Origin of the sequence: Marinobacterium lutimaris (assembly GCF_900108065.1) — a bacterium.
GTDB lineage: Bacteria > Pseudomonadota > Gammaproteobacteria > Pseudomonadales > Balneatricaceae > Marinobacterium_D > Marinobacterium_D lutimaris.
In genome coordinates this window covers 1-57246 of the sequence record NZ_FNVQ01000010.1, presented here as the reverse complement: position 1 = coordinate 57246, position 57246 = coordinate 1, and the positions used below count along the sequence as shown (strand labels likewise).

Here is a 57246-nt window from a genome sequence, read left to right as displayed (position 1 = left end):
CTTCCTGACCGCTGAACTTCTCTACAAGTTGAATGTGACCAATGTAGGCGGTTCACTGGATGCACAGGAGGAAGGCCTGCCATTGGGTTACCGCATCCGACTTGAAACACTCCTTGAGCGGGACCCGGACGTTATTTTCTTGTTTGACTCCAACAACGAACGTGCGTTTACCCGCAACCCGATTTGGCCTTACCTGAGTGCCGTAAAGAACGGCAGGGTTTACGAGGTTGGCCAGCACTGGAAAGAAGCTGCTGGGCCTGAGGCTCGCGTTCTGGTTGCCAAGGAGATGGCGCACCTGCTTTACCCTGAACTTTTTCCTATGCCGGATATGCCCGCATCGCTGCGTAGCCACCGCTATGACGGGGCCCAGCATTGATTAAAACAGCGATAGCTACGGCAGCCGTAATTGTTGTTCTGGCCTCTGCACTCTTTATCTCCCTCATGGTCGGTGACCAGCTATTTACCCCAGGCCAGCTGTGGTCTGCCGCTTTAGGTGAAGGGGATCTGCTGAGCCGCATCGTCCTGTTTGAACTGCGGTTACCAAGATCGATCATGGCTCTTCTGGTTGGGGCTGCGCTGGCCACAGCCGGAGGCATCATGCAGGGCGTTGCGCGCAACCCTCTGGCATCGCCCGATCTCACCGGTGTGGTTGCGGGAGCCGCTTGTGCAATCGTCGGCGTTATTTCAATCGTTCAGATCGATACGCGCTGGTTACCTCTGGTTGGATTCGGAGGCGGCCTGATGGCGGGCCTGGCTACCTTCACGCTGGCCTGGAAGGGGCAAATACAGCCGTTGCGACTGGTGTTGGCCGGTGTCGCCATAAGCGCGGTATGTGTATCGCTGATGGCGGCGATGCTGCTGTTTTCAGGCTCCGAGGCCAGCGAACTGTTCTTCTGGCTGGCGGGAGGCTTGGCCGGCCGTGGCTGGGATCTTCTGGACCAGCTCGCGGTATGGATCCTGCTGCCGATGGCGATCACCTTTATGTTGTCGACCCGCTTCCGTGTCCTTCTGCTTGATGATGCAGTGGCGCAGACCCTGGGGGTGTCAGTGAATCGCTGGAAGCTGTTCTTCCTGATGCTGACTGCGGTGATGATCACTGCTGCGGTAGTGATTGCCGGGCCGGTTGGCTTTGTCGGCCTCGTGGTACCTCATATATCGCGTAGACTGTTCGATGAGCAGCGCGCAAGCTGGCTGCCGATCAATGCTCTGGTCGGTGCTCTACTGTTACTCCTGGCAGATCTGCTGGCACGCCTGTCACCCGGTGTACAGGAGGTCCCGCTGGGCGTAGTGACTGCGTTGCTCGGCGGCCCCTGGCTGTTGTGGCTTGTGTCGCGTACATCGCGGGTGATCGTATGATTGCGGCTGTTAGTGGGCTTAGCTCCCACAAGCAATGGTTATGGCTCGGCGCATTGGTCTGCCTGTTACCCATAGTGCTGGCGCTTAATCTGTTTCTGGGAGCGTCAGAGCTATCGCCAATGGAAGTGATCCGTACACTGCTCGCAGGTTCGGGGCAGGAACATGTAGTGAGGGTGATCTGGGAGCTACGACTGCCCAGGGCGATAGCCGCGGCACTCATCGGTTCTCAGCTGGCGCTGGCCGGCTTCATGCTACAAAGCCTGACCCGCAACCCGCTGGCGGACTCTGGGTTGTTGGGAATATCCGCAGGCGCAAGCCTTGGTGCAGTGCTGGTTGTTGTCGGCGCTGGGACGCTATCCAGCGGTGTAGCCGTTTATGAGCAGGGCGAGAGCGTGCTCGCCTCGTTACCCGCTGCGGCCTTGCTGGGCGGTTTGCTGTCCGCCGTTCTGGTTTATGGCTTAAGCGGTGCTTCTGCATTGACGCCCCTGAGGCTGATCCTTACCGGAGTGGTCTGCGCGGCCATTCTGAACGCCCTCGTCACAGGGCTTCTCGGTCTGTGGGGGCAGGCTCATACCGAAACGATTGCCGCCTGGCTTGCCGGGAGTCTGAACGGCAGGAGTTGGGAGCACCTTAATGTGCTTCTACCCTGGAGCGCACTCGGTCTGTTGGCAGCCATCTTGATCTACAGACCCATGCGACTGTTGAGGCTGGTCGATGAGCAGGCGCTTAGCCTCGGGTTGAACCTTTCCCTGTGGCGCCTGCTGACCATCGCTACCGCCACGCTATTGACCGCCAGTGCGGTGGCGGTTTCCGGACCTATCGGCTTTATCGGACTGGTTGTGCCTCATCTGGCACAAGGCTTCGCACCCGGTCACATGGCGCTGCAATACCTGATCACCGCTATTGCCGGAGCAGTGATCGTACTGGCCGGTGATCTGGCAGGGCGGCTGGTGTTAGCCCCCTATGAATTACCGGTTGGGGTCTTGGCTGCGCTGATCGGTGTGCCTACATTTCTATATCTGCTGCGGCGCCAGCCCTGAGGAGTGGAGCATAAATACGAGATGAGTTTATCTGCTGAAAATGTAAGGCTTGGCTACGACGGGCAGGTGATCGTCCCGGAGCTTTCGGTAAAGATTCCGCGACACAAGGTGACGGCTCTGATTGGTCCGAACGGTTGCGGCAAAAGCACGCTGCTCAAATCCCTGGCAGGACTGCTCAAACCCTACAGTGGTGGTGTCAGTATCGACAACCATCCTTTAGCGTCGATGAGCAGGCGTGAGCTGGCGCTGAAGCTTGCCTTCCTGCCGCAGAAGCCGCAGGCACCAGAAAGTATCCGGGTAAGAGATCTGGTGGGCTACGGTCGCTTTCCGTACCAGGGGCTTATGCGAGGAGCCAGCGCGGAAGACAAGAAAATTGTGCGCTGGGCGATGAATGAAACCGGGGTGGAAAGCTACGCCGAGCGACCTATTGAGGCGTTGTCAGGCGGCCAGCAGCAGCGCGTCTGGATCGCCATGGCGATTGCGCAAAAGGCGGAAATTCTATTGCTGGACGAGCCGACAACCTTCCTCGATTGGGGGCATCAGTTAGAAGTACTGGAGCTTCTGGAACGCCTTAATACGGAATCCGGACTTACAGTGGTTATGTCGCTGCACGACCTGAATCAGGCAGCACAGTATTCCGACAACGTGCTCGCTATGAAGGAAGGAGCCCTGATTGCTAAGGGGGCACCAACCGATGTTATAAACGCCGATCTGCTGCGGGAGGTGTTCAGGGTGGAAGCGGAATGTTTAATCGGAAAAAGTGGTAAACCGCACAGTATCGCGCACAGTTCGGTACATAAAGCTCAACAGTCCAGGGAAGCGGGACCGCACAATGCGACACCTTCAGAAGCGTTATTTTAAGGGACTCGTTCCGTTCACTGCATGCAAAGCAGACCCTCGATTTTCCTACTGCGCTTATGTGCCGGAGTGCTACTGGCAGGACAATAAAGCGCTGCCGTTGCTGGTGGTGGTGCATGGTTCTGCCAGAACGGCAGAGAGCTTCCGCGATCGGTTCATAGAGTTTGCCGAGGAGCAGGGCTGTGTGATTCTTGCGCCGCTCTTTCCAGTAGGAGCTGCCGGCGATGCGGACGGTTACAAGCTCCAGCCACCGCTTGCTTTTCGCTATGACAAGCTGCTCCTACAAATGGTCTCAGAGCTTGGTGAACAATACAGGCTCGAACCCTGTTTCTACCTGTTCGGGTTTTCCGGTGGTGCTCAATTTGCTCACCGTTTCCTATACCTCTACCCATCACGCATTAAAGCGATCTCGATTGCTGCTCCCGGCAGTGTCAGCCTTCCCGTGAAAGACGACAGTCTTTGGTGCTCCGCCGGCGATACCGATTCCAGTCATATTGATAAACTGCGAAGGGTGCCCGTGCACCTCATCATTGGCGAAGATGACGACCTTTCACTGCTGTCACTAAACGAGCCTATCCGTTTGGATAGGAAAGAAATCCTCAAACGACTCCAGATACATCTCGACTCGCTGGGCATAGACGTGCGTTATGAAACGATCCCCGAAGTTGCTCACGACGGCTTTTCACTGATACCCGGTTGCCAATCTTTTTTGTCGAATGTGATGCGCAGGAACGATCGGTAGTGACTTGATAGGATAGGCGTGTCTGCTAGCGGGGTAGTCCCATAAAATGACTGCTATCGGTGCCGATAGCTCGCCTGGAGCACTACGAGCCGGGTGTCTGCAAAGTGCCGATAGCCCGCATAGAGCATGCTCGAGCCAAACGTCTGCTCTTGGCAACTCCGTAAGTACATACATTCAACCATGTCTTAAGTGTCTTCTGTTGGTATCGATAGCTCTCTGATGAATGAGGTCGTTTACAGCGGTTCGTCCGGGTTGCATTTGTTTGTGCGGTTGAACGTCCGCATCTTTGCAGGTCGTTTCGCGCCGCACAGGTTGTCTGCCGATCTGGAGGTGCACCGATAGATTTCCTGACGCATCTCCTGATAGATGGCATCTGTTTGCCGAACGAACAACGTTAAGCGCAGATCCTGATGCATTTCTAGAATGTTCGAGGCAATTCACGAACAGTGCTCAAAGTTTCTTTGGATAGCGATACACACTGGGGTCAAGCTCCAATTTTTGGAGCCGGTAGGCAAGCTTTGCTCGCGTTATTCCTAACTCTCGTGCAGCTAGAGATACGTTCCCTTCGGTCTTTTCCAAGATGTCTTTGAGCATATCACCCTCCCGTTCGATGTCGGGCCTGAGTGATTTTTGAGGAGGATCGAGTTCAAAATTGCCGAGTGGTGCGGCATCTTCTTCCAATCCACCAGAAACCCCGATTCTGAACTTCTGGCTGGAACCTGAAGAGAAACTCGCATCCTCGAAAATGTGGAAGACATCTATGGGCTCACACTCTATAGCGTTTATAACGCCTCGCTCTATCAGGTTCTGTAGCTCACGAATGTTTCCTGGGTAATCGTGCTCCCAGAGAGCATCAGACGCTTTGCGGGTTAGCCCAGGGATGGATTTTTCGTAGCGTTGAGAGTAACGCCGTAAAAAATGCTCGACCAGTAGGGGGATATCATCGCGCCGCTCTCTGAGTGGCGGAAGCCTGATTGGGAAGACGTTCAAACGGTAGTAAAGGTCTTCCCTGAAACGTCCGGCTTGCACCTCCTCGAACAAATCCTTGTTCGCAGCAGCAATGATACGAACGTCGACCCGGACCGCCTGTCCTCCTCCCACCCGCTCAATTTCACCATCCTGTAACGTGCGCAACAGCTTCCCCTGAGCTTCTAGGCTTAATGACGGGATTTCATCAAGAAAAAGTGTGCCGCCATTGGCGCGTTCGAAGCGTCCAGGACGGCTGCGTTCAGCTCCGGTGAAGGCGCCTTTCTCCACGCCGAAAAGCTCTGCCTCTATCAGCGTATCGGGGATTGCTGCGCAATTGAGAGCGACGAAGGGACCATCGGCCAGGAGACTCTTACGATGAAGTGCATTGGCGAACAGGTCCTTGCCCACTCCCGATTCTCCATTTAGCAATACGGTGGCAGGCGTTTGGGCGACACGTTCGATCTTCTGCAACGCTATACTGACAGCGGAAGAGACTCCTACGATTTTTTGCGAATTTTGCTCGGCGGAGGACGTCGGCGCTCCGTGGGTCCGTGCCTTTGCTGTCCTGCGATACTTTCGAGAAGGTGCTTTGGATTCCCGGGAAGAATGCTGGTCTAGGTCGAGCCAGCTTAGATCATCGATATCCTCCATGCTTTCGTTGGTCGTTTCACCGACGATGCGACAGTGCGGTGAGCCACAACCAGCACACTCGAGCTCAAGGTATATCACACGCTTGCCGTAAAAGGCGCTCGCATAGCCACTGGCGTAACCTAATTGCATCCAGCAGACAGGTTCATGGGACTGGCCATAGGCCTTTACATGTTCGGCAGCTTCTATTGAGTCATGCCAGAGAAACTCAGCGTCAAAAGTTCGGTTCGGGATATCGTGATCGCGCCGTATCGTCTCAACCTTGACCATCCCCATTACTGCATGCAGGCGCTCACCAGCGGTCAAAGCTCCTTCATCGTCACTATCTGGCCAATGCTTACGCACGAATGCTGCGTCCGAGGCGCCAGCCGAGAAGCCTACGCGCATCAGCAAGTTACGTGCGCCAGAGGGCCCAAGCGTTTCAATCAATTCACGACGCAAGGCACCAAAAGAGTTGGCCCCAAATAGTATCATGCGTCGTTTATCAAACCAGATCCTACCGTCGTTGGGGGTGAAACGAAGACTTTCAGTCAAATCATGCAGTGTTGGAGGGTCGCCCACATGGAGAGCATCATCGCCAAATCTAACCCGATGGGCTTGTGCCGTAACTTCTGAAAGGCGCAATTTCCTTGTCATATAACCATCCTACCAAGCCCGTAATGAACAGCTAGCTGACTTCATCACAGTTTATTTATTTTTATGAAAATGGTGAAAATTATTAATCTAAAACGGTAATTCACCATGCCCCTTGTTGTCCATTGGTTTTCAGCGCCTCTACGGCATTCCATTGTTTTTTCAACGTTTTTCCAGGATTTATGTACGAAATTTTAATCATTTCCCCGAGTGGCACATCGATTGCTCTATAGGCTGTGCAGCACTACTCGATATGTCTAATAAGGAGAAAATCAATGTCGAAATCACCTGCAAGCTCTGCTTACAAAATCGTCGAAGTCCCAGAGCCAATGAAAGCGATGCAGGATCGCTTTGGACGGGAAGGTAGCTATGTCGGTCTTTCAGAAGAGGAAAGCCCCTGGGTTCCCTTTGGTGACAACGCGGCGATACGCCATCTCGCTTTCGACGTCAGGAACAATGTCTACTGCAATATTTTGTGGATAAAGGGCCCAGGCGTCATCGGTACACATAAACACCGTGGCATGGTGTGGGCAGTCGGAATGGAGGGGAGCTTCCGTTACCTGGAGTACGACTGGAGCTGCGGACCTGGTGACTTTATTACCGAAATGCCAGGCCAGGCACACACCCTGGTGACCGATGAACCGAATGGAATGAAAGCGCTGTTCTGGATGCAGGGCGCCAATGAGTTCTACGATGAAAATGGCGAGTGGACAGAGACCCTGGATGTCTTCTGGTTCATTAACCACTACGTGACCTACTGCGAAGAAAACGGCATAGCCATCAACGATCAACTGTTTCTGTGAGGGATGGCATGAGCTTTTTTGAACAGTTCAGTGTCGAGGGACGCTCGGCACTGGTTACGGGTGGTGCATCGGGCCTGGGCCTTGCGTATGTCGAAGTATTGGCGGAGAACGGCGCTAAAGTCACGCTCGCGGATATCGATACCGAGTCTGCGGAGCGTGAAGCTGGTCGATTGAGAGAGCGAGGTCTCGAGGTACACCCCAAGGCACTCGATGTGGTCAATAGAGATCAGACCGGCCAGGTATTCGAAGAACATGTTCGCCGATTCGGTGGTCTGGATATCGCGTTCGCTAATGCGGGGATCGACCCTGGCGCAGGCTTCTGGAATCCGGCTGGCATGCGAAACGAAGAGGGACAGGTCGATACTCTAGACCCAGCACGCTGGGATCGGACGATCGCGATCAACCTGACCGGCACTTTCAATACTGTGCGTATGGCGGCGAAATACATGAAAGCTCGTCGCAAGGGATCCATCGTCGTCACCTCGTCAAACGCTGCCTTTATCACCGAGCCCGTGGTAGGGCTCCCTTACATGCCGGCTAAGGCCGGCATCTCCCACATGGTCCGCCAACTGGCTCTGGAACTTGCGGAGTTTCAGGTACGTGTCAACGCCATTGCCCCGGGCGGCTTTGCCACAAATATCGGTGGAGGCTGGCTCAAAGACGAAGCCATACGTCGAAGCTGGGACGCCAAGGTACCTCTTGGGCGAATTGCCGACCCCGATCAGATCAAAGCTCTGGCTCTCTACTTAGCTTCGGATGCGTCCTCGTACATGACAGGGGCACAGCTGGTTATCGATGGAGGGACTTCCCTTGGGAGGGTCGAGTGATGCGTGCTGCCGTCTTTAATGAATTACATCGACCTTTAGAAATTCAAGAAGTCCCGGACCCCACGCCGAATGACGACGAAGTCGTCATTCAAGTGAAACGCTGCGGTATTTGCGGCTCAGACCTGCATATGACTGAAGATGCAACCTTCGGTCTCTGTCCCGGCGATGTGCTGGGACACGAGTATGCGGGGGAGATCGTCGCATGCGGCTCCGCGGTTGATAATCTGCGGACGGGGCAACTGGTCTCCGTCATGCCATTTAGAAGCTGTGGGCTCTGCGTTACCTGCCTTTCGGGGAATCCGGCCTGGTGTCAAGAGATGGTTCTTGAGGGGGGAGGCTATGGGGAGTACGCGGCAACCGCAGCCCGCCAGTGTGTTGCTCTCCCCGATGGAGTGAACGTGGATGACGGTGCGATCGTCGAACCCCTCGCCGTAGCGCTTCACGGGGTTAGGCTTTCCGGCCTGCAACCTGGCGATCGCGTGCTGATTCTCGGCGCGGGTCCCATTGGTCTGGCGGCCGCCTTCTGGGCACGTCGTTTCGGGGCAAGACAGGTTGTCGTCCAAGATATCGCCCAATACCAGGAGCAGCGGGCTCATGAGATGGGGGCAACCGGATTCGTCTGTACACCCGATGATCCCGTGGGGAGTGCTGAGCGTGAGCTCGGAGGGAAAGCGGACATCGTTTTCGAGTGTGCTGGTGTTCCAGGCCTTATCGCTCAAGCCATCGATCAGGTACGCACCCATGGCACCATCCTTCTGCTTGGCTTATGTACCAAGCCAGGGAACCTGCGAACAAGTACCGCACTCTTAACCATTCAGCTGATCAAGCCGTATTTACGGCGTAATCGACCTATTTTTGATCATCTTTCATCGCCTGCATGCCGATTTTCCAGCATGCAGACGGACTAGTCCTACGCCCGCAGCATCTGATCCACTCGCACAACGTTCGCTAAGGCAAACAGCATGGCCAGTTTGCTATCGTTCTTCATCAGCCCACGGTAGCGAGCCTTGGTAAAACCGAATTGGCATTTGATAATCCGGAACGGATGTTCAACCTTGGCCCGAATGCTGGCTTTCAGGTACTCGGTTTTCAATGGAATCTTATTGATGCGAGGGTGCTTCTTCAGCTCTTTGACCTTGCTGGGAATTTCAGCGATGTGCCAGTCGGCCTCCACCGCTTCGAGTCCTGCTCGATTTTCAGCGCCACGATAGCCACTGTCGGCTAAGATAAACGCTTCCTTACCATGAAGAAGTTGCTCTGCCTGGTTGAGGTCATGCTCATTAGCGGCGGTAGTTGTGAAGCTGTGCGTCAGTCCGGTTCTGGCATCAACACCGATATGGGCTTTCATGCCGAAGTGCCACTGATTGCCTTTCTTGGTCTGATGCATCTCAGGATCGCGCTCACCCGCTTTATTCTTGGTAGAGCTGGGTGCTTCGATGATCGTCGCATCCAGCAGCGTTCCTTCTTTTACCAGAACGCCTGCTTCGCTCAGCCAAGTGCTGACTTCGTCGAAGATCTTGCGTGCCATACCATGCCGTTCCAGTAGGTGACGGAAGTTCATGATGGTGGTGTGATCGGGTATCGCACCATCCAGCGAGAGACCGGCAAACAAACGCATGGATGCGATCTCATAGAGCGCATCCTCCATGGCCGGATCGCTCATGCTATACCACTGCTGCATGCAGTGGATGCGCAGCATGGTTGATAGTGGATAAGGTCTGCGACCGTTACCGGCCTTTGGATAGTGAGGTTCAATTACAGACTCGAGCCGCTGCCAGGGAATCAGCTTCTCCATACGACCGAGAAACTTCTCTTTGCGGGTTTGGCGTCGCTTGTTGTTGAACTCGCTGTCAGCGAAGGAGAGTTGGTGATCCATGAATAGCCCTCAGTACATCAGAGTGCGGATTCTCTCATGCTGGGAGACTTGTTCGCATGTTCCCTAGGGGGGGAGGAGTCCATACATTGTGCCGATTGCACCCATAAAGCACCGGTAGCCGGGCGTCCGCAAAGGGGAAACTACATGAATTCTTTTCTTTATTTCTACTGCTCGTGCAATCTGGAGCACAGAGCTTGTAATCAGGCCCCTTACCCGTGCTACTGATTCCCGTTTGTACTTTCGGGAGACTGACGTTGAGAACTCTGTGAATCGATTTTTTGGACCAGTTCGGTCAGTTCAGCCAGCCGGCCAGCATGTTCACGGCCTAAGGCTTCTATCTTACCTTCCAGCTCTTTGACTCGGATCTGCTCTTGCTTAAGCGACCACTGCAGATCTTCTGACTTCTCTTTGAAGTGTGCCAGTTCGACCGTCTGGGCTCTTTTTTCCGCCTGGCTCTCCGCAGCATCCCGGTTTGCCTGATCCAGCTCGGATTTCAGGGTGTCGATCAGTAGCTGCTGCTTACGCACCTCATTCATGGCGGATTCTGTTTTCTGCTTCGCTTCCTCCAGGACAAACTCTTCCGCTTCGAGAAGCACGGCCGCTTCCTCCAGCTCTTTGTCATGCTCAGCGGCTTTCTCGCTCAGGGCCTCAGTCGCTTTCTCAACCAATCGGTCGTACAGCTCGCTGATCGAAGCCGTGACTGGATCAACCTCAGCACCTTCCTCGACAATGGGGTGGAGCTTTCGCCACTCCTTCAAATGCTGCGTCACGATCACCGTCGCCCCACCGATCAATTCCCGGATCGCACGTACCGTCGGGTTAAAACCTTCCTCCCGAAGCCGATTGGCGGCATCGAACACATCCGACTGCTGCACCTTACTGATTCGTGGCATGACACACCCCGTTTACCTTTAAAATTTAGCCAGTATCGTAACGTAACATTCCGTAACGCAACATCATTTAGCCTTGAATAATTACTTACGAAAACGTATATTTTAGTGAGTAATTAGCAGAGATGGGCGGTTCAGTGGGCCAACTTACCGAAACAAGCCAAAACGCACTGTCGACCGGTTTGCTCGATCAGGACGACCCACGGCAGTATTCCGAACGTAATCCAGCCTTTCTCTACATCCAGGGCCTGCCATCCGAAGCGTCGAAGTACACCGTGGCCAGTTTTACGGCCAGATTCGTGCGCCACTGGAACGCTATGCTTCCTGAACCCTTCTTGCCGGAACACCTGGCGGTATTCTCCGCGGCGGAAATAGAGGATGAAGAGGAACAGGAACGTGCAGGAGAGAACCGAAACCTGAAAACGGCGATCGCCGCACCCTGGAGGACACTGACCAACGGCACGCTAGTGAGTGTCATGGAGCAGATCCGCCGCGCCACAGTAGACAATCCCGGCACCGATCAAATGAACCCGTCCTCCTACAACTCCTACCTGGCGGCCATCAAAGGGATCGCCAGAAAAGCTTATCTGGCCCGGCTGATCCCAGCCGATGAGTTCAGCCTCATCATCGACAACCGCACGATTAAGTACGCGCGGGAGAAAGGCAGCGGCGTGCTGATCGAAGAGGTTCAGGAAGTAGTGGATATGTGCCTTCAGGAAGGCACCAAGGCAGGCCTGCGTGATGCGCTGCTATTTCTGATACTGTTCAGCTGCGGCCCGCGCCGCTCCGAAGTGGCGGGCATCGATCTGAAAGACGTAGATCTGATCCGCGGACGCATTGTGGTTACCGGCAAGGGCAACAAGAAACGCTACCTGAGACTGCAGCCCTACACCCTCGACGTGTTGATGGATTGGATATCCGAAGCGGAAATTACCGAAGGCGCGTTGCTACGGCGAATTGCCCGGGGCGACCATGTAGCTCAGTACAGCAGCGCCAGCACTGCAGCCCCCATCAAGCACGCTGAAAAGAAGGCTTACCAGGAAAAGGGGCGGTCGACTCGTTCTCCGCGTATCACCGCCGCCGGGGTCTACGATATCGTCAAGCGGCGCATGCTGGCCCACCCCAAGCTCACGCGCTTCACCTCACCGCACAGTTTCCGGCGTGGATTCATCACTTTTCTCCACCGGAAGGGCGTGGATGTTGTTACGATCGCAGAGCTTGTCGGGCATGACAATGTGAACACTACCAAGGGTTACATAACTGACCTCGAAGAACAACTGGATAGCGCTGCCCAAATGATAAATTTTGGGACAAACGGACTCAAAAAATAGACATAAGACTGACCTGCCCCCAGCATTTAACCCAACCGGGTTCTAGTAATGTCGTTGGTTGACGAACATTACTAAGAGCTTCATGGTTTAGAACGTGGGGAGCAGGTCAGCTAGGGCTAGGGCTAGGGCTAGAAAACATACTCCGAACTTCAAGAGATATTCTCCATTTTCACAGAATGCCCCGTTAGCCTATTTCGATGTTTTTTTTTTGCCCAAAGGCAGTGTTGCGCAGCAGCCATGGTGGGGCGTAGATGGTCAACAGTTGCTTTCTATGTCACGCGGGAGACGGAAGAGTTTGCTATGCCACTTCGATCAGCGATACCCGAGTCTCCCGTCGGTGGCCGTCTCGTTGACCTATCAAACACCACATGAAGCGGCGCGGCATCTGGTTATCTAAGTCGCCAATGGCAAGACTCTCCCAGAGTTACCTGAAAGACTAGCCACGAAGGTACTCGCAAGATGAAAGGGCATCACCACGCTATCAAGAGAAATCGATAGGTCAATTACATCTAATATAGATATCCTTTAATTCTTTGCCAACTCACGGCTACGATTAGCTGCTGCAGTAACAGCTTTCATCATCAAAGAAGTTAATCCAGTTTCCAGATTCATCAGTTGTTTGAGAGCCGCCTCGGTTGTTCCATTTGGGGAAGTTACATTCTGTCTTAACAAGCTTGGATGATCGTCGGTTTTTAATGCTAGCATACCAGCTCCGAAAACAGTTCTGATCGCCAATTCTAGTGCTATTTCTGGTGGCAGACCTTCATGTTCGCCCGCTACGGTCATAGCCTCTATCATATGGAAAACGTAAGCTGGCCCGGAACCAGACAATGCAGTAACAGCATCGATCTGAGATTCATTTTCTAGCTCCACAACATGGCCTACCGCCATCATGATTTGACGAGCTAATTCAATATGCCGCCCGTCGGCCTTTTTATTTCCGACAATAGCTGTAACACCCTGCTGAATCATTGCGGGTGTATTGGGCATTGTTCTGATTATGGGGTTATTTGGGAAAAACACCTCTAGTGACTCAATAGTTTTACCCGCAATTACCGAAACAACGGTAGTATCACTTCCAAAGGTAGGTAGTGTGTTCGCGGCATTAGCTAATGACTGTGGTTTAACCGCCAGAATGACACAGGCCGGATCCGAAGGCACTTCCCCGCCGACCTTTATGCCCATATCCTTGAGTTCTTCGCTAGCTAGTAAATCAACCACCTGAATGGAAGAACGTTTAACCCCACTTGCTATCCAACCTTTTAGCAAGGCTCCTCCCATGCGGCCGCACCCGATAAGAACTAAACCTCGTTTATTTATATCTGTTATCATTCAATTGTCTCCAATGCGCAATTTTTAAGTGACTATGGCCATATTTCTCTAGGCCTATTGAATTTTTGATTCAAGCTGAAAATATGATAACGAAGAAATATAATCAACTCTTTCTAACGTCATCAATAAGTTGGGTTATGTGATAATGTTATTCCACCAATGCTCGTTGGCGGTCAACGCCCTCACCATATCGAATTACGTAAAGCCTCATGTAACCTCTGGGTCCCAGCGCTGTCTACGTCAGCGACTAATTGCGGACTGCTACGAAAATAGCAGAATTAAATGAAAGCACTGCATCCAGGTAAGCATGAATATGATATATATTTTTTTACAGCAATATAACACTTATTTTTAATATATAAAGCGATAAATTAGAATTAGTTACCCGAAGAATCCTTATGAAATATATTTTACTTAAAGAACCAAAATATTTTATAAACTTTTTCTTTTATAAAATCATTTATAAGCGGCTTAATAAAATCAATCATATTAAAAATGGTTACTTGGGGTAAATATATCATATAATCCGAGTACATTTAGTACAGATAAACATGAGTAAAATCTTTACTGTTATTTCAAGAGTGATGCTAACACTCTAATAAAATTGAATAATCACATAAAATTTTTTATTATGGATCAAGACTCATCCAACCCAATGTCCACGCATGAAAAAGACTGGGTAATTTTACTTGTAGAAACAAAATCAACTCCCGTTTCAGCGATAGCACGGACTGTTTTCAGCGTGATATTACCTGAAGCCTCTAGCTTAGCCAGGCCATTAACCATGTTAACCGCCTCTACCATTTGATCAATACTCATATTATCTAGCATTATTACGTCTGCAGCCGCCTCCAGCGCTTCGGAAACTTGTTCGATCTTGTCGCATTCCACTTCAATTTTTGTCAAAACAGGTACATTTTCTCTGACCCGATGAACTGCTTTCTTTATGCTGCCGCAGGTAACAATATGGTTATCCTTGATCATCACTCCGCTATCTAAGCCCAAGCGATGATTTAAACCACCACCACAAGCCACAGCATGTTTATCAAGCATCCGCAACCCTGGGGTGGTCTTTCGCGTGTCAATCACGCGCGTCTCGGTACCTTCTATAGCAGCAACGTATTTGTACGTTTCGTTGGCAATTCCTGATAATCGCTGAATAATATTGAGTGCTGTACGTTCAGCTGTCAGTATGCTCCTCGCCCTTCCACGAACCGTCATTAAAACCGAGCCTGCTTCTAACCGTTGCCCATCTATTACGTGAGAGGTAATTTCAAGGGAGGGGTCATATCGTTTAAAGACACGCTCAACTATCTCAACACCTGAGACAATTAAATTTTCTCGACAGTTAAGATAGAAAACACCGAAACTATTCGAGTCAATCATAAGTTGGGAGGTCAAATCACAATGACCTATATCTTCAGAAAGCCAAAAATCTATAAGACGATCAGCTTGAAATTTGTCATACATAGTTATAGGCCTTCTTTGGACTTTGAGTTTTACGCACTATTTTCATTTTTCATTTGATGGGCATAAATAGGGGCACTGATTTTATTTATATAATTTTAGTATTTTGAATCAACGTCCAGGCCGACACACTCTCGTGAAGATACCGACAATTCCCTGCCTAAAACTCAACACACAAATAATAAAAATAATCCCTGTAACCATAGGCACAGATTGTCCTAAAGTCTCGAACCACTGAATTCCAGTGACTTCCGCAAGAAAGAAACCAATTTCTCCAATTTTGTTTTCCAACATAACTATCAACACTGCGCCCAAGATAGGGCCTGTTAGTGTTCCTAACCCACCGACAAGAGTCATCAAGATGACAGAGCCTGACATTGTCCAGTGAACATCCGTAAGCGTTGCGAACCCAAGAACTAGAGCTTTTAGCGAACCTGCAAGTGCAGAAAAAGACGCAGAAGTAACAAATGCAATAAGCTTAAATCTATTCGTATCATAGCCTAAGGATACAGCTCTCGGCTCATTTTCCTTAATTGCACGTAAAATCTGACCGTAAGGTGAGTTGACGATACGAACAATAGCGAGAAAAGCTAATAACACTACGCCCAGAACAAAATAATACGTTACTAAATCGCTATCAAGTGGGATAAAACCAAACAACTTTCCTCGGGGGATACCCTGAAGGCCATCTTCACCACCAGTAAATGGAGTTTGAAGGAAAATGAAATATACCATCTGGGCTAAGGCAAGTGTGATCATGGCGAAGTAGATCCCTTGCCTTTTAATTGCGAGTGATCCGATGACATAGCCAAGAATGGCTCCAAATCCGACACCCAGGATAATACCTATCTCTGCCGGAATTCCCCATGACTTCATGAAATAACCGAAGATATATCCTGCGCCTCCGAAAAAGGCTGCGTGTCCGAAAGAAAGCAGGCCTGTAAACCCTATCAATAAGTTAAACGAACAAGCAAATAGCGCAAAACAAAGAATCTTTAGTATCAATACAGGATATACCCCGATAAAAGGGGCTAACAAGAGTGACGTTAAAACGACTAACGACCATGATACGGATTTAGATTTTAATATTTTTGATATATTTTTACTACTATTTCCAAGTTCTTTTTCAAAAGCACTCATTACTTATCCCTCCCAAATAGCCCTGCAGGACGAACTAAAAGGATTATAGCCATAATTAAGAAAACTACCGTCGAAGATGCTTGGGGGTATATAACTTTAGTCAAACCCTCTAGAACTCCAAGAGCCAGACCAGTGACGATCGCTCCCATAATTGAGCCCATCCCACCAATGACAACAACTGCAAATATTATAATTATCAGATTTTGTCCCATTAATGGAGAGACCTGCATCATTGGCGCGGCTAGGACACCTGCAAAAGCAGCGAGCGCCACGCCGAAGCCGTAGGTGAGAGTAATCATAACAGGCACGTTCACACCGAATGACTCGACAATTTTAGGATTTTCAGTTCCCGCACGAAGGTAAGATCCGACTTTGGTCTTCTCAATAAAAAACCACGTTGCCAAACATACAGTAATTGAGGCTACCAACACCCATGCCCTATAATTGGGCAGAAACATAAACCCTAAATCAGTTGCGCCTCGTAGCTCACTTGGCGCCGCATACGGTAAGCCTGAAACTCCATATGCCGAGCGCATAATACCTTCGATCACTAGGGTGATTCCTAGAGTTAAAAGAAGCCCATAGATATGATCAAGCTCGTATATCCAATGCAGAAGTAGTCTCTCAATAATAATGCCGATTATTCCAACGATTAGGGGCGAGACTAATAGCATTGTCCAGTAACCAACGCCAAAATAGTTCATGCCGGCCCAAGCAAGAACCGCTCCTAACATGTAAAGAGCGCCATGTGCAAAATTTATAACATTAAGAAGACCAAATATTACGGCTAACCCAAGGCTAAGCATTGCGTAAAATGCTCCGTTTACAAGGCCAAGAGTTAGCTGTGATAATAGTACCGGTATTGGAATAAAAAACTCAGGATTCATTATTGAACTCCTTATTTATACTAAGATTATACGCCGAGAAGTTCGTTCAAAACCGGCATTTTCGTCTCTAGCTCATTTGCTTCAAAGTGTTCAACGATCACTCCATGCTCCATAACGTACAAACGATCAGCAAGTGGCGCGGCAAAGTGAAAGTTCTGCTCTACCATTACTACTGTGTACCCTTTTTCCTTAAGGGTTCTGATCATACGAGCAAGAGCTTGAACGATAACCGGGGCTAGCCCTTCTGAAATTTCGTCTAGCAGCAGTAGGTTAGCTCCTGTCCGTAGAATGCGGCCAACGGCAAGCATCTGCTGTTCTCCACCTGAGAGACGGGTACCTTGGCTATGCTTTCGTTCCTGGAGGTTAGGGAACATTTCGTAAATTTCATCTTGGCTCATTCCTTTGCCTGCCCCTCTAATCTTGGGCGGTAGTAGCAAATTCTCCTCACATGAAAGGCTCGAGAAAATCGCACGCTCCTCTGGGCAGTATCCAATACCAAGGTTAGCTATCTTATAAGTTGGCATGTTGATTGTTTCAACGCCATTTACTTTAATTGAGCCTTTACGAGCTCCAATTAGCCCCATCACTGCCCTCATGGTACTCGTGCGACCTGAGCCATTTCGGCCGAGCAGTGTTACTACTTCCCCTGGGTAAACTTTCAAATTTACTCCATGAAGTACATGCGATTCGCCATACCAACCTTGTAGATCTTCAATTTCTAGCGCAGGGACGGATGATTTATATTCACGCATTTTAGTGCTCTCCAAGGACTTCCACGTGGGCATTTCCCATATATGCCTCGATTACTTGGGGGTCCTTAGCCACCTCTGAATAGCTTCCTTCTGCTAATATCGAGCCACGCTGCAAAACCGTGATAGTGTCTGCTAGGGACGCAACTAAGCTCATATTATGTTCTACCATTAGTATGGTCCGCCCGGCAGATACCCGCTTAATTAATTCTTTAACTCGGTCAATATCTTCATGTCCCATACCTTGAGTCGGTTCATCAAGTAGCATAAGAACTGGATTAACTGCTAGCGTTGTAGCAATTTCCAAAGCCCGCTTTCGTCCATAGGATAGATTGACAGTAATCGTATCTGAGAATTCTGCTAAGCCGACGCTATCAAGAATATCCATGGCCTCTTTATTAAGCGTATTAAGGGTGCTTACGCTTTTCCATAGATGATAGGATGTGCCAAGCTTTCTTTGCAGTGCTATTCTCACGTTCTCGAGAACCGTCATATTTGGAAAAACAGCAGAAATCTGAAAAGATCGAATTATCCCACGTTTTGCGATCTGAGAAGGCTGTTCTCTAGTGATATCTTGTCCATTAAATATAATTTTACCGGATGAAGGATCAAGAAACTTTGTAAGCAAATTAAAAAGAGTAGACTTTCCAGCGCCGTTGGGGCCAATCAGGGCATGTATACTACCCTTTTCAACCTTGAGATTTACATTATCAACGGCACAAAAACCGTTAAACTCCTTTGTAAGTCCCTCAACTGATAATAAATTAGAAGACATTGCAGCACCTGTAATTGTCTCGGAGGAGCAGAAAATTTTATAAGTAGCTGCAAAGCCAAGATAGGCTTTGCAGCTTTATTACTATCACTTACCGGATGGGCCAGGATAGTTTAGTGCGTAAGCAGGGGTTACAATCCCAGGTTTTATACGGGGACAGTCTTGTACTTGACCAGGTACAGTTTTAAGCGGGATTACACCAGCCCAAGCATCAAGTTCATAATCAGCTTCGATATCTTTGACGCCGATGTCGCGAACTTTTGCCGAGACTTCTTTAAGCGGGAACTTCAGTACCAACGTTGCCGCTAGCTCACTTTCTTTGAGTTCCCTTACTTTATGCCCTGGTAGTGTTGAATCAATAACTGAGTACAGCACTTTGGCTTTATGTTCAGATTCAGTAACCACTTCAGCGTTACCAAATATCACAACTGAACGATAGTCAACACTGCAGCCCATGCCTGATCGACCCATAACTATGGCATCAATATGTGCGACCGAAATGCAAGCATTTACGCCATCCGCTAGTGCCGTAAGCATTCGGTTATTGGGGCTACCATGGAGATAAATGTCGTTCTCAATCCGAACAATGGATGTAGGGATAATTCTAGGAAGGCCATCCGATACGAAAGCAACGTTACAAACTAACGCTTCGTCAATGATCGAATTAACCAAGTCTCGATCATAATGGGCACGCTCAGGTCTGCGGCGCACTCTGGTATTATCGGTTATCTGAAAGTCAGACATTTTTGATACCTCAGCCTTTTTGCTCGGCGGTGCCTTTAATTAAGTCATCACCTTCATAGGCAAATCTCTTGCCAGAAAACTCACCAGTGCTGAATTCCTGAAGCTGCTCGTATAGCACTTTGGGTACAGAAACGCCTTCTACGGCGGTGCGCTTGCGTGCTTGGTAACGGCGGTCCGAAGGGAGACGAGTTCCTTCCTGCTCAAGGATTTTCGAGAACAGCATCTCTCCGTGAGCAAGTTGAGCCGCTCGGTTTCCATTCTCTATACAGCGTACCGGATCTATCGCGATAATTAGCTCACCTCCACAGGGAGCACCTGTATTTGCGACATCTTTTTCACCGGCTTCAAAGCTCAGAAGATCCCCAACAAGCGGACCGGCCAGAAGTTCAACCATCATAGCAATGGCGGCTCCCTTAACCCCACCAAATGGCAGCTGAGCACCAGCCAGTGCTGTGGCGGGATCAAGAGTTGGCTTTCCATCCGGACCGACCGCCCATCCTTCTTCTAGTTGGCGACCGTCGCGCAGACGAACTTGGATTTCGCCACGAGCGCTCGCACTAGACGCTTGGTCGAAAACTAAAGGTTCGTGGCCTTCACGAGGCCATGAAAAGGCCATTGGATTGGTTCCGTAAAGTGGTTTTGTACCACCGGCAGGAGCAACGTAAGGGCTTGCTGCAACAAAAGCGAAGCCTACAAGCCCTTTTTCTGCCAACCGCTCAACTTCAGGCCAAAGTGCTGAAACGCTCAATGCATTGTTGATAGCTACCGCAGCGATGCCCGTTTCTTTCGCAAGCTCAGCCAGGGGGAGATCAGCCACTTCGAGAGCCAGCGGTGAGAATCCATGGTGAGCATCGACCTTGATTATAGATGGTGCGAGCTTTGTCACTGTTGGTTCGGCATCACCAGATGCTTGACCCGCACGGAACGCATTAACGTAAAAAGGAATGCGGAAAAGACCGTGATGACGGCATTCGTCTCGCTCTGCAGCGGTGACTGTGTTAGCGATCGCGTTTGCGTGGCGCTCATTAAATCCTTGTGCAAGAAGTAAACGCTTTGCAAGCGAATGTACCTCGCTAAGTGTCAATTTCATATCATACTGCACAGTACTTCTCCTATATTATTTAGATGTTGTTTAGTTAATTTAACTACTACTTATTCACCAACGGGCATAAGCTATCAGCCAGAGGCTGAAATGCCTCCGACGCACTTACAGAGTCAATGACGTTGTAGTAATCCCATGGTTTCTCTGAATCTGAGGGCTTTTTTACTTCTACCAAGTACATGTCATGCATAACTTGTCCGTCTTCACGAATACTCCCACCTTGAATAAACATGTCGTTTACCGGTAGCTCACGCATCTTTTTGGCAACAACATCAGCGTCATCTGAATTTGAAGCGCTGATGGCTTCCAAATAATGGCGGACCGCGGAGTAAACACCCGCCTGGGTCATAGTTGGCATCGCGCCGCGTCTTTCATAGAATTTATTAGCCCACTCTCTAGACGCGTCAGTTCTATCCCAATAAAACGCAGTTAGAAACTGTAGCCCCTGTGCTTGCGCCAACCCCATGCTATGTACATCCGTTATAAACACCGCAGGCGCGGCTAGTGTTTGGTTCGGGGTGATACCGAATTCAGCTGCTTGCTTTACTGTATTTGCCATATCGCTACCAGCACTTGCAGCTACAACCACCTCGGCCCGTGAGCCCTGTGCTTGAATCAAATACGAGCTAAGATCAGGGGAATTCAGCGGAAACCTCACCTCTCCCAACACTTCTTTGCCAGCTGCCATTACTGTCTTGCGAATGTCATCCGAGAAGGCATGACCGAAAGCGTAATCTACAGTCATCAGGTACCAGGAATCGAAACCACGCTTAACCAGCATATTGGCCAGGCCGTGGCCGTTACTGTATGAGTTGTATATCCACTGGGTTGAATAAGGGGAGCAAGATGCTCCGGTGAATGCGTTTGATGCAGCCGCGACAAGTGTGATTTTCTTTCTATCAGCTGCTAACCCCTGCACTGCAAGACCAACGCTCGAGTTAGAAAAATCAGCTATTGCATCAACCCCCTCTCGATCGAACCACTCTCGTGCCTTTGTGGCGCCGACATCAGCTTTGTTTTGGTGGTCTCCTACAACGAGCTCTACCTTTGCGCCGGCAACAGTCCCACCGAACTCCTCAATCGCAAGACGAGCTGCCTCAACAGAGCCCTGTCCCGACAAATCAGAATATGGTCCTGACTGGTCATTCAAAATTCCGATTTTGATGATGCCGTCGGAAATTTCTGCTTGAGATGCTTGCGTAGTTAGCGATAGCAATCCGCCCATCAGAGCGATGAGAGCGGTAGAATTCTTGACTCGTAGATTTCTTGGCATGGGTATCAAATCCTTCACTTATCTAAGTGGATGCGACATTTATTCAAATTTTTCGCCGCACGAAAGATTGCATGTAATGCATAATATGTTCGCCACATGCAAATTACAATGTACAAGTATTCCTCGCAAAGGCTTTCGAGGAGATCACAAGTAACAGTAAAATTTACATGCTAGAATCAGGCCAGATTGTGGTATCGTCAATGAATATCAGTGACGAAGCAGCAACCATGGCGGTTGGCGGGTTGTAACGTGCGGTTAGTTAGGTGCGATTGCACGCTGATTTACCTGTTTTTTTGCCTTCCATGCACATGTATGTGCATGGGATGCATCATTATGGAGCATTGCGATGAGTATCGATGAAAAGGTAGAGGCTGTCTCAAAACAACTTGGTAGGCGAATTAGAGCTTCACGAAGGGAAAAAAACTTTACGTTAGAATCATTGAGTGAGAGAACCGGACTGTCCGCCAGCTTCCTTTCTCGACTTGAGCGCGGAGAGACGAATGCATCAATTTCGAACTTGATTGCGATATCTGACAGGTTAGGAATTGCATTGAGGGAACTCTTCGATAGATCCCCAGAAGACGAAAAACCTGACTTTTCGGTCAGCCGCACAGAAGATAGGCAGCGCAGTGAACCACTGAAAGGTAAGGGGTACACCTTTCGCCCTCTAAGTGGCTTTTTGTTAGACCAAAAAATGAGCGCTTTTGAATTGTCGTATTTGCCTGGAGAGTCGCTACATAGCGAAATGCTGACACATAAAGGCGAAGAAATTCTCTATTTACTTGAAGGCTCTCTTGAGTTCGAAATAGATGGAAATATAACCATACTTGAACCTGGCGATTGTGTTCACTTTAACTGCGAAAAGCCTCATCGTGGAAAAAATATTGGTGAAGGCACTGCTCATCTATTAATGGTTGTCACTCCTGTAGATTCGATGCCGATATAGTATGAGTTATTAAATTATTTTCACAGAAACTCATCGAACTCTCAATTAATATAAATTCTCTTATGTTGAAAATTAAATAAGATTTTCTCTTAAATTTTCGAGACTTATATAGTTCAATATACTGTAGAGAAACAGAGAAATAATATTGGTCCAAGTTCTGAGGAAGCGCGAAGTCAACTCCGAAGTGCGACACCCGCCTATGCAGCCTGAAGGTATTCCTGGAATACGACTTCAGGCTGTTTAAACCCGAGGCACTTACGCGGTCTCAGGTTTAAAATCTTTTCTGCCCGCCGTACATCCTCATCCGTTATCAGCCTCAGATCCACGCCTTTCGGAATGAACTGACGCAGCAGACCGTTAAAATTCTCGTTCAGTCCGCGCTCCCAGGACGAGTACGGGTGCGCAAAATAGAACTCCGTCCCCAGTGCTTCGGCGATGGCCTTGTGCTCAACGAACTCGCTACCGTTATCCGCTGTGATCGTATGCACATGATCGGCATAGGGCGTGAGCATCTCGATGATCGCATCCCGCACATCCGCAGCGCGCTTAGCGTCGACTCTGCGCACCAGATACAAGCGACTCGTGCGCTCCGCCAGAGTGACTAATGCACCGGTTCCATGCTTGCCTAGAGAACATGTGAACAAGTCCCCCGCATGAGACAATCCCCGGCACAAACACATTGAGGATGTTCGGATGGATCAGCAGCTCACATTCGCTGATAGCGAGTTCAGCAACAAGCGTCGCCAGACCCGGAAAGAGAAGTTTCTTGGGCGGATGGATAAGCTGATCCCATGGGCCCGTCTCGAAGCGGTTATCGAACCTCATTACCCCAAGGTAGGCAACGGTCGCCGACCGTACCCGTTGTCCACGATGCTTCGGATTCACTGTATGCAGCAGTGGTACAACCTGAGTGATCCCGCCATGGAAGATGCACTGTACGAGATTGCTTCCATGCGACTCTTTGCAGGCCTGTCACTGGACAAGGCGATACCTGATCACTCCACCATTCTGAAGTTTCGGCACCTGCTGGAACAGCACGGTTTAGCTCGCCAGATTTTTGAAGAGGTGAACCATTGGCTATCGGAAGCCGGTGTCCTGCTCAAAGAAGGCTCGCTGATTGACGCCACCATTATTGAGGCTCCGAGTTCGACCAAAAACAAAGCCGGCGAGCGTGATCCGGAGATGCATCAAACCAAGAAAGGCAATGAATGGCACTTTGGAATGAAGGCGCATATGGTGTTGATGCGCGAACCGGAGTCACCCACAGTTTCATGACGACAGCGGCTCATGAGCACGATCTTAATCAGGCCGGTCATGCACTGCATGGTGATGAGGCCTTCATCTTCGCGGACGCGGGATACCGTGGCGCGGAGAAACGGGATGAGTTGAAGTATGTTCGAGCTGATTGGCACATCGCAGAAAGACCGGGGACGCTACAGGCTCTGAAAAAGCATCCCCGCATCAACAAAGTCAGACTCCGTACCGAATATCTCAAGGCGAGTGTGCGGGCAAAAGTGGAGCATCCCTTCCGAATCATCAAGTGCCAGTTTGGCTTTGTGAAAGCACGTTATCGCGGACTGATGAAAAACGACGGCAAGTTGGCGATGCTATTTGCATTGGCGAATGTCGTGCGTGTAGATCAGATGTTGCGAGCGCAGGGTTAATCCGTCTGAAGTGCCTGAAAAGGCAGCTCGTCGATGGGCAAACACAGGATAGAAACGCCTAAATTAGGCTCCAGTTGCGGTGATTGCTGGTAGTCACGGAAATTGGAACTTAATCACAGGTTCCTTAGGCCAATCTGGCCGTCTCCGAAAAGCGGACATTTTTCAGGATCCGTTTCAGCGGGCATTATCGGCACAAAGTGGTCGTTCGAAATACCAATGGGTGATCGATTCTAGAGCCTTTAAACGCTCGGAAAACTCTGGGTGCGAGATCCATACCGCCTATGAATCCGTGACCTGAATCTGCACAGCGAAGTCGAGCACGCTGCTCGCGCCGCCACCGACAAAGACACCTCTGACCGGCAGCGTATCGCGTGCATGTGCCGCCGCTGCGATGGTCACATGCGTATCGGCAAGCATATATCCGTGAGTTGGGTCCCATCCGCGCCAACCCGCGCCCGGCAGATACACCTCTGGCCAGGCATGCAGATCCCGGCGGTCGCGCTGCAGATCGCCTTTCTGGTAGCCGCTGGCAAAGCGCGCCGCCAACCCCTCGGCCCGGCAGCAATCGACAAACAGGACGGCGAGATCGCGACAGGCGCCACGCCGGGTTTGCAAGGTAAATGCCGGCGCCTGCGGCGCGCCGGAGTGACGATGGATCTGGACAAATTCATCGTGCAGATAATGATTGAGACGGTCCAGAAATCGCAAGGTATCGCGGTTCACACCCAGGCTGAGCTCCGCCGCAAAAACGGTCACCTCATCGTCCGCCCTGCTGCGTTCCAGATAGGCCCTGGCGCAAATCGCATCCTGATCGTGGCTGATCGGTAACCGCATCGCTTCTGGCGCCAACAGAAAATCGAAAGCGTTCTTCCGCAGTGTCTGGACCTGCATGTTGACCTCGACTTCAAAATACTGGGTTTCGCCGTCAAACCATACTTGGGTGACGTGATTGCCCTCCAGATCGAGGTGTTCATTCTGCCCTTGAGGTGCAGGATTGATCTTAATCTGATGAGAGAGTACCCGCTGAGAGCCATCACAACGCGGGTAAAAGCGCAGTTTTTGTGGGCTCAGCCGCACGGGTTGAGAGTAGGTGTAGCGGGTACGATGTTGGATGTTGAATAGCAAGCTGGCGGTCCTCGTCGGTGTACGATTAAAGGTTTCCAGCTTCCGGCTCAGAGTCAGTCGTGAAGCCGTTCGACCCGCACTGTCTGGGCCGTTGCGAATGAGGGGGGGCCGAATTGATTGAACACCGCGACATCGGCCGCATCACGCCCGTAACCAAGCGCCACATATCCGCCTCTTAACGCTGACTGCGTGGCATCGAAGGTATACCAGCGGTCGCCAACGTAGGCCTCGAACCAGGCGTGCAGATCCATGGGTTCCAAATCATGTAGATACCCCACCACCATGCGCGCCGGAATGCTGAGACTTCGGCACAAGGCGATGCCGAGATGCGCCAGATCACGACAGATACCGACCTGCCTGGCATTTACCTCCACGGCGGACAGCGTTGCGCTGGTGCTGCCCGGCACATAACTGAATGCGCTACGCAACCAGGCCTCGATCGCCGCAACCTGATCGTACCCCAACCGCTGTCCAGAGGTGATTTCAGCGGCCATCTCGTTGAAATGATCGGACTCGCAGTAACGACTCGGCAGCAGATAGCAAAGCACACCATCCGGCAGATACTCCACATTGACGAAAGGCGCGCCGGGCGCCCTGTCGACGCTATCGGCGACCATCAGCTCGGCCACCGTGCGGACCGAAAACGTTCCCGGAGGCGCGACCAGACGTTGGCACAGGTTGCCGTAGCCATCGCTGAATTCAAAAACCGGCACGATGGGCTCGATGTTGTATTCCTCACGCGCAACCCATTGATTGGAGCCGCTGCGCGGCCGCAGCATGAGAATAAAAGGGGTCGGCACTGTGATATCGAACGTCAAGTCACAACTGGCAAGTAACCGCATCTTATTTCTCCTTGGATAACCGACATCCGTGGCCGGATAAGGACTTGAACAGCAGCTGCTCGCTGCTCAGCAAAGCCTGGGCAGGCAAGTAGAAGAGGTGCGATCGAACCACTGGGGAACTAAACACGACGCGGCCAGCAGGTGGTGGTTGTGCAACGGCGCGCTACAAGCGAAACGCCCCAGTGCTGCTGGTTTCAATATAGCACGCTCAGACCGCCCACAGGTTTTCGGCCGGACGCAGTTTATCCTGGGCGCACCGCTGATCATCACACTTCGCAAACATCCTGCTGGCGGACAGGATTGATGGCGGGCATCAGCATCGAGGGTACAAAAATTTCCCGAATCAACCGCTAATTACGAGCTGAAGATCAAGCACGCTCTCCCGGCGATGTCGATGCAGACCTCGCTCATACCGATCGTCATCGGCAGCAGATCGGGAGTTAATCATAGACCCTATGTGTGACAACGCACCGACGCTGCACATATTACCTGCGATTTTATACACCTCGCTGGTTTGCAATCTCGCATGCCGCGAGTATCCCCAAGAGGTTATTTATAATGAAAACGAATCGTAAGGAACAAGGTAACGCGGCTACCACAAAACGCGAAAATCAGCCGCGCCCCCAGGAAAAACAACAGGCGAACAATCAACAGCAACAGCAGCGCAAAGAGGCACCGGGCTCCAATGCCAAAGAGCAGCAGCCCCCCAAAGGATTTGAAACCGAGCCCAAAACAAGAGAACCACAACCACCCCGCAGTGAGGATTCAAAGCCCAGCATGGAGAAATAACAACCAGGCCGGCAGGGACGCCGAGTTTCCTACTGTTGACTGCACATGAGTCGCCACAGCTTTCCTGTTCGCTCAAGTACCTCTGTTCAAACTTCACCTGCGACAGCCCCTCACTTGACGTCGACCCGGGTTTAAAACCTGTTGAGATAATCAAACACATCCCTGCTTCAAATAAGGTCAATAGAACAAATCCACGCGCTTTGTGCGGCAACGTACAGAACCGGCTGGTCATGCGCTGTAGATTTGGTCCATTGGGAGGGCAAAGCACTGTGCTCCCATGGCAGACGATAAGTAGGACCGCCTGATACTGCCCTCCGCTCCGGAAGTCATCGTGGCCGATACCTAAGGTGTTGGTAGTTCGGGCATTTGCCAAGAGGAATACACTATGTCGAATCCATTGCGATTACCTGCCTTGAACGGCTTGCTGCTGTTTGCCCTGTGCGCGGCACTGTTCGCCGGCAACGCCAATGCCGATCCTTCAGCACGCGTGGGCTACCTGAGCGACAGCCGGGGTCAGGTGAGTTATTCACCTTCAGGCGAAAATCAGTGGTTCGATGTCGTACGCAATCGACCGCTGATTCGCGGCGATCGGCTATGGACCGACAGCAATTCCCGCGCCGAATTTCAAGTAGGCAGTTCCGCCGTGCGCATCGACGCTAACAGCAGCGTCGAAATTCTCGACCTGAACGATAACTTGATGCAGCTGCAGTTACCCCAAGGGACGCTTAGCCTGAGTGTACGGCGGCAGTACAGGGATCAGCAAATCGAGATCGACACTCCGCTGCTGGCACTCACCATCGGGGGCCGTGGCCGCTATCGGGTTGACGTGGATCCACGGCACGGAGACACCACCATTGTGGTGTGGGAAGGACGTAGCGAAGTCTACGGCGACAACGCCCATTTCAGCTTGCGCGCGGGCGAGGCGGTGCGTTTCTACGACTCCGATTTACACGACTACGATATGTACGGTTTGCCCCGTGAGGACGACTTTGACCGCTACGGTCTGGAGCGCGACCGCCGATTCCAGCGCTCCGAGTCGCTGCGTTATGTCGACGACGATCTGGCCGGCTACAACGATCTGGATCAGTACGGCAATTGGCGCCCGGTGAGCGGTCAGGGCCACGCCTGGTTCCCAACCAGAGTATCCGCCGACTGGGCACCTTACCGCGACGGTCATTGGGTCTGGCAGGAGCCTTGGGGCTGGACCTGGATAGATAACGCGCCCTGGGGCTTCGCGCCATCGCACTACGGCCGTTGGATCCGCGTCGACCTTCGCTGGGGCTGGGTGCCGGGTCCGCGCCAGGTACGTCCAGTCTATGCACCCGCACTGGTCGCCTTCATCGGTGGCAGCGGCTGGAGCCTATCGCTTTCGTTGGGCGCCGGCAGCTCACCTATCGGATGGTTTCCACTTGCACCACGAGAGGTCTACGTGCCCTCCTATCATGTCAGCCGCAACTATTTTACGCGGGTTAACGTGAACAATACGGTGATCCAGAACACCACCATCACCAACGTCTACAACAACTACTACTCCGGCGGCGCCGACAATATCGACCAGATAGACTACTCCCACCGTTACCAGGAACAGGCCGTCACCGTGGTGCCCCGTACCGTATTTGTGAATGCACAGCCGGTACATTCCGCCGCGATGCGTATTGACCGCAAGGCAATCAGCACCGGCGAAACCCTGCGTATCGCCCCGATTGCCCCCAGCACGCGCAGCGTGATCGGTAGTGGCAAGGTCGCCAAGGCGCATCCGGCACCGGAGGTGTTCGGCCGTCCGGTCGTCGCACGCAACCCACCGCCGCCCGCCGAACCTCCGTTTTCCCAGCGCAAAGATCTCTTGCGTAAACAGCCTGGACGGCCGCTGGAACCTGAGGTTGTCGAAAGCGTGCCGGACAGCAAGCCGCGCAAGAATATACGGGTACTGGGCGAGCAAGAGAATGCCGTGGACGTACGCGCCGCGGGCTCAGGCCGCACCGAAGACTCTGCTCAGCCGCAGCGGCTGGACCGCTCGGTCGAGCCGAAGAGAAGACCCGAGCCCGAGGATAGACAGCCGGCTCAACAGCAGGAGCAGCCACAGCGGAAGGCCGACAGCGAACGGCCGGCGCCTCAACAGCAGGAGCGGCCACAACGCAAGGCCGACAGCGAACGGCCGGCGCCTCAACAGCAGGAGCAGCCACAGCGGAAGGCCGACAGCGTACGGCCGGCGCCTCAACAGCAGGAGCAGTCACAACGCAAGGCCGACAGCGAACGGCCGGCGCCTCAACAGCAGGAGCGGCCACAACGCAAGGCCGACAGCGAACGGCCGGTGCCCCAACAGCAGGAGCAGCCACAACGCAAGGCCGACAGCGAACGGCCGGCGCCTCAACAGCAGGAGCAGCCACAGCGCAAGGCCGACAGAGAACTGTCGCCGACTCAGCTACTGGAACGGCAGCAACCCAAGGCAAGCAGCGCTCAGCAAAAGGGCGAGGCACGCCAACTACGGCCATCTGAGCCCGCCGGACAAAACGAGAACAGGCAGCAGGTGCCCAAGAGCGAGCGTCAGCTTAAATGCGAACAGGAGGCACGCAGGCTGCAACAGGATGCAAGCCATTGCGATGATCTGGAATGAGTTTCATAAGGGGAAAGTCCGCCCGGAGAGCCTTGGCGCTATGTACGCCAGAGTCCAGACCGCGATCTATCCGGCGTCCAACCTTGTACATACCTCCAGTGTGCGAACCTAACATCCCGGGGAGTGAGGAGCTGATCCATACAAAGTAAGTCAGAGCGTCGCACTCTGTCGTACTGCTTCGTACAAGGAGGCGCGTTCATTTGGAGTCTGACGGCCAGGAGCGGCCATCGGATGGGTATCAAGACTAATCATCGGAGATAACAAGATGGGAACCATTCTGCTGGTAATTTTAATTCTATTGCTGATCGGCGTCATACCGACCTGGCCCCACAGCCGTTCATGGGGATATGGCCCGAGCGGGGGGATTGGCGTACTACTGTTGGTAGTGTTGATTCTGCTGCTGCTGGGCGTACTGTAGCCGCGGTCAATCTGCCCCGGTGCCTGGGTGGTACTACGTTCAAACCAGACATACACCGAATCTGAGGACGAAACCCTGTCTCGAAGAGTTGCAGACGACCTGCATGAGCGCATTGAGCATGCCGCCGAAATAGGCGAGAAAGTCGAGCACGGAATGCACGAACGCTGCTCAAAGGCCGTATCGGCGCCTTCACGGCTAACGGTCCTGTGCCCGTATAAGGGGGCAGAATCTCGACGCTATGTACTCTACCGCACAGACCACAACCGATCAGGCGAGTAGCCTGATGATTGCAACCACTATGCGTACCTAACATCCCAACGTGGGAGGATATTCGACATGTACAGCATACAAATACAAAGGACGCTTCTGGCGTTCAGTCTCGCCGCGGCAGCCGTCGTCTCGATGGCATTGATGACTCCAGCAAACGCCGCAACAGCGGAGGATCTAGACAAGGATTCCGGGCAGGCGTTGCAGACGCTCTATAAAGTCCAACCGGTGGCCGAGACGCTTTCGCACACAGCCAAGGCGATTCTGGTTTTTCCGAACATGATCAAGGCCGGCCTCGTATTCGGCGGCAGTTATGGTGAAGGCGTGCTGATGAAGGGCTCGACCGTGGTCGATTATTACAACTCGGTCACCGGCTCCTGGGGCTTGCAGATCGGCGCTCAATCCTACGGATATGCCGTTTTCCTGATGAGCGACAAGGCCGTCGACTACCTGCAAGAGTCGAACGGCTGGGAGATCGGCGTCGGTCCAAGCGTTGTCCTGGTAGATGAAGGCATCGCCAAGAACCTGTCGACGTCATCGTTGAAGGATGACGCCTATGCCTTCATCTTCAGTCAACAGGGTTTGATGGCGGGGATCACTATCGAGGGTACAAAAATCTCCCGAATCAACCGCTAAACCGGGAAGGGACGGACGCGATTGGCGCCTGTCCCGTTCCACCGGCAGACACCTAATGATCCTGCAGGAGAATCCACATGCCTCTGATTAATCTGGTTGTCGTCCTGATCGTGGTTGGCGTGCTGCTCTGGCTCGTCAACGCTTACATACCCATGGATCGAAAGATCAAGAACATCCTGAATATCGTTGTCGTCATCGTGCTCGTGATCTGGCTGCTGCAAGTTTTCGGCGTGCTGGGGTCATTGGACAGCATACGTATCGGCAGCTGATATCAGGGAGGCGCTTCTATCTCCCCTTACAAGAGCGACGCTTTTGCAACGCCGCTCTTGTTCCCTTAACGGGCTGTAGCATCAAGTACAGCTAGTGCATCAATACATACGCCCCCGGCGCATCGCGCAGGATGCGGTAACCCTTGCCGGACGCTCCGGTTGCCGGCGGTTCGGATTTTCCGTCTGATTGTTGTGTCAGCCAGGCATTCCATTCCGGCCACCAGGACCCTTCTTGCGATGGTGTACGCTCACACCACTCTTCGGGCGAGACGAATTTGTCCATGCTGTTCAGGGTCCCGACCTGATAGCTACGGCGCGGATGCCCAGGCTCGCTGACGATCCCGGCATTATGGCCGCCGCTGGTCAGCAGGAAGGTTACATCGGTGTCGGTCAGCAACTTGATTTTATATACGGAACGCCAGGGTGCGACGTGGTCCCGTTGCGTGCCGACTGCAAAGATGGGGATACGGATATCGGTCAGCGCCACCGGCCTGCCACCGACCCGAAAATGGCCTTCGGCCAGGTCGTTATTCAGGAACAACTCACGCAGATATTCGCTGTGCATTTTAAAAGGCATACGCGTCGCGTCGGCATTCCAGGCCATCATATCGTTCGGCACCGTGCGCTCTCCCAGCAGGTAATTCTCGATCATGCTCGACCAGATGAGATCGCGGGAGCGCAACAGCTGGAAGGTGCCTGTCATCTTCTGCCGGTCAAGATAGCCCTTCTCCCACATGGTGTCCTCAAGCCAGGCAAGCTGGCTTTCGTCGATGAACATCAGCAACTCGCCGGCTTCCTCGAAATCGATCTGGGCCGCGAACAGCGTGACGCTCTTCAGCCGATCATCGCCGTCCCGCGCCATCGCTGCCGCGGCAATGGACAACAGCGTGCCACCGAGACAGTAGCCGACGGCATGAATTTTCTGCCCCGGCACGATCGCATTGATCGCGTCGAGCGCGTCCATGATACCGTACTCACGATAATCCCTGTTGCCGAGATCACGATCCTCCGGGCCCGGGTTTTTCCATGAAATCATGAACACGGTATGCCCCTGTTCAACCAGATATTTCACCAGCGAGTTTTCCGGCGATAGATCGAGAATGTAATATTTCATGATCCAAGCCGGGACGATCAGCAACGGCTCGGCATACACATCGGCGGTCACCGGCGCATACTGGATCAATTCGATCAAACGGTTTTGATACACGACCTTGCCTTGCGTCACGGCAATATTGTCGCCCACCCCGAAGGCTTCCATCCCGGCCGCAGGCTGTTTCGTAATAAACCGCTGCCAATCATCCAGAAAATTCTGGACACCCCTGAAGAAGTTAAGCCCGCCCTGTTCCGCGCTGGCTCTCAGAATGCGCGGATTGGTCAGGGGAAAGTTGAGCGGCGACCACATATCCAGAACTTGCCGAGCGATAAAGGGCCGGATGGCGGCATGGTGCTGGGTCATGCCGCGGACATGGGTGGCCTCCTGCCACCATCGCTCGGTGAGCAGGAACGCCTGCTGGTACAGGTTGAAGGGCCATTCCTGCCATCCCTGATCGACAAAGCGATGATCCTGCGGCAGCGGCTCGGCGCAACACTCCATGGGCTCCTGTCCTTGCGCTTGCCGCAGCATGTAATCCGAAAGCCGCGTGATCTTGTCCCCGGCACTGACAGCCAGCTCAGCCTGCTTTCCAGGGGCAAGCAGGAGATGCGTCAGCCAGTCGGCATAGGCCAGGCCCAACGCCGCCGGAGACAAGCCGTATACCTGCCCCAGGGTTGCATGCAGCAGGCGGTCGAGCAGTGGTACATCCTCGTCGGCCACGACCTTGAGCGGCGGCAGTTTACGATGCAAACCGCAGAATGTGTCGTCCGTTGCCGTCGGCTCAGTTGGCGCTGACGCCGGCAGGCTATGGGACTTTGTTTTTGCTTTTGTCGGCATCGTTCTCTCCTGCTCCGGCCAGCCGGAGCCTTGACTATTAACGCGTTCGGAGGATCCGGGCAGTCACTGACTTCGAGCCCGGCCGTTTTCACGTTCATACCCGCTGATCCCTCTCATCAATCGCAGCAGTCCATAACTGAGCCAGCTAAAAACGCGTATATAGGTAGGCTGCTGTTGCCAGCCTTCCGCCCTTATACGCCAACCATCGGTTTGGACGGTCTCTTTAAGTCGCCGGGCAACGCCAGCGCCAAAGGCGTCATTGTCGACGACCAGGTTGGCTTCGAGTGAGAGCAACAGGCTGAATGGATCGATATTCGAAGATCCAATGGTCGCCCAATGGTCGTCAACCACTGCCACTTTGGCGTGGAGAAAGCTCTTGCGGTATTCGTAAATTTCAATGCCGTTATCGAGCAGGCAGCCGTACAGCGCCCGCACGGCATAATACTCGAGACGATATTCCACTTTTCCCTGCAACAGCAGCACCACCCGCACCCCGCGCTGCACGGCGCCGATCAGTGCATGGCGGAATTCGAGCCCCGGCAGAAAATAGGCATGGGCAAGCAGGATCTCGGATTGCGCCTGCCGGATCGCCTGCAGATACGCGGCCTCAATGTCGCGGCGATGGCGGATGTTGTCTCGCAGCAGGAATGCCGCACTCATGGATCCCCCGGTAAAGGTCGAAGCCGGCATTTTCGTTCTGTGCGCCATCTCTTTGTGCAACGAGAGCCAGGCCAGCCGCGACCATAAGCGTTGGGCGGCAAGACGGATCGCCTCCACCAGCGGTCCTTCCACGGCAACGGCATAGTCATAGCGGGGAGCCTGGTCATCGTTGGCCGTGCGGTCACCGACTATGTTGATACCGCCGACAAAGGCGATCTCCCGGTCCACCGTTACGATTTTCCGGTGCATCCGGCGCAGGCGCTTGCGCCGAAACGTCCAGGGCGATATTTTGGGCCGGTAAATGAGCAGATTCACTCCGTCCGATCGCATCCGCTCACGCATCTGGCGTGGCAGGTTTCTTGAGCCGAAACCGTCGATCAGCACGCAAACCTTTACGCCGCGAAGCGCCGCCCGTTGCAGCGCGGCCGCCACTCGCTGTCCGGTGGCGTCATTTTCGTAGAGATAGGTTTGTAGATGAATTTCATATCTGGCCCGATCGAACGCGGCTTCGAGCGCCGGGAAATACTCCTCCCCATTCTGCAACAGGGTGAGCTGATTGCCGGTAACGAAACCGGACCAACCCGCCGACAGCTGCGCATGATGCCGCCGCCGGTGGTCTGGCTTCCGCTGAGGCATGTCGATCACCCTGGAGGCCGTTCAGTCAGTACGATCTTCCTGTTCGATCCATCTCCGTGCCTCGGCGACCTCTGTGTGATCGAAGTAGCGGATCTGCGCCTTGGTGAACGGTTTGCAGAACACGGCCATGCCCTGTTGCCATTTTTTTTCCCCGATCATCGCCAGTCGTTCGATGTCGGAGAGATGCTTGACGCCGAATTTCAGGTCCTCCCAGGCGGCACTGAGTTCCCAGCCGTGGAACCCGGACATGTCGAACAGCAGACGCAGTTTCCCGTGCTCCCGGACCAGGCGCTCGAACTCAGGGACGAACTGCTCGTAGTCGGCCTTTACCAGCGTGCCGCTAACCTGAACGACGATCAGCCTGCCACCGTTTTCTTCATGCAGTTGTATGGACATTTTGGACTCCTTGGGTTGATGTCGGCTAGCGCTTAGGCAGCGCTTCAAAGCCGGAGATGACGTCGAACAGCTCCTCGTCGATACCACCCTGGCGCACACGGTGGAAGCTCAGGTGGAGCTCGTCCAGCAGTTCGCCGATGTTGGTGTCGGCACGCTGCATCGCCGCCAGGCGGCTGGCGTTCTCACTGGCCAGGGACTCGGCGCAGGCCCGGAACAGCGAAACAAACAGATATTCCCGGATCAGCGCTCGCAGCGTTGTCATACCCGCGCCGGTCACCTCGGGCAGGTTTGCCGTCGGCCAGGGCCGTGCAGCCAGTTGGCGGCACCAGTCGGCATCCAGCGGCAACAGCCGTTGACTGCCCGGCGCATAGATCGCCCCGGATGTGGGACGGTTGTAGAACAAAACAAGTCCACTGATCTCGCCCTGGCTCAGCCGCGTCTCGCTCTCGACCAGAATCTGCCCAACCAGTTGGGTGACCGTCTGGACCGAGTTCGGAACGCTGAAGTCACCGGCCAACGGCAGGCCAGCGTCCTCAAGGCGCGCATGCACGCGCTCGCCGACCGCCCAGATCAAGGGTTGAACGGGCTCAGTCGCCAGCGTTTCGCGCGCATAGTTGGCGATGACATCGTTGAATTGCCCCACCAGACCCTGGTCGGAACCGAACACCACGGCCCCTGTCGCGCGCGCTTTCGTGTTGACGACTTCGGTTGTCATCGCGCCGATGGCACCGGAGCCGCGAAAACAGACGCTCAATCCCAGCTCCACGCTGCGCGCGTAGTCCCCCAGCGCCAGCACGGCCTGCTCGTACTGGCTGATACTCGATGCCGCCAGCGCTTTCATGGTACGCACCACGGACTGGAGATCCGTGGCGCTATCGATCTTGCGCCGCAGGCCCTCCGTGGTGTTGCTCATGCCCGCTCTCCGGATGGTTCGGGGTGTGTTGGCTCGGGTTGAGGAGCCAACTCGTCCAGTACCGTGCGGGCCAGCGCGAGGAGAGTGGTGCGATCCGCATCGCTGAGGCTGTCGGCGCTGTCCAGTCGCGCCGCCAGATCATCCGGCATCTGAGCGCTTGCAGCGCGTACCGCGCGCTCCGCCTCATCCATCTGCGCCATCGGCACTGGATCGAACAGCCCCTCCACCAACGCCAGCAGCACGGTGATCTGCCCGCCCATGGAGACCGGCGCGCTTTCTGCCTGTTTGAGGCTGGCGCGGATACGCTCTCCATGCTCGATCACCTTGCGAGTCTCTTCATCCAGGCGGGCACCGAAGCGGGCAAAGGTTTCCAGCTCCTCGAACTGCGCATAGGCGAGCTTCAGGTCGCCCGCCACGGCACGATACGCCGCCCGTTGCGCCTTGCCGCCCACACGGGAAACGGATTTGCCGACATCCACCGCCGGCAGCACGCCGAGCTCGAACAGCGACGGCGACAGGTAGATCTGGCCGTCGGTAATGGAGATCAGATTGGTGGGGATGTAGGCGGAGATATTTTGCGCCTCGGTTTCGATGATCGGCAGCGCGGTGAGCGAGCCACCGCCACATTCCGGCCGCAGCCGGGTCGCGCGTTCGAGCAATCGAGAATGGATATAAAAGATGTCGCCGGGAAAGGCTTCACGACCGGGCGGGCGGCGCAGCAGCAAAGACAGTTCGCGATAGGCGCGGGCATGGTGGGTCAGGTCGTCGTAAACGATCAGCAGGTCGCGGCCCTGTGCCATAAAGTGCTCGGCGATGCTGGTGGCGGCATAGGGCGCGATGTAGGTCAGCCCCGGCGGGTCGTTGCCCTCGGTCAGCACCACGATGCAATACTCCATCGCGCCCTGTTTCTGCAGAGTGGCCACGACCTTAGCCACGGCAGAGGCGCGCTGGCCGATGGCACAGTAGATACAGAGCAGATCCTTGCCGCGTTGATTGAGGATGGTGTCGATGGCGATGGCGGTTTTGCCGGTTTGACGATCGCCGAGGATCAACTCACGCTGACCGCGACCGACAGGAATGAGCGCATCAATTACCTTTAGGCCGGTCTGCAGCGGCACGGTGACCGGCGCACGATCCATGATCGGTGGCGCAGGCCGCTCGATCGGCAGTCGAGTGCTGGCGACAACCGGGCCGGCACCATCGAGAGGCCGACCGAGCGGGTCGATAACGCGCCCCAGCAAGCCATCGCCTACCGCCACATCCATGACCCGGCCGGTGCGCTCAACGGCGTCACCGGCCTGCAGATGCCAGTATTCGCCAAGCAGCACCACGCCGATATCGTTCTCGTCCACATTGAAGGCGATGCCGGACACACCGCCCGGGAAACTGACCAACTCATCCGAGCCCACACCGGGTAGCCCGCTGACCCGGGCGATACCGGTGGACAGGCTGGTGATCCGGCCCACCTCCTGTGTCGTCAATTGCGGGGCGAATGCCTCGCGCCCCTGGCGCAGATCGGCAAAGGCGCGCTCGAATGTGCCCTGCAGGGTATCGGCTGACGCACTCATCCGCGTTGCTCCGACTCGGACCGCTCAGGCGGCCCAGCCGCTGTAGACGCTTCAGCGGCCGGGGGCGTGGACTCGGCATCGTGAGCCGTGTCGGGCTCGGCATCAGCAACGGCGGGCACCGTTAGCAGTTCGCCGACGCTTTTTTCCATCGCCGTCAGGTAGTCGGCAATGCTCCAGCCCAGTTTGCGACCGTTGACACTGAGTTCAATCCCGTTGATCAGTTGCGCTGCGGTCTCGAACCGGACCTGGATCTCGGCCGCAAACAGATCCGCAAGCGCCACCTGTATTGCACGGCGTTGCGGCGGCGGCAGATCGAAGGCGCTGCTGACCAGCACTGGATCGGACCCGGGGGTCAGGGTGCTGACGAGTTCGTCACGCGTGGCGCTGTCCAGGTCTTGCAGGCGCTGCACGAACACCTCGCACATGCGCGCGTCCAGACCGGCGCAGGCCAGATCCGCCAGCGCCTTGCGCGCGATGGCAAAAACCTCATCCCGGGTACGCTGCACGAGCTCTTCACTCAGGCGTTCTTGCTCCTGACTCAGTGCTTCCCGACGCTTGGCACTCAGGGAATCGGCTGCGTCTCTCGCCTCATCCAGGAGCCGTCGGCGCTCCACTTCTGCCGTCTGTGCCGCCTGACTCAGCAGCGTGGCGCGTTGCTGGTCCAATGCCGTGTTTTTATCGCGAAAGGTTTCGCGCGCCTGCTCGGCCTCGGCCTGTTTCGCTGCCGCGTCAGCCAGTTCGGCCGCAATCCTCTCTTCCCGTGCATCGATGGCATCGAGAATGGGCCGATACAGAAAGCGCTTCATCAACCACACCAGGATGAGGAAGTTGAGCAGTTGGGCACCAACGGTGAACCAATTGATCAGCATGGTTTAGTGTCCGGTGGCCTGCACGAACGCAAGCGCGTAGTTCCAGAACGGGTTGGCGAATATGAGGATCATCGACACCACGAAGCAGTAGATCGCCGTGGATTCGATCATTGCCAAACCGACAAACAGGGTTCGGGTAATGGTGGCGGCGGCATCGGGTTGCTGCGCCAGCGAACTCAGTGCCGCGGCGACTGACCGCCCCTCGCCCAGCGCGGGTGCCATGGTGCCGAAACCGGTGGTCAGACCGGCGATGACGATTGAGGTCATGGCGATAAGTGTCATGCTATCCATAGGATCTCCTTAACTAACCGGGTTGTTGTTCGGGACTGGCTCCGGCATCGGGATCGCGACTCTTGGCGCGGACCCGCGTGGCGGCGGCGATGTAGACCGCCGCCAAAATGCTGAAGATGTAGGCCTGTACCATGCCCGTAAGCAGGCCGAGCAGCGTCATCACGATCGGAAAGACAAAGGGGGTGATGCTGAGCAAAATGCCGATAATCATCGCCCCGCTCATCATGTTGCCGAACAGGCGGACCGCCAGGGCCAGGGTGCGCGACAGCTCGCTGATGAGATTGAACGGCAGCATGATGAAGGTCGGCTGTATATAGGACTTGAGATAGCTCGCCAGTCCCTGCTCCGCAATGCCGAACAGCGGTACCGCCACGAACACGCACAGTGCCAGTGCCACCGTAGTGGACAGTGAGCCGGTCGGCGGCTGGTAGCCGGGAACAACGGTGAACAGGCTGGCGGTGGCGACGAACAGGAACAGCGTGCCGAGAAAATCGAGATAGGTCCGCGGATGGGACAGGCCGACCTCTTCGATCTGTTTCTCGATGGCGGTGACGATGATCTCAAGCAGGTTTTGCCAGCGAGAGCGGGTCAGCCCGGTGGCGAGCCTGCGGGTGATCAGTTTGGCACCGACGGCCAAAAACAACATCAACAGCCAGGTGTACACAATGGTGGCGTTGAGTTGGACAATGCCCCACTGCCAGAACACGATCTCATCGGGACTAAGGGGCATTACCGTGCTCCTTCACCGGCAGTTGTGCCAACGGCGGACCGGCGAGGATCGTGAAGACAAAGCGGCCGATCACGAATCCCAGCAGACAGGTCAACATGCGTTGCCAGTCGCCATCGGATACCAGATAGAACCCCGCCAGCACCAACCCCATGCGCAGCAACAGGCTGCCGAGAAACAGCCGTGCGGGGCGTTGCGACGAGACACCGCGGCGAATCGTCCACCACAGGCCGCCAAAGAAAAACACCCCCAGGCCAAATCCGGCGACGCCACTCGGGACCAGTATCAGCATCTCACTCATCGCTATCCTCCTGTTCATCGCGCATCGCCTGGTCCTCCTTGGACACCCAGTGCCAGGCATTGAGACAGCCGAGGGTCAGTCCGGCCATCAACAGCGCCAGCGTCCACGAATACTGACCGGGGCTGTGCTTATCCAACCAGAAGCCGATAGCGGCCCCCAGCAGCGTCGGCACCACCACGGACCAGCCGATCAGCCCCATCATGCCCAAGCCAAACCAAACCCCCGGCGTCGCATGGCGCCGGGCCTTAAGCTTGCGCGCCGCCTTGGCACCGACCTGGGCGGCAAAATCCGGCTCCGGCGCTTTCCGGGCCTCTTTGTCAGGCTCGTCGGTCATGGCCACGGCTTTACTGTCCGCCCCGGCTCTGATCCGGCGCAATCCCGTTGAGGTACTTGAACAGATCGCCGTCGCTCGACAGCACCAGAGTGGTGTTTTGGCCGATGATCGATGGATAGGCTTGCATGGTGCGGGTGAATTCATAAAGCGCCACCGCTTCAGGGCTCTGGTTGTAGGCGCCAGCATAGATCTCAGCCGCCTTGGCATCTGCCAGGCCGCGAATCTCCTCTACCTGCCGATAGGCCTCGGACTGGATCTTGTTGAGGTCGCGCTCCCGGTTGCCGCGGATTCTGGCGGCTTCGCCGTTACCCTCCGACAGGAAGCGTTCGGCGATCTGCCGACGTTCGCTGATCATCCGGTCGTAGATCTTCGGCCGCACACTTTCGTTGTAGTTGATCCGCTTGAAGCGGATATCGAGCAGTTCGATACCGAACACGCGCACCTTCTCCGCCGCCGCGCTGAAGATCTCTTTCTCCACCAGTTCCCGTCCCTTCTGGATCGGCACCAGGGTGCCAATATCCATCTCCCGTTGCGCCGCAGTCAGCAGGGCATCGCGCAACGGCACCCGGCCCTTGGTGGTGCGGATGATTTCAATCAGTTCATGCTTGGCAACCGCATTGCGGGTCTCGCTGCCCAGAATGTCATCAAGACGCGACTGCGCACTGCGTTCATCGCGCAGCCTCAGGAAGTATTGCAGCGGATCGGTGATGCGCCAGCGGGCAAAGAGATCGACCGATATATAAAGCTTGTCCTTGGTCGGCATGTCCGAGGGGTTGCCATCCCATTCGAGTATGCGTTTGTCGATCGCGTTGACGTCCTGGATGAAGGGCAGCTTGAGGTTCAGACCGGCCTCGGTCACCGGCTCACCCACCGGCTTACCGAACTGGGTGATGATCACCTGTTCGACTTCGCTCACGGTATAGAGCGAACTGGAGGCCAGGTATCCCAGCAGCACCAGCAGCGCCAGCACCGCAAAAGGTTTGTTGCCGCTCATGGCCGCTCTCCCGTCTGGGCGTCGAGATTGAGTAGAGGCAGAACGCCTCCGGCCTTCTCATCGACAATGATCTTGGCTCGAATACCCGGCATCACCGCCTGCATCGTCTCGAGATAGATGCGCCGCAGCGTCACCTCCGGTGCCTTGTTATATTCCGCCAGCAAGGCGTTGAAGCGGGCCACATCGCCTTCGGCCTCGTTGATGCGCTTGAGGCGGTAACCGTCAGCCTCGCGAATGCGCTGATCCTTTTCGCCCTGGGCCAGCGGAATCACCTTGTTATAGTCCCGCCGGGCTTCGTTGATCAGTTTCTCTTTCTCCTGCTGAGCCTGGTTGACCTCGTTGAACGACTCCTGCACCGGCTGGGGCGGATTGATGTTTTTCAACTGCACCTGATCGATGCTGATGCCCATGGCGTACTTGCTGGCAAGCCTCTGCATCTTGGTCAGCGATTCAGTCTCGATCTCTTGGCGACCGATGGTGATCACCTCGTCCACCGTCCGATCGCCGACCACTTCACGCATCACCGACTCGGCCACCGCACGCAGGGTGGCGCCCGGTTCGCGTACCTCGAACAGAAAATTGAACGGATCGGAGATGCGGTACTGCACCACCCACTCCACCAGCGCGGCGTTGAGGTCGCCGGTGACCATCTGGGTCTCCCGCGTTCGATCCTGGGGGCGCGGGCTCTGGTGCAGGTCGGTGGCACCCAGGGTGGCGAAGCCGAACTCCTGCTTGAGCTGCCGCTTGACCGGAACGATGGTTACGACATCGATGCCCAGCGGCAACTTGAAATGCAGACCCGGCGGCACCTCGCCCAGGTATTTGCCAAACCGCTGCACCACCGCCACCGAATCGCTGGGCACGGTGTAATAGGCGCTCCAGCCCGCCACGCCGATCAACATCAGCACGGCCAGTGCAATCTTGCCCTTGAAGTTGCCCCCCGGCCTTGATTGTTTGAGACCTTGCCAGCCCGACTTGATCAGCTCATTGAGCTGAGTAGCGGGACTGTCCCGGCTATCCTCACTGTTGCTCTGTGAAGCCATTGCTATACCCTCTTTAGCCGCCAGATACGCCATCGCTCCAGCGATGGGGCTTGCGGTGCGTTATTCATGTTCAAAGCTCGCAAAACGCCGCAAGAAGCCGCTTTCAAGCTTCGCCATCACCGAGCGCAGGTTCTGCTCCTGCGCATCCAGGGTCAGAAACTCCTGCTCCACCTGGTGGCGCAGCTGCTTCAGATCAGCCCCGGTCTGTGCGTGACGTACCGAAACGAACACCTCCGCCCCCGCCTTGACCAGTACGCCCTCATCCACGGCGACGAACTGTTCGCCGTCTGTCTCTGTTTCGTAAATCAGTATCCCCGGCACCAGCGCCGCCACGCAGTCCAGGCGGTGCGGCAGCAGCCCGAACGCGCCTGCCCGGGTTTCCGCCACGATGCGCAACACGCCGGCTTTATCGGCGAAAATACCGTATGGCAGCAGTACCTTAAGGTTCATCTGCATCGGTGACATCTTTCTCCTCCCCCGCGGGGTCGCTAGCGGCGGGCGCCGCAACCGCGGTTTTTTTTCTGTTGTGCCTCGTCCACCGCACCGATCATGTACAGCGCGCTCTCCGGATAGTCTTCGAACTCATCGCGCAGGATACGCTCGCATCCATCCAGCGACGCCTCCAGGCTGACGAGCTTTCCTTTCAGGCCGCTGAACTGTTCGGTGGCGAAAAAGGGCTGGGTAAGAAAACGCTCAAGCCGCCGGGCGCGGGCAACCACCTTGCGGTCTTCCGTCGACAGCTGCTCCAGGCCAAGCATGGCGATGATGTCCTTGAGTTGCTCATATTGCGCGAGGGTCCGTCGTATCTCTTGCGCCAGGCGGTAGTGGCGTTCGCCGACAATCCCCGGCGTCGCCATTTTGGAGCTTGATTGCAGCGGGTCGATGGACGGATACAACCCTTCGCTTGCCCGTTTGCGCGACAGCACGATGGAGGCCGACAGATGTGAGAAGGTATGCACGGCGGCCGGATCTGTGAAATCGTCCGCCGGTACGTACACCGCCTGGATCGAGGTGATCGCGCCGGAGTCTGTATTGGCGATACGCTCCTCCAGTTGCGAGAGTTCGGTGCCCAGGGTCGGCTGATAGCCCAGCCGCGAGGGCATCTGTCCCATCAGGCCCGACACCTCCATGCCCGCCTGGATGAAACGAAAGATGTTATCGACCAGCAGTAACACGTCGCGGTGTTCGTCGTCGCGGAAATACTCGGCCATGGTCAGCGCGGCATGACCGACACGAAACCGACTGCCCGGCGGTTCATTCATCTGGCCGAAGATCATCACCATGTTGGGCAGCACTCCCGCTGCCTTCATCTCGCGATAGAGTTCCTCGCCCTCTCGACAGCGCTCGCCGATGCCACAGAAGATGCTGATCCCCTCGTGGTGTCCGATCATGTTGTGGATCATCTCGGTCAGCAGCACCGTCTTGCCCACCCCGGCCCCACCGAACAGACCCGCCTTGCCTCCGCGCTCCAACGGCAGCAGTACGTCGATCACCTTGATGCCGGTTTCGAACACTTCAGCACGGGTAGAGCGTCGCGCCAGTCGCGGCGGCGACCGATGCACCGAACGCCATTCGACATCGGCCAGAGCACCTTCACGGTCGATGGTATTGCCAAACACATCGAACATGCGCGACACAATGCCTTTCCCGACCGGCGCGTGCAGCGGCCTACCGCTGTCATGTACGAGCATTCCGCGGGCCAGACCCTGGGTCGGCGTCAGGGCGATGCCGCGCACATGCGCCGCGTCGCGCTGCGCCAGCACTTCGATCACGACCTGCTGCTCATCGCCGGCACGCAGCAGCGAGTAGATCGGCGGCAAATGCCGGTCGAAGCGGATATCCACCACGCTGCCACGCACCGAAACCACCACCCCGGTATTGGCGTAATCACTGCTCTTTTGCGAAACCTGGTTCGATACCACGGCATGACTCCTTGTCATCTTTTGGCCACACCTGGCTGAACCGAAAGGGCGAAGGTGGCCAAGCGCCGGATCGCCTCCATATCGTCCGCCAGCACAAGCACCCCTTCCGACCGGGCGAGGGCCAGGCGGGAGTGCTGTGTGGCAGCTTCCCGCATCGCGGCGTCGTCCAGCGTGGCCAGGGATGCAAACGCCTTCTGCAGCCGACCGGCAACTTCGATGGTGCCGGCGCCGGCGCGCGCGATGGCTGTGAACGCGTCATCAAACATGTCGCGTACGGCTATCTCCGGCACCGCCACGCGATCGCAGTCGGACTCATGGAGGTCGTCGTGATTGACTGGCTCGGCCCAGAGCGCAAACAGTCGCAGGAAGGACCCGATAATGCCGATCGCCGTGCCCGGATCATTGACCGCCGGTGACAGTGCCCGGCTGGCGATTTCGGACAGCACCACCAGACCGAAGCGGGGATCCTCGTCGAACTCCCGGTGCACACCGATCACAAACGCCTGTGCGATGGGGGCCTGATCGAAATCTACCCGCGCGCTTTGGTCCACAGTGATATAGGCCAACGCCCGGCCCGGTGCCGAAAACGCACCGGGCAACGCCGCCACCTGGATCCGTAACCCCGTTTTTTCGGCATAGGCCTGCAATGCCGTGATCTCGATACGCTGGACATAACCAATCGACTTGCCGTAGACCGCCTGTCCCCGGTACTGCGTGCCATCTGCAGGGGTACCACGCAGATGCGGTATACGGCGGCGCCGCTGCAGGGCCGCGGCCGTCACCGCTTCCACTTTCTCCACGGTGCTCGTGAGCCGCCCCAGACGGGCAATGCAATCGACCCAGCGCACAAACGTCAGGATCACCATGGCAAGGATCAGCACAGTGATGACGAACAGGGCAAAGCGACCGGCTCTATCGTAGTAGCCGTTTTTCAGGGCAATCAGCGCCACGATGCTGAAGATAAAGGCGCCGATGAAGGTCGACAGCGCGTTCTGGGAGATGTCGTCTGCGATGATCAGGGAGAAGGAGCGCGGGGTCGCGGTACTGCTGGCCGAGGCATAGGCGGCGACCATCGAGGCCACGGCAAAGGTGGCAATCACCAACATGCTGGCTGAGATGATGGCAAGCAGCGTTTCAACCGAGGCCTGGGTCACCAGCGGCAGATGCCGCCCGATGACGCCGGTGTCCGCCATCTTGGCCAGGAACACAACGGCGACGGAGAGCACGCCCATCGTCAATGGCCTGACCCATAGCCGTTCCCGGATGCGGCGAATATAGAACCTTAATCGATCGCCCATCACGCCAGCCTCCCGTTATTCGTCTATGCGGGCCGATTGGCCCGGTAGCTTTTCCTTCAGTCTAGCGGCTTATTGTGAGAAGGCTCTCGCCCCCGGAGAACGACAATGGCCAAGGCCAAGATCAGTTGCCTCCGTTGTCGTCCTTGGCCGCATCCTGAATATGTTCACCGGCTTGATCGAGCTGATTTCCGATTTGATCCGCTGCATTTTTGGCGTATTCGCTGGTTTGCTCCATGGCTTTATCGATCTCCTTGCCGGCATGCTCGGCGGGCCCCTCCTCTTTGCCGCAACCGGACGTCGCAACCAGTAACACGCCCATGATCAGGGTCGCCCCAACGGTCTGTAGTCGTTTCATGATTATTTATCTCCTCGTCCTGGTGATTCGGGTCGTAGCGATATGGCTGTCATAAAGGCCGCCGTATCGCTGCAGGTTGTCATTTGTCGATTTCGTGGCCGATAAAGCCGCCAACTGCGGCACCGCCAAGAGTGCCGGTCGTGCTGCCACCGGTCAGGATAGAACCACCGACGGCGCCGACACCGGCACCTATCGCCGTGTTCTGCTCTTGTCTCGACATCCCGGCGCAGCCTGCCAAGCCGATTAGCATTACAACTGCCACGATACGTAGCGTTAAACCTTGCATCTTGTTCATGGGGTTACCTCTTGATAGCTCTCAGTGCGTTCGGATGCGTTTAATAACGCTCCATGACGCCATTGCTGATATTGACCCGGTCACCGACGCGGAAGCCCGGATTATTGCTTAACAGCAGGGTTTGAGTGGTTCTGTTCTCCATGCGCACGGTTACCCTATAGGCCTCGGTGATCTGCTGCTGTTGCCGATTTTCCAGCTCGTTGCCGAGATAGGCGCCGCCGACAGCTCCGATGATCGTCGCAGCGGTATTACCTCTGCCCTTGCCGACCTGATGGCCAACCACGCCGCCCACGACAGCACCGGCGATCGCTCCCAGGCCTACACCGCCCTGGTCGCCTTGACTGCCCTGGCGCACCAGTTCGATTGCCTGCACAACGCCATAGCCGGAATAGATGGTCGGCTGGTTGTTCTGATTGCGATAGCCATAGCGACTATCGTCATAGTTGCTGTTGTAACTACTGCTGCTATAGTTGCCGGATGAATGGGACGGGCGGCTCATCGTTTCGCACCCTGCCAGTGTCAGGGCACAGATCAGCCCGACTGCAGCGCCAGCCCGGTTGAACGGCTGCATGTTAAAGCTTCGTTTCATGGCAAGTCTCCTGCATTAGATTGTCTCCATCGTCCCGCGATTCCGAACCGGCTTCTGTACGCTAGCGCTCATAAGCGAGAGAAAACTGTCCTTTGCAGCGCGGACGGTGGTGCATTATTCGTAACCGGACCAAATACCGGCGCCATATGTGCGCTAGCGCCCAGACGCCCCTCTTCTTTGACGTCAAGCTCAGATGGACACCTAACTGTCAGCGGGCGCTAGCGCACGTGACATTTCGATCACAAGCCTTACCGCTTGATGTCTGTGCCAGACCGAGGAAAAGAAGTGCCGACCACGAACTCATCTACTGCCGTCAATCGACTGATCGCAGCCTTGCCTGGCCCGGAGCGACAGCGCTTTATGGCCGGTTGCGAGCCGATCACGCTGACCTTCGGCGAAATGCTGGCTGAGCCTGGCACTCCCCTGGCACATGTGTACTTCCCGACCGAAAGCTTCCTGTCCCTGACGACAATGATGAACAAGGGCTCACGCCTGGGAGTGATGCTGGTTGGGGATGAAGGGATGATGGGCTTTTCGTTGCTACTCGGCGTGGATCTGCCGCTGCTTCACGCCAGCGTTCTGGGCCCGGGCCAGGCACTGCGTATGGAGACCGCGCCGTTTTGCCGCGAACTCAAACGAAGTGCCGCATGGCAACATCTGCTGAAACGCTATCTCTATGTAATGCTGGGCCAACTAGCGCAGGCTGCGGCCTGCAACCGTTTCCATCTGCTGGAGGCACGACTTGCCCGCTGGCTGCTGCTGGCGCAGGATCGGGCGCACTCGGACTGCTTTCATGTCACCCACGAACTCCTGGCCCAAATTCTGGGCGTACGTCGTGTCGGCATCACCAAGGCGGCCAGCATGCTGCAACGGCGCAAATTGATCCGCTACCACCGCGGTGATATCAGGATTCTCGACCGTGGCGGCCTGGAGGCATCGGCCTGCAGCTGTCTGCGTCTCGACCAGTCGCTCTACGCCCAGTTCCTGGAGTCGACGCGTTAGAGCCTCACCCTACCGATATCGGCTTCGTCAGCGAAACCACGGTATGTGCGTTTGCGCACAGACGCGATCCCCGGATTGAACGATCCTAGCGGTGATGATGGGTAGCAGCACGGGCTCACGTGCTGCTCCGTTGTTCACCCCAGGCGGGAGGAAACACCATGCTGTATTACGCCGTTGTATTTTTCATTGTCGCGCTGGTCGCTGGGTTACTGGGCTTTACCGGTATAGTCGCAGGTGCTGTCGAGATCATCAGAATTCTGTTTGTTTTCTTTGTCATATTGTTTGTCGTTTCGCTGATCATAGGACTAAAACAACGCCGCAGATGACCTCAGCATCGCCGCAAAAACCCGCGAATACTTGCCATACGCCACCGTAATGGGTTGGCACTTGCGGTCGAAGACAAACGCCTAAAAACCGAATCGATCCGTAGGGGGTACCGGGTAGGCGAACACTCCTTCGCTGATTCGCTTATGGGTCATCCTCGGCAACCTGCCCGGAAAATGTGTCTATATTGGTAGGTGATCACTCTTTGAAGACGCCACGTCAGCCAAGAGGCCCCGAGCATGGCGAGCGAGCTAAACAGGAGATCGACCGTGCCGACCCTTCATGATGCCCCGCCCCCTGTTGACCCGCGACAGAACCACCTGCTCGCCGCGTTGCCAGAGGATGAATATGCACGCATCAGTCCGCATCTGGAACGGGTCACGCTGCCGCTCGGTTACGTGCTCTACGAGTCCGGTCACGAACTGCGCCACGTGTATTTCCCCACCGACGCCATCGTCTCCCTGCTCTACGTCATGCTCGATGGCGCTTCGGCCGAAGTCGCGGTGATCGGCCGTGAGGGCATCATCGGCATTGCCCTGTTCATGGGCGGCGAAACCATGCCCAATCGCGCCGTGGTGCAAAGTGCTGGCTACGCCTACCGGTTGCCGGGCCAACTGCTGAAGCGGGAGTTTGATAACTCGATCGAGCTACAACATCTGCTGCTGCGCTACACCCAGGCACTGCTGACCCAGATGGCGCAGACCGCGGTGTGCAACCGGCATCACACGCTTGACCAGCAACTCTGCCGCTGGCTGCTGCTGAGCCGTGACCGGCTACCATCTGACGAGTTACTGATGACCCAAGAACTGATCGCCAACATGCTAGGAGTGCGCCGCGAAGGTGTTACCGCAGCCGCCGGCAAACTGCAGGCGGCGGGCCTGATCCATTACCATCGCGGCCATATCACCATTGTGGATCGGGCCGGCATGGAAGCCAGAACCTGCGAATGTTATGAGGTGGTCAAGCGTGAGTATGACCGACTGCTGCCGTGTGGGCGCATCTGATTCCTGAGCGCCAGCGCTCCAGGTCGGACACAGGCAAGCAGAGAGCTATGTTCGCCGACCGACTGAGTACACCTCATGACCAGTGATCCGCAGCCTGAGACACCGGTTACTCTACTGCCGCCGGCCTACGTGAATAGGCTGCTCCTATCATTTAGCCATTTTCTGCACATTCAGGCCGCTGGCGGCGCCGTACTGCTGCTGTTTCCTGGGAGAGAATCATGATTCGAAAACCGGCCTCGCGTTCTCTGACGACCCGTTTTGATGCCATCGTCCAGAGCCTCGGGGCAGCCCCGGACCTCGATAGTGCCCTGCAGGGTATCGTTCAGGACGTGCGCAATGTTTTTCAGGTCGACATCTGCCTGCTCTATCTCTCAGACCCCGCACGGCCGGAAATGCAGCGGCTGATGGCCAGCGACGGCCTCGTAGCTCATGCCAGCCCCCCGTTGCAGCACACATTCGCCGACGCTCTGGCGAACCTCGTGGCTGAGCGTTCGGAACCGGTCAACCTCTGCGATAGCGGTGCATTGTCAGCTCACCAGAAAACCAACTGCCAAGGCTACCTGGGTGTCCCCATCATGCATCAGGGCGTCCTGCTGGGTGTAATGGTCGTGCAACAATCGGCGAAATCCCGGTTCAGCGAACCCGAGCAGGCATCAATGGCGACCCTGGCGGCGCAGATCGCAGGCGGCATCCAACTGGCCAAAGCCCGCAGCCTCATCAACGCCAGCGTTTCCGGCGAAGTGCCATCCGCACCTTTTTTCGAGGGGGTCATGGGTGCACCGGGTATCGCCACTGGTACCGGACATGTCGTCTACGTCAGCTCGGAACTCGCCCAGATTCCTAATCGGGATGTAACCGATATCGACGCCGAGATCGCACTCTTTCAGGCTGCCGTCAGTCATGTTGCTGGCGAGCTCGACCGGATAGCCGAGGAGCAAGGAGGGGGGCTAACGGCTGAGGATCGGACACTGTTTCGCGCCTACGCCATGATTGCTCGCAGTGATGAACTGGTCACGAGCACGCTGGCCGGCATTCGTACTGGCAACTGGGCAGCCGGCGCCTTGCGCGACAGTATCCAGGAACATGCTCGCTATTTCGAAGCGATGGAGGACCCTTATCTCAGGGAAAGAGCCGAGGATATTCGCGATATTGGTCGTGCATTACTCACTGAGCTGCAGAATCTGAAACCGGTTGAGGAGCGTTATCGCGCACGTACGATACTCGTCGGTGAGGACCTTAGCCCTCTGGATCTGGCCGCGGTTAAGGGCGCGCATCTGGTGGCGGTGATCTCGGGGCACGGTTCGAGGCTTTCACACTTGGCAATTCTGGCGCGTTCCATGGGTATCCCAGCGGTAATGGGCCTTGCCGACACCCTCCCTCTCAACAGTCTTCACGGCAAGTCTCTGATTGTCGACGGCTATGAGGGACGGCTCTATATCGAACCCGATGCTAACCTGAAACGGGAATACCTTAGCATTGCCGCGCGCGAACGCAGACTGTCGAAGAAGCTCCATCACCTGCGCGACCAAACGGCGCAAACGCCCGATGGTTTCAGAATCCCGCTCTATACCAACGCCGGTTTGCTGTCCGATCTTAATCCATCGCTTGCAGCAGGCTCCGAAGGCATCGGTCTGTACCGTACCGAATATCCCTTCATGGTACGGGACAGCTTTCCGACCGAAGAAGAGCAGTACACCCTTTACCGAAAGATACTCCACACCTTTCACCCTCGCCCCGTGACACTGCGGACGCTGGATATTGGCGGCGACAAGCCGCTGACCTATTTTCCTGTACAGGAAACGAATCCGTTCCTGGGGTGGCGCGGCATCCGCATTTCGCTCGATCATCCCGAGATGTTTCTAACCCAGATCCGGGCCATGCTCAGAGCCAGCAGCGGGTTGAACAACCTGAGCCTGTTGTTGCCTATGATCAGCCGGGTCGAAGATCTGGACGAGGCTCTGATACTGATACAACGCGCTCGTCAGGAGCTGGAGCAGGAGGGACATAGTGTTACGCAGCCGCGGTTGGGTGCGATGATCGAGGTGCCATCTGCCGTCTTCCAGGTCGAGGCGCTGGCCAGGCGGGTGGACTTTCTGTCGATCGGCACCAACGATCTGACTCAGTACCTGCTCGCGGTCGACCGCAACAATGAGCGTGTCGCGCGCTGGTTCGATGCCCTCCATCCGGCCGTGATTCAAGCGTTGCTTCGCATCATCCGGGCCGGCAAGCGATGCGGCATACCGGTTAGTGTCTGCGGCGAGGCGGCTGGCGACCCTGCCGTGGCGCTGCTGTTGATCGGTATGGGGGTCAGCAGTCTCAGCCTGAGCGCCGGCGACCTGCCGCGAATCAAGTGGGCGATCAATTCCTTTACCCGGAAAAGGGCCAGAGCCCTGCTGCGGCAGTCGCTTAAACTCGAGCAGGCCAGTGCCATTCGCACCCTGCTAACCCAGGCCCTCGTCGACGGGGGTCTTAATGCTCTGGTTCATCCGGGCAATCTCGGCTGATAAAGCTGCGGACCCAAAGGCCACTTCCTGTTCGCAGTGTAAGGGATTAGACTCCACCAAGCTCAACATCGCCCCGCGTCAGCTAACCTTTCTGCGCTGCAAACATCATTAGCAGCTTCAGAGGGGAGATGACTTAACTAAGCGACCTTGGAAAGTGTAAGGCGTTACAGATCCTTTATCGTTTAACACTTTTGATAGTGCCTTTCGGCTGACACCAAGATGTTCTGAAACGTCAGTAATCGTGAGCTCTAGGGGGTTCAATAACCAGCTCTTTTAAAATCTCGCCTGGGTGAGCAGAACCATGCATGGTCATCAGTGATAATCACTCATAATTATCTAGCCCCGCATCTTTTCCGTCGAATCTGAAAAGGACACGCCAGTTTCTATTGACGATTACGGACCATGTTCATTTTCGGTTATCCTTAAGTTCCTGCAGGCGCTGGCCCAATGTATGGACTCCTCCATCCCGTTTCCCTAACTAATTGGGGGGCAGCGTGTTGCATGCCATGCACTACGCGATGGCCGACGACCTTGACCTGCGTAAAATCAACGTGCTGTTCCAGCAGTGCGAGCAGAAAATTTGACACCAAGTTGTAATCACAAACATCGATGCTCAGACTGCCTTTTTGATCTCGGTCATATAGTTGATATATCAACATGGTCCCGGATAAACCGATGCGATCAATTTTTCATTTCCACATTACGTTCGCGCCCGCCTTTGACGCGGCAGTGAGAAGCTCAATAAGAGGCAGTGCACGATTTGACAGACTCACCGGGGGGGCGTTCCAATCATCATCTTCTTCAATAGGCTGCGACGTATCTTCTGCCTCTACCGCGAGAGTTAGCTTTTGCAAAGCTTCAGGCACATCGGCTGCAAGAATTGCACCGGGCACAGTGTCGCTGTGCCCCATCATTTTCAGCAGTGTGAGGGCAACATCCCCAAACATGGTGATGTCTGCAGAGGCCTCAGTGGTAAATGTTACAAGCATAGGGTTCTCCTTGAATGAACAATGCGTTTCAGCCAGAGTTCGTAATCATCTGTCTAAACAGACGGGTTCATTGCAACGCTTTTTCGGGCAAGACAGTCCAACAGGGCGTGCCAGGAGTTGGCAAAAGCCTGAACACGCTCGCGTTGTAGTTGGGCGGCAAGCTCGGCATCGGCTTTGCCATGGTCGGCATAGGCCAGCAGCGTCTTCTCTGGAAACGTATTGATTGTATCGGCTGCGGCTAGTGCACTTATATCATAGTCTGTCTGCGGCAGCCGGGTCCTTGATCCCGGTACTGGCATATTGCTCCGAACGTTCTTTTGTAGCGGAGCGTGAAAGGTCATTCGTGTGACGCGTCTCGTTTACTTGACTCATCGTTTTTAACTACGAACGGTTAATACCTTCTATAGTTGGGTTAACTCCTTATTGGGAATTCCAAGTTGGCCAGGCAACAACATCAGCAAGATCATACGGAAGACACACGGTTACCAACGGAATTTCTCGACCGGCTGACGAAACCGTTTGTGCGTTTCTTGCAGATTCAGTCTGCAAGCGGAGCCATACTTTTGTTTTTTACTATTACCGCACTGGTCCTGTCTAACTCACCCTTGGCGGGGCCGTTTGAGCACTTCTGGGAAACATCATTAGGCTTTCAGTTTGGCACATTCGAGTTTGCCCGTTCACTGCGTGAATGGATCAACGATAGTTTGATGACGCTGTTTTTCTTTCTTGTCGCCTTGGAGCTTAAACGCGAGCTGGTACTCGGAGAATTGCACAGACCTGGAGCGGCGGCTTTATCAATTTCAGCCGCTTTGGGCGGTATGATCGTCCCGGCCTTGATTTACGTTGTGCTGCAATCAGGGCAACCCGGGCAGTATGGGTGGGGTACTGTCATGGCCACTGATACAGCATTTGTGATCGGTTGCCTGGCACTGATTGGTCCTAGGGTAGCTAAAAGTTTACGCGTATTCATGCTGTCTCTGGCGATCTTTGACGATATTGGTGCCATTCTTGTCGTGGCCATTGGCTACAGTAACAGTATTGTCTGGAGTACGTTGGCAGTTGCAGCGCTTGGGATGTTGGCAATACGCGTCATGGCTGCGTTAGGTTTTCGTGGTTTCGCACTCTATTTTTTAGTGGGTGGGCTTACCTGGCTTGCAGTCGATGCGTCCGGCATTCACGCGACCATCACTGGCGTGATATTTGGCTTGATGACACCCGCTCGCCGATGGGTCAGTGATACGCGTTTATATGCAATATTGAGCCAGGTTGTTGCACACCCCGTCAGCAGCGAAAGCAGTCTGGCCACAAAAGATAGACATACCTTACAGGTTGCAGAGGTTGCGGCCCGAGAGTCGCTTTCGCCAGTGGAGCGCCTGGAGATCAGGCTACATCCTTGGGTAGCGTTCGTCATTATGCCCCTCTTCGCATTTGCCAATGCCGGGTTGACGCTGACGTTGGATGACCTTGATTTTTCTGTCACTCTGGCTGTTTTTACCGGTTTCGTACTGGGTAAGCCAGTTGGCATCCTGTTGTTTTGTTGGCTTGCCATACGTTTACATATTGCAACTCGGCCCCAGGAGCTCAGCTGGCGTTCACTGGCTGGCGGCAGCCTACTCGCAGGAATCGGGTTCACCATGGCGCTATTTATTGCGAACATGTCTTTCGGCAACAGTCTGATTGACAGTGCCAAACTGGGTATTTTCCTCGCATCCCTCTTTTCAGCAGTGGCGGGTCTTGCCTTCTTAATGTGGTTGCCTGCATCTGGGACAACGCGTGAGCCGACTCACGAATGAGAGCGTCCAATTAGAGCATGACCACTTGGCAATAGCATTTACTGCTAGACTGAAGTTGAATGCCTGCAGCCTTGTTTGTGACCTCTCTCAGACACCACTTCGGATGGGAATAAGTGTTTGGGAACACCATCGACAGCGAACCTCCACTGATGTTTGCGGCCAGGAGCACCACCGGCACGGCTGACATAATCAGAGAGGGTAAGGCAATGGCAGCAAATAACCAAAGTAGCCCCCATGCCCAACTGAACGATTTGATCAAGGCGGTATGGGGCGGTGTGAAACAGTCAGCCCCGAAAGGCGGTCGCAAAGGCCCGCTAGTGCTGCTGGTATTGGTGCTGCTTGGGCTGGCAGGGTGGACCGCCTATTACACCGTGCCGAGCGATTCGGTGGCCGTGGTGCAACGGTTTGGCCGCTACATCGGTGAGGTACCGCCGGGATTGCACTTCAAGTTTCCTCTTGGCATCGACAACGTAACCATCGTACCGGTTAAACGTCAGCTCAAACAGGAGTTCGGCTTCACCACGCCGGGTGCGTCCGATCGTTATCAAAGCCCGCGCCCACAGGACCAAAAGCGGGAGACGCAAATGGTTACCGGTGACCTCAATGCCGCGCTGGTGGAATGGGTGGTGCAATACCGCATTTCGGACCCTTTCAACTTTTTGTTCGAGGTACGTGAGCCCGGCGCAACCCTGCGTGCAGTGTCCGAGTCCGTGATGCGCGAGGTGGTAGGTGATCGTACGGTCGATGAGGTGATCACCATTGGTCGCCAGGAGATCGAGACAGAGTCACTGGCCAAAATGCAGCGGTTGGCCAGCAAATATGCCATGGGGATCAGTATTGACCAGGTGCAGCTGAAAAACATTAATCCACCCGAGCCGGTGCAGGACTCGTTCAACGAGGTAAACCAGGCCCAGCAGGAAAAAGAGCGGCTCATCAATGAAGCTCGGCGCGAATACAACCGCGTCATCCCTCTGGCACAAGGGGAGAAGGACCAGCGTATTCGCGAAGCCGACGGTTACCGGCTCAAGCGCATCAACGAGGCCGAGGGTGATGTCGCCCGCTTCAATGCCCTGTTGACGGAGTACAGCAAGGCACCAGAGGTAACTCTGCGGCGCATCTATATCGAGACCTTGCAGGACGTGATGCCCGGCATTCGCACCAAGATTATTGTGGATGAACAGGTCGGCGGCATTCTGCCCCTGCTGAATCTCGGCAATCAGGCAGGAGAGCGGCCATGAGCATGAATAAACCGGTCACTCTGCTGGCACTCGTAGCCGCGTTGGGATATCTGATGTTCAGTGCGGCCTATACCATCAGCGAGCGTGAGCAAGTGGTTATCACCCAGTTCGGTAAGCCGGTCGGCGAGCCCTTGACCGAGGCGGGGCTGAAGTTCAAGCTGCCCTTCATTCAGAGCGTCAACTCGATCGACAAACGCATCCTCGAGTGGGATGGCAACCCATCGGATATGCCCACCAAGGACAAGCTCTATATCTCGGTCGACCTCTTTGCCCGCTGGCGTATCACCGATCCTTTGCAATATTTTTTACGCTTGCGTGATGAGCGCAGTGCGCAGTCTCGCCTTGACGATATTCTGGGCAGCGAGACCCGCAATGCGGTTGCCAAGCATGAGCTTATCGAAATCATTCGCACCACCAAGGGGCGGGTCCCTCTGCGCGATGCTCTGCTGACCTCAGCCGAACAGGAGATGGATATAGGTGCGCTGGTGCCAATTCACAAGGGACGTGAACAGGTGGAAAGAGAAATCTTCACAGCCGCCGCCAATAAGGTCCGTATCTTCGGTATCGAGCTACTCGATATCCGCTTCAAGCGGATAAATTACAACGCCAGCGTGCGGCCGAAAATATATGACCGAATGATCAGTGAACGACGCCAGATCGCCGAACGTTTTCTGTCAGAGGGGAATGGTGAAGCCGCCCGAATCCGGGGCAACCGGGAGCGCGACCTGAACAAAATCCAGTCCGAGGCCTATCGTGAGGTTGAAGAGATTCGAGGCGAGGCCGATGCAAAAGCGACCGAAATCTACGCCAGTGCCTACAATCAAAGCCCGGAAGCCGTCGCCCTGTATGAATTCACCCGTACCCTGCAAGCCTATCCGGCGATTATCGGTCAGAACACTATGCTGGTGCTGTCGACTGACAGCGATCTGTTCAAGTACCTCAAGGGAGTGGCACCTGAGCCATCAGTTGAACGTGAGTAAAGTAATGACGGCAGCAAGATACCAGACGAGGATACTGATTAGGCATCGGATTTGTTCCATCAGGTCGGCGGTGCGCACTCAAGGCTCGACGCCAGTCAGCCCACAGGTGCGGCACAGACTGGCCATGATACGGGGCTAACCAGCGGCACCAACACGACTGGATAGTTACTCAGCTACTTGGGACTTGAGTTGGATGGTGCGCTTGTTATAGCTGAACAGGCTGGTATCGAACAGACTATTAGGGCCAGCGCATGCCGGCCCGAAGCGATTGTTGAATATGTGGTGCGTAGGTCGCCGAACTAGTTGAAAACTATGTGGTTTATATTTGAATGCCAAAATAAATTTTATAAACCTATCCTTAAGCTATTAATAAGCGTACGATGAACTTGCTTGAGAGTAACACCTGCATTTATGCACCTTTTCGACGTCCTGCCTAAACGTATGTACCTCGTTTTGTTTTCATAAGTCCTTGTATTATTTAGAGCATTAATCGAACACGTTCAGCATTTTAGCTGCAGTGTTTAAATACTTTTTGAACGAGATTACTATTATGTCTACTACTGGCACCGTTAAATGGTTCAACGAAACTAAAGGTTTTGGCTTTATCGAGCAGAAAGGCGGTGGCCCGGATGTATTCGCCCATTTTAGCGCGATTACTGGCTCCGGCTTTAAAAACCTGACTGAAGGCCAAGAAGTGCAGTTCACTGTTACTCAGGGCCAGAAAGGCCCTCAGGCTGAAAATATTTCCGCGATCTGAACCTCGAGTTCAGTAAGCGATAAAAAACGGACCCTTGTGGTCCGTTCAGGTTACTGACAAACCCCGGTCATTTTGATCGGGGTTTTGTTTTATGACGGTCTGCCGAGTCTTTTGATCTGCAGGACTCGATGGTGTGTCGTGTGGGTGACTCAGGACTAGAGAGGCTTGTAACCTCATTCACGGTGGTGCCCAAGAGGACAAGGCAAGGATGGCGCTCGGATTAGGCCGTGAGCAACGCTATTTTCTTGATGTTCTGGGCAGTTGCAGCGAGTAAACACTGCCCCCTGACGCGATCCAGCCCTCGGTATCGCGCATAACGATAGCCGTGCAGCTCCTTGGCGTCCGCAAAACTCCTTTCTACGGTTTCCTTGCGGCGTTGATAGATCAACTTCCCTCCCGGGGTCAGTCGATGCTCATTGATCCGCTCTTTTGTAGTGGTCAACGAATACCGGACAGTAAGTTAAGCTTTTCTTCTACCTTCCCGGGCGGCACTCCATCGTTGTACTGATGGGGGCGCTGCCAGTT

57 protein-coding genes and 2 pseudogenes (1 of these 59 only partly in view) are annotated in these 57246 nt (G+C 54.8%); 24 read left to right on the top strand and 35 right to left on the bottom strand.

What is annotated here, in order from left to right; genetic code table 11:
• The 5 genes in view from C4S72_RS25010 to C4S72_RS24990 are tightly spaced (at most 21 nt apart) and all read left to right on the top strand, a layout consistent with a single transcriptional unit that may run on beyond the window.
• A protein-coding gene (locus tag C4S72_RS25010) for an ABC transporter substrate-binding protein (protein ID WP_235009268.1) crosses the window boundary here: on the top strand, nt 1-376 show its 3' portion. The gene continues 575 nt to the left of window position 1, outside the view; only the last 376 of its 951 coding nucleotides appear in the window; the start codon falls outside the window, past its left edge; its stop codon occupies nt 374-376.
• The gene (locus tag C4S72_RS25005; RefSeq protein ID WP_268807745.1) at nt 373-1356 is read left to right on the top strand and encodes a FecCD family ABC transporter permease; all 984 of its coding nucleotides are present in this window, start codon (nt 373-375) and stop codon (nt 1354-1356) included. The genes C4S72_RS25010 and C4S72_RS25005 overlap by 4 nt, the downstream gene beginning before the upstream one ends.
• Nucleotides 1353-2396, top strand: a complete 1044-nt coding sequence (locus C4S72_RS25000; protein ID WP_104005934.1) for a FecCD family ABC transporter permease — start codon at nt 1353-1355, stop codon at nt 2394-2396. The genes C4S72_RS25005 and C4S72_RS25000 overlap by 4 nt, the downstream gene beginning before the upstream one ends.
• A 21-nt stretch (nt 2397-2417) precedes the next feature.
• Nucleotides 2418-3257 carry an ABC transporter ATP-binding protein gene (locus C4S72_RS24995; RefSeq protein WP_104005933.1) on the top strand — a complete coding sequence of 280 codons (840 nt, stop codon included), beginning with the start codon at nt 2418-2420 and terminating at the stop codon, nt 3255-3257.
• Nucleotides 3229-3996 carry an alpha/beta hydrolase gene (locus C4S72_RS24990; protein WP_146071938.1) on the top strand — a complete coding sequence of 256 codons (768 nt, stop codon included), beginning with the start codon at nt 3229-3231 and terminating at the stop codon, nt 3994-3996. The genes C4S72_RS24995 and C4S72_RS24990 overlap by 29 nt, the downstream gene beginning before the upstream one ends.
• A 450-nt stretch (nt 3997-4446) precedes the next feature.
• Here C4S72_RS24990 and C4S72_RS24985 read toward each other — a convergent pair whose 3' ends face one another.
• Nucleotides 4447-6249, bottom strand: a complete 1803-nt coding sequence (locus C4S72_RS24985; RefSeq protein ID WP_104005931.1) for a sigma-54-dependent Fis family transcriptional regulator — start codon at nt 6247-6249, stop codon at nt 4447-4449.
• Between the two features lie 272 nt (nt 6250-6521).
• Between C4S72_RS24985 and C4S72_RS24980 the strand changes: the two genes are divergently transcribed.
• The 3 genes from C4S72_RS24980 to C4S72_RS24970 are packed head-to-tail and all read left to right on the top strand — an operon-like array spanning nt 6522 to nt 8784.
• A complete protein-coding gene (locus C4S72_RS24980) occupies nt 6522-7049 on the top strand; it encodes a 2,4'-dihydroxyacetophenone dioxygenase family protein (protein ID WP_104005930.1) in 528 nt (175 codons plus the stop codon).
• Entirely contained in the window at nt 7046-7876 is an 831-nt protein-coding gene (locus tag C4S72_RS24975; protein WP_200826902.1) for an SDR family NAD(P)-dependent oxidoreductase, read from the top strand. The genes C4S72_RS24980 and C4S72_RS24975 overlap by 4 nt, the downstream gene beginning before the upstream one ends.
• Nucleotides 7876-8784, top strand: coding sequence for a zinc-dependent alcohol dehydrogenase (locus C4S72_RS24970; protein ID WP_104005928.1), 909 nt, complete (start codon nt 7876-7878; stop codon nt 8782-8784). The genes C4S72_RS24975 and C4S72_RS24970 overlap by 1 nt, the downstream gene beginning before the upstream one ends.
• 2 nt (nt 8785-8786) lie before the next feature.
• On the opposite strand, the gene C4S72_RS24965 is transcribed toward C4S72_RS24970, so the two are convergent.
• Complete coding sequence (locus C4S72_RS24965) at nt 8787-9752, bottom strand: IS5 family transposase (RefSeq protein WP_104005927.1); 966 nt, start codon at nt 9750-9752, stop codon at nt 8787-8789.
• Between the two features lie 218 nt (nt 9753-9970).
• Complete coding sequence (locus C4S72_RS24960) at nt 9971-10645, bottom strand: DNA-binding protein (protein ID WP_104005926.1); 675 nt, start codon at nt 10643-10645, stop codon at nt 9971-9973.
• A gap of 122 nt (nt 10646-10767) precedes the next feature.
• Here C4S72_RS24960 and C4S72_RS24955 point away from each other — a divergent pair, with 122 nt between their 5' ends.
• On the top strand, nt 10768-11973 hold the full coding sequence (locus C4S72_RS24955; protein WP_104005925.1) for a tyrosine-type recombinase/integrase: 1206 nt from the start codon (nt 10768-10770) through the stop codon (nt 11971-11973).
• Between the two features lie 525 nt (nt 11974-12498).
• On the opposite strand, the gene proC is transcribed toward C4S72_RS24955, so the two are convergent.
• The 9 genes from proC to C4S72_RS24910 all read right to left on the bottom strand — a co-directional run bounded on the left by proC (nt 12499) and on the right by C4S72_RS24910 (nt 21439).
• Nucleotides 12499-13305, bottom strand: a complete 807-nt coding sequence (gene proC / locus C4S72_RS24950) for a pyrroline-5-carboxylate reductase (RefSeq protein WP_104005924.1) — start codon at nt 13303-13305, stop codon at nt 12499-12501.
• Nucleotides 13306-13941: 636 nt separating this feature from the next.
• Nucleotides 13942-14775: a carboxylating nicotinate-nucleotide diphosphorylase gene (nadC, locus tag C4S72_RS24945; protein WP_104005923.1), complete on the bottom strand. Its 834-nt coding sequence runs from the start codon at nt 14773-14775 to the stop codon at nt 13942-13944.
• 108 nt (nt 14776-14883) lie between these two features.
• Nucleotides 14884-15912, bottom strand: coding sequence for a branched-chain amino acid ABC transporter permease (locus C4S72_RS24940; protein WP_104005922.1), 1029 nt, complete (start codon nt 15910-15912; stop codon nt 14884-14886).
• Nucleotides 15912-16799, bottom strand: coding sequence for a branched-chain amino acid ABC transporter permease (locus C4S72_RS24935; RefSeq protein WP_104005921.1), 888 nt, complete (start codon nt 16797-16799; stop codon nt 15912-15914). Before C4S72_RS24935 ends, C4S72_RS24940 begins: the two co-directional genes overlap by 1 nt.
• Nucleotides 16800-16825: 26 nt before the next feature.
• Complete coding sequence (locus C4S72_RS24930; RefSeq protein ID WP_104005920.1) at nt 16826-17551, bottom strand: ABC transporter ATP-binding protein; 726 nt, start codon at nt 17549-17551, stop codon at nt 16826-16828.
• 1 nt (nt 17552) lies between these two features.
• Nucleotides 17553-18323, bottom strand: a complete 771-nt coding sequence (locus tag C4S72_RS24925; RefSeq protein WP_104005919.1) for an ABC transporter ATP-binding protein — start codon at nt 18321-18323, stop codon at nt 17553-17555.
• An 84-nt stretch (nt 18324-18407) separates the two neighbouring features.
• On the bottom strand, nt 18408-19064 hold the full coding sequence (locus tag C4S72_RS24920) for a pyridoxamine 5'-phosphate oxidase family protein (RefSeq protein WP_104005918.1): 657 nt from the start codon (nt 19062-19064) through the stop codon (nt 18408-18410).
• A gap of 10 nt (nt 19065-19074) precedes the next feature.
• Nucleotides 19075-20166, bottom strand: coding sequence for an Ldh family oxidoreductase (locus C4S72_RS24915; protein WP_200826900.1), 1092 nt, complete (start codon nt 20164-20166; stop codon nt 19075-19077).
• A 46-nt stretch (nt 20167-20212) separates the two neighbouring features.
• Nucleotides 20213-21439 (bottom strand): ABC transporter substrate-binding protein, encoded by a 1227-nt coding sequence (locus C4S72_RS24910; protein WP_104005917.1) that lies wholly within the window; start codon nt 21437-21439, stop codon nt 20213-20215.
• Nucleotides 21440-21785: 346 nt separating this feature from the next.
• Here C4S72_RS24910 and C4S72_RS24905 point away from each other — a divergent pair, with 346 nt between their 5' ends.
• Nucleotides 21786-22385, top strand: a complete 600-nt coding sequence (locus C4S72_RS24905; protein ID WP_104005916.1) for a helix-turn-helix domain-containing protein — start codon at nt 21786-21788, stop codon at nt 22383-22385.
• A 197-nt stretch (nt 22386-22582) separates the two neighbouring features.
• On the opposite strand, the pseudogene C4S72_RS24900 reads toward C4S72_RS24905, so the two are convergent.
• Nucleotides 22583-23014 (bottom strand): annotated as a pseudogene (locus tag C4S72_RS24900) (IS30 family transposase); the annotation flags it as partial.
• A gap of 64 nt (nt 23015-23078) precedes the next feature.
• On the opposite strand from C4S72_RS24900, the gene C4S72_RS24895 reads away from it, so the two are divergent.
• A protein-coding gene (locus C4S72_RS24895; RefSeq protein WP_235009267.1) for an IS5 family transposase occupies nt 23079-24049 on the top strand; the annotation gives its coding sequence in 2 pieces (ribosomal slippage) (nt 23079-23619 and nt 23619-24049; 972 coding nt in all).
• A 279-nt stretch (nt 24050-24328) separates the two neighbouring features.
• Here the strand turns inward: C4S72_RS24895 and C4S72_RS24890 are convergent.
• Both C4S72_RS24890 and C4S72_RS24885 read right to left on the bottom strand, forming a co-directional pair.
• The gene (locus C4S72_RS24890) at nt 24329-25174 is read right to left on the bottom strand and encodes a transglutaminase family protein (RefSeq protein WP_104005915.1); all 846 of its coding nucleotides are present in this window, start codon (nt 25172-25174) and stop codon (nt 24329-24331) included.
• Between the two features lie 53 nt (nt 25175-25227).
• Nucleotides 25228-26016 (bottom strand): transglutaminase domain-containing protein, encoded by a 789-nt coding sequence (locus tag C4S72_RS24885; RefSeq protein WP_104005914.1) that lies wholly within the window; start codon nt 26014-26016, stop codon nt 25228-25230.
• 558 nt (nt 26017-26574) lie between these two features.
• On the opposite strand from C4S72_RS24885, the gene C4S72_RS24880 reads away from it, so the two are divergent.
• The 5 genes from C4S72_RS24880 to C4S72_RS24860 all read left to right on the top strand — a co-directional run bounded on the left by C4S72_RS24880 (nt 26575) and on the right by C4S72_RS24860 (nt 31009).
• Nucleotides 26575-26805, top strand: a complete 231-nt coding sequence (locus C4S72_RS24880; protein ID WP_104005913.1) for a hypothetical protein — start codon at nt 26575-26577, stop codon at nt 26803-26805.
• Nucleotides 26806-27190: 385 nt separating this feature from the next.
• A complete protein-coding gene (locus C4S72_RS25690) occupies nt 27191-29419 on the top strand; it encodes a DUF6600 domain-containing protein (protein ID WP_146071937.1) in 2229 nt (742 codons plus the stop codon).
• 265 nt (nt 29420-29684) lie between these two features.
• The gene (locus C4S72_RS24870; protein ID WP_104005912.1) at nt 29685-29837 is read left to right on the top strand and encodes a DUF3309 family protein; all 153 of its coding nucleotides are present in this window, start codon (nt 29685-29687) and stop codon (nt 29835-29837) included.
• Between the two features lie 336 nt (nt 29838-30173).
• The gene (locus C4S72_RS24865; RefSeq protein WP_104005911.1) at nt 30174-30740 is read left to right on the top strand and encodes a lipid-binding SYLF domain-containing protein; all 567 of its coding nucleotides are present in this window, start codon (nt 30174-30176) and stop codon (nt 30738-30740) included.
• 77 nt (nt 30741-30817) lie between these two features.
• The gene (locus C4S72_RS24860; RefSeq protein ID WP_104005910.1) at nt 30818-31009 is read left to right on the top strand and encodes a Thivi_2564 family membrane protein; all 192 of its coding nucleotides are present in this window, start codon (nt 30818-30820) and stop codon (nt 31007-31009) included.
• Between the two features lie 91 nt (nt 31010-31100).
• On the opposite strand, the gene C4S72_RS24855 is transcribed toward C4S72_RS24860, so the two are convergent.
• The 18 genes from C4S72_RS24855 to C4S72_RS24770 form a co-directional block, all read right to left on the bottom strand.
• Nucleotides 31101-32939 carry a PHA/PHB synthase family protein gene (locus tag C4S72_RS24855; RefSeq protein WP_104005909.1) on the bottom strand — a complete coding sequence of 613 codons (1839 nt, stop codon included), beginning with the start codon at nt 32937-32939 and terminating at the stop codon, nt 31101-31103.
• 63 nt (nt 32940-33002) lie between these two features.
• Entirely contained in the window at nt 33003-34235 is a 1233-nt protein-coding gene (gene clsB, locus C4S72_RS24850; RefSeq protein WP_104005908.1) for a cardiolipin synthase ClsB, read from the bottom strand.
• 21 nt (nt 34236-34256) lie between these two features.
• Complete coding sequence (locus C4S72_RS24845) at nt 34257-34631, bottom strand: SpoIIAA family protein (protein ID WP_104005907.1); 375 nt, start codon at nt 34629-34631, stop codon at nt 34257-34259.
• A gap of 25 nt (nt 34632-34656) precedes the next feature.
• The gene (locus C4S72_RS24840) at nt 34657-35544 is read right to left on the bottom strand and encodes a F0F1 ATP synthase subunit gamma (protein ID WP_104005906.1); all 888 of its coding nucleotides are present in this window, start codon (nt 35542-35544) and stop codon (nt 34657-34659) included.
• Nucleotides 35541-37112 (bottom strand): alternate F1F0 ATPase, F1 subunit alpha, encoded by a 1572-nt coding sequence (locus C4S72_RS24835; protein ID WP_104005905.1) that lies wholly within the window; start codon nt 37110-37112, stop codon nt 35541-35543. Before C4S72_RS24835 ends, C4S72_RS24840 begins: the two co-directional genes overlap by 4 nt.
• Nucleotides 37109-37927, bottom strand: coding sequence for a F0F1 ATP synthase subunit delta (locus C4S72_RS24830; RefSeq protein ID WP_235009270.1), 819 nt, complete (start codon nt 37925-37927; stop codon nt 37109-37111). Before C4S72_RS24830 ends, C4S72_RS24835 begins: the two co-directional genes overlap by 4 nt.
• A 57-nt stretch (nt 37928-37984) precedes the next feature.
• Nucleotides 37985-38272, bottom strand: coding sequence for a F0F1 ATP synthase subunit C (locus tag C4S72_RS24825; protein WP_104005903.1), 288 nt, complete (start codon nt 38270-38272; stop codon nt 37985-37987).
• Nucleotides 38273-38285: 13 nt separating this feature from the next.
• Entirely contained in the window at nt 38286-39002 is a 717-nt protein-coding gene (locus C4S72_RS24820) for a F0F1 ATP synthase subunit A (RefSeq protein WP_104005902.1), read from the bottom strand.
• Nucleotides 38992-39318 carry an ATP synthase subunit I gene (locus tag C4S72_RS24815; RefSeq protein WP_235009266.1) on the bottom strand — a complete coding sequence of 109 codons (327 nt, stop codon included), beginning with the start codon at nt 39316-39318 and terminating at the stop codon, nt 38992-38994. Before C4S72_RS24815 ends, C4S72_RS24820 begins: the two co-directional genes overlap by 11 nt.
• Nucleotides 39293-39634: an AtpZ/AtpI family protein gene (locus C4S72_RS24810; RefSeq protein WP_104005900.1), complete on the bottom strand. Its 342-nt coding sequence runs from the start codon at nt 39632-39634 to the stop codon at nt 39293-39295. The genes C4S72_RS24815 and C4S72_RS24810 overlap by 26 nt, the downstream gene beginning before the upstream one ends.
• Before the next feature lie 10 nt (nt 39635-39644).
• On the bottom strand, nt 39645-40628 hold the full coding sequence (gene hflC, locus C4S72_RS24805) for a protease modulator HflC (RefSeq protein WP_104005899.1): 984 nt from the start codon (nt 40626-40628) through the stop codon (nt 39645-39647).
• Complete coding sequence (gene hflK, locus C4S72_RS24800; RefSeq protein ID WP_104005898.1) at nt 40625-41671, bottom strand: FtsH protease activity modulator HflK; 1047 nt, start codon at nt 41669-41671, stop codon at nt 40625-40627. The genes hflC (C4S72_RS24805) and hflK (C4S72_RS24800) overlap by 4 nt, the downstream gene beginning before the upstream one ends.
• Before the next feature lie 60 nt (nt 41672-41731).
• Nucleotides 41732-42136: a F0F1 ATP synthase subunit epsilon gene (locus tag C4S72_RS24795; RefSeq protein WP_235009265.1), complete on the bottom strand. Its 405-nt coding sequence runs from the start codon at nt 42134-42136 to the stop codon at nt 41732-41734.
• A 23-nt stretch (nt 42137-42159) separates the two neighbouring features.
• Nucleotides 42160-43611, bottom strand: coding sequence for a F0F1 ATP synthase subunit beta (atpD, locus tag C4S72_RS24790; protein ID WP_104005897.1), 1452 nt, complete (start codon nt 43609-43611; stop codon nt 42160-42162).
• Entirely contained in the window at nt 43608-44891 is a 1284-nt protein-coding gene (locus C4S72_RS24785) for a DUF2254 domain-containing protein (RefSeq protein ID WP_104005896.1), read from the bottom strand. Before C4S72_RS24785 ends, atpD begins: the two co-directional genes overlap by 4 nt.
• Nucleotides 44892-45012: 121 nt before the next feature.
• A complete protein-coding gene (locus C4S72_RS24780; RefSeq protein ID WP_104005895.1) occupies nt 45013-45246 on the bottom strand; it encodes a hypothetical protein in 234 nt (77 codons plus the stop codon).
• 79 nt (nt 45247-45325) lie between these two features.
• Nucleotides 45326-45541 carry a glycine zipper 2TM domain-containing protein gene (locus C4S72_RS24775; protein WP_104005894.1) on the bottom strand — a complete coding sequence of 72 codons (216 nt, stop codon included), beginning with the start codon at nt 45539-45541 and terminating at the stop codon, nt 45326-45328.
• 40 nt (nt 45542-45581) lie between these two features.
• A complete protein-coding gene (locus C4S72_RS24770; RefSeq protein ID WP_104005893.1) occupies nt 45582-46130 on the bottom strand; it encodes a glycine zipper 2TM domain-containing protein in 549 nt (182 codons plus the stop codon).
• A gap of 285 nt (nt 46131-46415) precedes the next feature.
• Between C4S72_RS24770 and C4S72_RS24765 the strand changes: the two genes are divergently transcribed.
• The 4 genes from C4S72_RS24765 to ptsP all read left to right on the top strand — a co-directional run bounded on the left by C4S72_RS24765 (nt 46416) and on the right by ptsP (nt 50964).
• Nucleotides 46416-47132, top strand: coding sequence for a Crp/Fnr family transcriptional regulator (locus tag C4S72_RS24765; protein WP_235009264.1), 717 nt, complete (start codon nt 46416-46418; stop codon nt 47130-47132).
• Between the two features lie 158 nt (nt 47133-47290).
• Entirely contained in the window at nt 47291-47458 is a 168-nt protein-coding gene (locus C4S72_RS24760; protein ID WP_104005891.1) for a DUF1328 domain-containing protein, read from the top strand.
• Nucleotides 47459-47725: 267 nt separating this feature from the next.
• Nucleotides 47726-48460, top strand: coding sequence for a Crp/Fnr family transcriptional regulator (locus tag C4S72_RS24755; RefSeq protein ID WP_235009263.1), 735 nt, complete (start codon nt 47726-47728; stop codon nt 48458-48460).
• Nucleotides 48461-48678: 218 nt separating this feature from the next.
• Complete coding sequence (gene ptsP, locus C4S72_RS24750) at nt 48679-50964, top strand: phosphoenolpyruvate--protein phosphotransferase (RefSeq protein WP_104005889.1); 2286 nt, start codon at nt 48679-48681, stop codon at nt 50962-50964.
• Nucleotides 50965-51653: 689 nt separating this feature from the next.
• Here ptsP and C4S72_RS24740 read toward each other — a convergent pair.
• A complete protein-coding gene (locus C4S72_RS24740; RefSeq protein WP_104005888.1) occupies nt 51654-51953 on the bottom strand; it encodes a DUF1840 domain-containing protein in 300 nt (99 codons plus the stop codon).
• A gap of 437 nt (nt 51954-52390) precedes the next feature.
• Between C4S72_RS24740 and nhaA the strand changes: the two genes are divergently transcribed.
• From nhaA to C4S72_RS24720, 4 genes are all read left to right on the top strand, one after another.
• A complete protein-coding gene (gene nhaA / locus C4S72_RS24735) occupies nt 52391-53746 on the top strand; it encodes a Na+/H+ antiporter NhaA (RefSeq protein ID WP_104005887.1) in 1356 nt (451 codons plus the stop codon).
• Nucleotides 53747-53952: 206 nt separating this feature from the next.
• Entirely contained in the window at nt 53953-54984 is a 1032-nt protein-coding gene (gene hflK, locus C4S72_RS24730; protein WP_104005946.1) for an FtsH protease activity modulator HflK, read from the top strand.
• Nucleotides 54981-55964 (top strand): protease modulator HflC, encoded by a 984-nt coding sequence (gene hflC / locus C4S72_RS24725; protein WP_104005886.1) that lies wholly within the window; start codon nt 54981-54983, stop codon nt 55962-55964. The genes hflK (C4S72_RS24730) and hflC (C4S72_RS24725) overlap by 4 nt, the downstream gene beginning before the upstream one ends.
• Nucleotides 55965-56511: 547 nt before the next feature.
• The gene (locus C4S72_RS24720) at nt 56512-56721 is read left to right on the top strand and encodes a cold-shock protein (protein WP_327332992.1); all 210 of its coding nucleotides are present in this window, start codon (nt 56512-56514) and stop codon (nt 56719-56721) included.
• 220 nt (nt 56722-56941) lie between these two features.
• Here C4S72_RS24720 and C4S72_RS24715 read toward each other — a convergent pair.
• Nucleotides 56942-57166 (bottom strand): annotated as a pseudogene (locus C4S72_RS24715) (transposase); the annotation flags it as partial.
• Nucleotides 57167-57246 lie beyond the last annotated feature (80 nt).

Coding starts and splice junctions, on each gene's coding strand:
- C4S72_RS24870 (WP_104005912.1), top strand. CDS start 29,685: ATGGGAACCATTCTGCTGGTAATTTTAATTCTATTGCTGATCGGCGTC.
- hflK (WP_104005946.1), top strand. CDS start 53,953: ATGGCAGCAAATAACCAAAGTAGCCCCCATGCCCAACTGAACGATTTG.
- C4S72_RS24840 (WP_104005906.1), bottom strand. CDS start 35,544: ATGAGCAACACCACGGAGGGCCTGCGGCGCAAGATCGATAGCGCCACG.
- C4S72_RS24865 (WP_104005911.1), top strand. CDS start 30,174: ATGTACAGCATACAAATACAAAGGACGCTTCTGGCGTTCAGTCTCGCC.
- hflC (WP_104005886.1), top strand. CDS start 54,981: ATGAGCATGAATAAACCGGTCACTCTGCTGGCACTCGTAGCCGCGTTG.
- proC (WP_104005924.1), bottom strand. CDS start 13,305: ATGATAACAGATATAAATAAACGAGGTTTAGTTCTTATCGGGTGCGGC.
- C4S72_RS24970 (WP_104005928.1), top strand. CDS start 7,876: ATGCGTGCTGCCGTCTTTAATGAATTACATCGACCTTTAGAAATTCAA.
- C4S72_RS24825 (WP_104005903.1), bottom strand. CDS start 38,272: ATGGATAGCATGACACTTATCGCCATGACCTCAATCGTCATCGCCGGT.
- C4S72_RS24855 (WP_104005909.1), bottom strand. CDS start 32,939: ATGCCGACAAAAGCAAAAACAAAGTCCCATAGCCTGCCGGCGTCAGCG.
- C4S72_RS24835 (WP_104005905.1), bottom strand. CDS start 37,112: ATGAGTGCGTCAGCCGATACCCTGCAGGGCACATTCGAGCGCGCCTTT.
- C4S72_RS24845 (WP_104005907.1), bottom strand. CDS start 34,631: ATGTCCATACAACTGCATGAAGAAAACGGTGGCAGGCTGATCGTCGTT.
- C4S72_RS24960 (WP_104005926.1), bottom strand. CDS start 10,645: ATGCCACGAATCAGTAAGGTGCAGCAGTCGGATGTGTTCGATGCCGCC.
- C4S72_RS24760 (WP_104005891.1), top strand. CDS start 47,291: ATGCTGTATTACGCCGTTGTATTTTTCATTGTCGCGCTGGTCGCTGGG.
- C4S72_RS24775 (WP_104005894.1), bottom strand. CDS start 45,541: ATGAACAAGATGCAAGGTTTAACGCTACGTATCGTGGCAGTTGTAATG.
- C4S72_RS24905 (WP_104005916.1), top strand. CDS start 21,786: ATGAGTATCGATGAAAAGGTAGAGGCTGTCTCAAAACAACTTGGTAGG.
- C4S72_RS25000 (WP_104005934.1), top strand. CDS start 1,353: ATGATTGCGGCTGTTAGTGGGCTTAGCTCCCACAAGCAATGGTTATGG.
- nadC (WP_104005923.1), bottom strand. CDS start 14,775: ATGTATGACAAATTTCAAGCTGATCGTCTTATAGATTTTTGGCTTTCT.
- C4S72_RS24770 (WP_104005893.1), bottom strand. CDS start 46,130: ATGAAACGAAGCTTTAACATGCAGCCGTTCAACCGGGCTGGCGCTGCA.
- C4S72_RS24985 (WP_104005931.1), bottom strand. CDS start 6,249: ATGACAAGGAAATTGCGCCTTTCAGAAGTTACGGCACAAGCCCATCGG.
- C4S72_RS24990 (WP_146071938.1), top strand. CDS start 3,229: ATGCGACACCTTCAGAAGCGTTATTTTAAGGGACTCGTTCCGTTCACT.
- C4S72_RS24885 (WP_104005914.1), bottom strand. CDS start 26,016: ATGCGGTTACTTGCCAGTTGTGACTTGACGTTCGATATCACAGTGCCG.
- C4S72_RS24740 (WP_104005888.1), bottom strand. CDS start 51,953: ATGCTTGTAACATTTACCACTGAGGCCTCTGCAGACATCACCATGTTT.
- C4S72_RS24920 (WP_104005918.1), bottom strand. CDS start 19,064: ATGTCTGACTTTCAGATAACCGATAATACCAGAGTGCGCCGCAGACCT.
- atpD (WP_104005897.1), bottom strand. CDS start 43,611: ATGACAAGGAGTCATGCCGTGGTATCGAACCAGGTTTCGCAAAAGAGC.
- C4S72_RS24955 (WP_104005925.1), top strand. CDS start 10,768: ATGGGCGGTTCAGTGGGCCAACTTACCGAAACAAGCCAAAACGCACTG.
- hflC (WP_104005899.1), bottom strand. CDS start 40,628: ATGAGCGGCAACAAACCTTTTGCGGTGCTGGCGCTGCTGGTGCTGCTG.
- C4S72_RS24780 (WP_104005895.1), bottom strand. CDS start 45,246: ATGAAACGACTACAGACCGTTGGGGCGACCCTGATCATGGGCGTGTTA.
- C4S72_RS24820 (WP_104005902.1), bottom strand. CDS start 39,002: ATGCCCCTTAGTCCCGATGAGATCGTGTTCTGGCAGTGGGGCATTGTC.
- clsB (WP_104005908.1), bottom strand. CDS start 34,235: ATGCCTCAGCGGAAGCCAGACCACCGGCGGCGGCATCATGCGCAGCTG.
- C4S72_RS25690 (WP_146071937.1), top strand. CDS start 27,191: ATGTCGAATCCATTGCGATTACCTGCCTTGAACGGCTTGCTGCTGTTT.
- C4S72_RS24980 (WP_104005930.1), top strand. CDS start 6,522: ATGTCGAAATCACCTGCAAGCTCTGCTTACAAAATCGTCGAAGTCCCA.
- C4S72_RS24940 (WP_104005922.1), bottom strand. CDS start 15,912: ATGAGTGCTTTTGAAAAAGAACTTGGAAATAGTAGTAAAAATATATCA.
- C4S72_RS24995 (WP_104005933.1), top strand. CDS start 2,418: ATGAGTTTATCTGCTGAAAATGTAAGGCTTGGCTACGACGGGCAGGTG.
- C4S72_RS24910 (WP_104005917.1), bottom strand. CDS start 21,439: ATGCCAAGAAATCTACGAGTCAAGAATTCTACCGCTCTCATCGCTCTG.
- C4S72_RS24815 (WP_235009266.1), bottom strand. CDS start 39,318: ATGAACAGGAGGATAGCGATGAGTGAGATGCTGATACTGGTCCCGAGT.
- C4S72_RS24935 (WP_104005921.1), bottom strand. CDS start 16,799: ATGAATCCTGAGTTTTTTATTCCAATACCGGTACTATTATCACAGCTA.
- hflK (WP_104005898.1), bottom strand. CDS start 41,671: ATGGCTTCACAGAGCAACAGTGAGGATAGCCGGGACAGTCCCGCTACT.
- C4S72_RS24810 (WP_104005900.1), bottom strand. CDS start 39,634: ATGACCGACGAGCCTGACAAAGAGGCCCGGAAAGCGCCGGAGCCGGAT.
- C4S72_RS24795 (WP_235009265.1), bottom strand. CDS start 42,136: ATGTCACCGATGCAGATGAACCTTAAGGTACTGCTGCCATACGGTATT.
- C4S72_RS24930 (WP_104005920.1), bottom strand. CDS start 17,551: ATGCGTGAATATAAATCATCCGTCCCTGCGCTAGAAATTGAAGATCTA.
- C4S72_RS24965 (WP_104005927.1), bottom strand. CDS start 9,752: ATGGATCACCAACTCTCCTTCGCTGACAGCGAGTTCAACAACAAGCGA.
- C4S72_RS24925 (WP_104005919.1), bottom strand. CDS start 18,323: ATGTCTTCTAATTTATTATCAGTTGAGGGACTTACAAAGGAGTTTAAC.
- C4S72_RS24860 (WP_104005910.1), top strand. CDS start 30,818: ATGCCTCTGATTAATCTGGTTGTCGTCCTGATCGTGGTTGGCGTGCTG.
- C4S72_RS24880 (WP_104005913.1), top strand. CDS start 26,575: ATGAAAACGAATCGTAAGGAACAAGGTAACGCGGCTACCACAAAACGC.
- ptsP (WP_104005889.1), top strand. CDS start 48,679: ATGATTCGAAAACCGGCCTCGCGTTCTCTGACGACCCGTTTTGATGCC.
- C4S72_RS24785 (WP_104005896.1), bottom strand. CDS start 44,891: ATGGGCGATCGATTAAGGTTCTATATTCGCCGCATCCGGGAACGGCTA.